The sequence below is a fragment of the Paenibacillus flagellatus genome (genome assembly GCF_003217775.1).
Classification (GTDB): Bacteria; Bacillota; Bacilli; order Paenibacillales; family NBRC-103111; genus Paenibacillus_AB; species Paenibacillus_AB flagellatus.
On record NZ_QJVJ01000001.1, the window covers coordinates 632,453 to 690,123 of the forward strand.

The 57,671-nt window shown below is 58.3% G+C and carries 46 protein-coding genes and 1 other annotated feature (1 of these 47 cut by a window edge); of the genes, 15 read left to right on the top strand and 31 right to left on the bottom strand.

Translation table 11 applies throughout. The features are described 5' to 3' along the window. A protein-coding gene (locus DLM86_RS02835; RefSeq protein WP_110838430.1) for a helix-turn-helix transcriptional regulator crosses the window boundary here: on the top strand, nt 1-561 show its 3' portion. It extends 345 nt beyond the left edge of the window; the window shows 561 of its 906 coding nt (coding positions 346-906); its start codon lies off the left edge, out of view; it ends in the stop codon at nt 559-561. A gap of 98 nt (nt 562-659) precedes the next feature. On the opposite strand, the gene serC is transcribed toward DLM86_RS02835, so the two are convergent. Beyond that, nucleotides 660-1,748, bottom strand: coding sequence for a 3-phosphoserine/phosphohydroxythreonine transaminase (serC, locus tag DLM86_RS02840; RefSeq protein ID WP_110838431.1), 1,089 nt, complete (start codon nt 1,746-1,748; stop codon nt 660-662). A gap of 207 nt (nt 1,749-1,955) precedes the next feature. Between serC and thpR the strand changes: the two genes are divergently transcribed. Continuing rightward, nucleotides 1,956-2,564 carry an RNA 2',3'-cyclic phosphodiesterase gene (thpR, locus tag DLM86_RS02845; RefSeq protein WP_245954311.1) on the top strand — a complete coding sequence of 203 codons (609 nt, stop codon included), beginning with the start codon at nt 1,956-1,958 and terminating at the stop codon, nt 2,562-2,564. Between the two features lie 49 nt (nt 2,565-2,613). Here thpR and DLM86_RS02850 read toward each other — a convergent pair whose 3' ends face one another. From DLM86_RS02850 to trpS, 5 genes are all read right to left on the bottom strand, one after another. Then, a complete protein-coding gene (locus DLM86_RS02850; protein ID WP_110838433.1) occupies nt 2,614-4,140 on the bottom strand; it encodes an extracellular solute-binding protein in 1,527 nt (508 codons plus the stop codon). Nucleotides 4,141-4,181: 41 nt separating this feature from the next. Next, nucleotides 4,182-5,054, bottom strand: a complete 873-nt coding sequence (locus DLM86_RS02855; RefSeq protein WP_110838434.1) for a carbohydrate ABC transporter permease — start codon at nt 5,052-5,054, stop codon at nt 4,182-4,184. Between the two features lie 24 nt (nt 5,055-5,078). Next, nucleotides 5,079-6,032, bottom strand: a complete 954-nt coding sequence (locus DLM86_RS02860; RefSeq protein WP_110838628.1) for an ABC transporter permease — start codon at nt 6,030-6,032, stop codon at nt 5,079-5,081. Nucleotides 6,033-6,302: 270 nt separating this feature from the next. Then, nucleotides 6,303-8,651 (bottom strand): helix-turn-helix domain-containing protein, encoded by a 2,349-nt coding sequence (locus DLM86_RS02865; RefSeq protein WP_110838435.1) that lies wholly within the window; start codon nt 8,649-8,651, stop codon nt 6,303-6,305. Nucleotides 8,652-8,794: 143 nt separating this feature from the next. Further along, entirely contained in the window at nt 8,795-9,790 is a 996-nt protein-coding gene (gene trpS, locus DLM86_RS02870; RefSeq protein WP_110838436.1) for a tryptophan--tRNA ligase, read from the bottom strand. Nucleotides 9,791-9,943: 153 nt separating this feature from the next. Beyond that, nucleotides 9,944-10,242 (bottom strand) — a binding site (T-box leader). Between the two features lie 195 nt (nt 10,243-10,437). Here trpS and DLM86_RS02875 point away from each other — a divergent pair. Both DLM86_RS02875 and DLM86_RS02880 read left to right on the top strand, forming a co-directional pair. After that, nucleotides 10,438-11,529 carry an SGNH/GDSL hydrolase family protein gene (locus DLM86_RS02875; protein ID WP_110838437.1) on the top strand — a complete coding sequence of 364 codons (1,092 nt, stop codon included), beginning with the start codon at nt 10,438-10,440 and terminating at the stop codon, nt 11,527-11,529. A gap of 75 nt (nt 11,530-11,604) precedes the next feature. Beyond that, on the top strand, nt 11,605-13,026 hold the full coding sequence (locus DLM86_RS02880) for an MBOAT family O-acyltransferase (RefSeq protein WP_110838438.1): 1,422 nt from the start codon (nt 11,605-11,607) through the stop codon (nt 13,024-13,026). 359 nt (nt 13,027-13,385) lie between these two features. Here the strand turns inward: DLM86_RS02880 and DLM86_RS02885 are convergent, their stop codons facing one another. Continuing rightward, complete coding sequence (locus tag DLM86_RS02885) at nt 13,386-14,732, bottom strand: extracellular solute-binding protein (RefSeq protein WP_110838439.1); 1,347 nt, start codon at nt 14,730-14,732, stop codon at nt 13,386-13,388. A 286-nt stretch (nt 14,733-15,018) separates the two neighbouring features. Here DLM86_RS02885 and DLM86_RS02890 point away from each other — a divergent pair, with 286 nt between their 5' ends. From DLM86_RS02890 to DLM86_RS02915, 6 genes are all read left to right on the top strand, one after another. Beyond that, nucleotides 15,019-17,568 carry a carbohydrate binding domain-containing protein gene (locus DLM86_RS02890; RefSeq protein ID WP_158289292.1) on the top strand — a complete coding sequence of 850 codons (2,550 nt, stop codon included), beginning with the start codon at nt 15,019-15,021 and terminating at the stop codon, nt 17,566-17,568. 98 nt (nt 17,569-17,666) lie between these two features. After that, complete coding sequence (locus tag DLM86_RS02895; protein ID WP_110838441.1) at nt 17,667-18,089, top strand: hypothetical protein; 423 nt, start codon at nt 17,667-17,669, stop codon at nt 18,087-18,089. Between the two features lie 41 nt (nt 18,090-18,130). Continuing rightward, on the top strand, nt 18,131-19,969 hold the full coding sequence (locus DLM86_RS02900; protein WP_110838442.1) for a helix-turn-helix domain-containing protein: 1,839 nt from the start codon (nt 18,131-18,133) through the stop codon (nt 19,967-19,969). A 171-nt stretch (nt 19,970-20,140) separates the two neighbouring features. Beyond that, nucleotides 20,141-21,106 (top strand): ABC transporter permease, encoded by a 966-nt coding sequence (locus DLM86_RS02905; RefSeq protein WP_110838443.1) that lies wholly within the window; start codon nt 20,141-20,143, stop codon nt 21,104-21,106. Between the two features lie 34 nt (nt 21,107-21,140). Beyond that, the gene (locus DLM86_RS02910; protein ID WP_110838444.1) at nt 21,141-22,016 is read left to right on the top strand and encodes a carbohydrate ABC transporter permease; all 876 of its coding nucleotides are present in this window, start codon (nt 21,141-21,143) and stop codon (nt 22,014-22,016) included. Nucleotides 22,017-22,111: 95 nt separating this feature from the next. Then, on the top strand, nt 22,112-23,701 hold the full coding sequence (locus DLM86_RS02915) for an extracellular solute-binding protein (RefSeq protein WP_110838445.1): 1,590 nt from the start codon (nt 22,112-22,114) through the stop codon (nt 23,699-23,701). Between the two features lie 157 nt (nt 23,702-23,858). Here DLM86_RS02915 and DLM86_RS02920 read toward each other — a convergent pair whose 3' ends face one another. From DLM86_RS02920 to DLM86_RS02945, 6 genes are all read right to left on the bottom strand, one after another. Continuing rightward, on the bottom strand, nt 23,859-26,060 hold the full coding sequence (locus tag DLM86_RS02920; RefSeq protein WP_110838446.1) for a helix-turn-helix domain-containing protein: 2,202 nt from the start codon (nt 26,058-26,060) through the stop codon (nt 23,859-23,861). A 180-nt stretch (nt 26,061-26,240) separates the two neighbouring features. Beyond that, nucleotides 26,241-27,242: a hydroxyacid dehydrogenase gene (locus DLM86_RS02925; RefSeq protein ID WP_110838447.1), complete on the bottom strand. Its 1,002-nt coding sequence runs from the start codon at nt 27,240-27,242 to the stop codon at nt 26,241-26,243. A gap of 63 nt (nt 27,243-27,305) precedes the next feature. Next, nucleotides 27,306-28,199: a DMT family transporter gene (locus tag DLM86_RS02930; protein WP_110838448.1), complete on the bottom strand. Its 894-nt coding sequence runs from the start codon at nt 28,197-28,199 to the stop codon at nt 27,306-27,308. 282 nt (nt 28,200-28,481) lie between these two features. Next, nucleotides 28,482-29,348: a carbohydrate ABC transporter permease gene (locus tag DLM86_RS02935; protein WP_110838449.1), complete on the bottom strand. Its 867-nt coding sequence runs from the start codon at nt 29,346-29,348 to the stop codon at nt 28,482-28,484. Nucleotides 29,349-29,361: 13 nt separating this feature from the next. After that, nucleotides 29,362-30,270 (bottom strand): ABC transporter permease, encoded by a 909-nt coding sequence (locus DLM86_RS02940; protein ID WP_245954312.1) that lies wholly within the window; start codon nt 30,268-30,270, stop codon nt 29,362-29,364. 88 nt (nt 30,271-30,358) lie between these two features. Further along, nucleotides 30,359-31,891 (bottom strand): extracellular solute-binding protein, encoded by a 1,533-nt coding sequence (locus tag DLM86_RS02945; protein ID WP_158289293.1) that lies wholly within the window; start codon nt 31,889-31,891, stop codon nt 30,359-30,361. Nucleotides 31,892-32,285: 394 nt separating this feature from the next. Between DLM86_RS02945 and DLM86_RS02950 the strand changes: the two genes are divergently transcribed. Further along, the gene (locus DLM86_RS02950) at nt 32,286-34,526 is read left to right on the top strand and encodes a helix-turn-helix domain-containing protein (protein ID WP_110838451.1); all 2,241 of its coding nucleotides are present in this window, start codon (nt 32,286-32,288) and stop codon (nt 34,524-34,526) included. A gap of 141 nt (nt 34,527-34,667) precedes the next feature. Here DLM86_RS02950 and DLM86_RS02955 read toward each other — a convergent pair whose 3' ends face one another. Beyond that, entirely contained in the window at nt 34,668-36,206 is a 1,539-nt protein-coding gene (locus DLM86_RS02955; RefSeq protein WP_158289294.1) for an extracellular solute-binding protein, read from the bottom strand. Between the two features lie 579 nt (nt 36,207-36,785). On the opposite strand from DLM86_RS02955, the gene DLM86_RS02960 reads away from it, so the two are divergent. The 3 genes from DLM86_RS02960 (at nt 36,786) to DLM86_RS02970 (ending at nt 39,855) form a co-directional block, all read left to right on the top strand. Beyond that, nucleotides 36,786-37,646, top strand: a complete 861-nt coding sequence (locus DLM86_RS02960; protein WP_110838453.1) for a hypothetical protein — start codon at nt 36,786-36,788, stop codon at nt 37,644-37,646. Between the two features lie 140 nt (nt 37,647-37,786). Next, nucleotides 37,787-38,467, top strand: a complete 681-nt coding sequence (locus DLM86_RS02965; RefSeq protein ID WP_110838454.1) for a response regulator transcription factor — start codon at nt 37,787-37,789, stop codon at nt 38,465-38,467. Further along, a complete protein-coding gene (locus DLM86_RS02970) occupies nt 38,464-39,855 on the top strand; it encodes a sensor histidine kinase (RefSeq protein WP_110838455.1) in 1,392 nt (463 codons plus the stop codon). Before DLM86_RS02965 ends, DLM86_RS02970 begins: the two co-directional genes overlap by 4 nt. Nucleotides 39,856-40,019: 164 nt before the next feature. On the opposite strand, the gene DLM86_RS31970 is transcribed toward DLM86_RS02970, so the two are convergent. Beyond that, the gene (locus tag DLM86_RS31970) at nt 40,020-40,163 is read right to left on the bottom strand and encodes a hypothetical protein (RefSeq protein WP_158289295.1); all 144 of its coding nucleotides are present in this window, start codon (nt 40,161-40,163) and stop codon (nt 40,020-40,022) included. Nucleotides 40,164-40,368: 205 nt separating this feature from the next. On the opposite strand from DLM86_RS31970, the gene DLM86_RS02975 reads away from it, so the two are divergent. Further along, nucleotides 40,369-40,677 (top strand): hypothetical protein, encoded by a 309-nt coding sequence (locus DLM86_RS02975; protein WP_110838456.1) that lies wholly within the window; start codon nt 40,369-40,371, stop codon nt 40,675-40,677. 157 nt (nt 40,678-40,834) lie between these two features. On the opposite strand, the gene DLM86_RS02980 is transcribed toward DLM86_RS02975, so the two are convergent. The 16 genes from DLM86_RS02980 to DLM86_RS03050 all read right to left on the bottom strand — a co-directional run bounded on the left by DLM86_RS02980 (nt 40,835) and on the right by DLM86_RS03050 (nt 57,561). Next, nucleotides 40,835-42,217 (bottom strand): hypothetical protein, encoded by a 1,383-nt coding sequence (locus DLM86_RS02980; RefSeq protein WP_110838457.1) that lies wholly within the window; start codon nt 42,215-42,217, stop codon nt 40,835-40,837. 220 nt (nt 42,218-42,437) lie between these two features. Beyond that, the gene (locus DLM86_RS02985; RefSeq protein ID WP_110838458.1) at nt 42,438-42,722 is read right to left on the bottom strand and encodes a hypothetical protein; all 285 of its coding nucleotides are present in this window, start codon (nt 42,720-42,722) and stop codon (nt 42,438-42,440) included. Between the two features lie 134 nt (nt 42,723-42,856). Continuing rightward, nucleotides 42,857-44,281 (bottom strand): type I glutamate--ammonia ligase, encoded by a 1,425-nt coding sequence (gene glnA, locus DLM86_RS02990; RefSeq protein WP_110838459.1) that lies wholly within the window; start codon nt 44,279-44,281, stop codon nt 42,857-42,859. A gap of 244 nt (nt 44,282-44,525) precedes the next feature. Continuing rightward, on the bottom strand, nt 44,526-45,569 hold the full coding sequence (gene aroF, locus DLM86_RS02995) for a 3-deoxy-7-phosphoheptulonate synthase (RefSeq protein ID WP_110838460.1): 1,044 nt from the start codon (nt 45,567-45,569) through the stop codon (nt 44,526-44,528). A gap of 199 nt (nt 45,570-45,768) precedes the next feature. Then, the gene (locus DLM86_RS03000) at nt 45,769-46,329 is read right to left on the bottom strand and encodes a DUF2062 domain-containing protein (protein ID WP_110838461.1); all 561 of its coding nucleotides are present in this window, start codon (nt 46,327-46,329) and stop codon (nt 45,769-45,771) included. Between the two features lie 11 nt (nt 46,330-46,340). After that, complete coding sequence (locus DLM86_RS03005; RefSeq protein ID WP_110838462.1) at nt 46,341-47,291, bottom strand: 4-hydroxy-3-methylbut-2-enyl diphosphate reductase; 951 nt, start codon at nt 47,289-47,291, stop codon at nt 46,341-46,343. 53 nt (nt 47,292-47,344) lie between these two features. Then, entirely contained in the window at nt 47,345-48,838 is a 1,494-nt protein-coding gene (locus DLM86_RS03010; protein ID WP_110838463.1) for a sensor histidine kinase, read from the bottom strand. A gap of 3 nt (nt 48,839-48,841) precedes the next feature. Next, on the bottom strand, nt 48,842-49,531 hold the full coding sequence (locus tag DLM86_RS03015) for a response regulator transcription factor (RefSeq protein ID WP_110838464.1): 690 nt from the start codon (nt 49,529-49,531) through the stop codon (nt 48,842-48,844). A 192-nt stretch (nt 49,532-49,723) separates the two neighbouring features. Then, a complete protein-coding gene (locus tag DLM86_RS03020) occupies nt 49,724-51,274 on the bottom strand; it encodes a S1C family serine protease (RefSeq protein ID WP_110838465.1) in 1,551 nt (516 codons plus the stop codon). Between the two features lie 179 nt (nt 51,275-51,453). Continuing rightward, nucleotides 51,454-51,867, bottom strand: a complete 414-nt coding sequence (locus tag DLM86_RS03025) for a YugN family protein (RefSeq protein ID WP_110838466.1) — start codon at nt 51,865-51,867, stop codon at nt 51,454-51,456. Between the two features lie 61 nt (nt 51,868-51,928). After that, complete coding sequence (locus tag DLM86_RS03030; protein WP_110838467.1) at nt 51,929-52,603, bottom strand: response regulator; 675 nt, start codon at nt 52,601-52,603, stop codon at nt 51,929-51,931. Next, nucleotides 52,603-53,679, bottom strand: a complete 1,077-nt coding sequence (locus DLM86_RS03035; RefSeq protein ID WP_110838468.1) for a HAMP domain-containing sensor histidine kinase — start codon at nt 53,677-53,679, stop codon at nt 52,603-52,605. The genes DLM86_RS03030 and DLM86_RS03035 overlap by 1 nt, the downstream gene beginning before the upstream one ends. Then, nucleotides 53,676-54,707 (bottom strand): cell wall-active antibiotics response protein LiaF, encoded by a 1,032-nt coding sequence (gene liaF, locus DLM86_RS03040; protein WP_110838469.1) that lies wholly within the window; start codon nt 54,705-54,707, stop codon nt 53,676-53,678. The genes DLM86_RS03035 and liaF overlap by 4 nt, the downstream gene beginning before the upstream one ends. A 224-nt stretch (nt 54,708-54,931) precedes the next feature. Continuing rightward, on the bottom strand, nt 54,932-56,641 hold the full coding sequence (locus tag DLM86_RS03045) for a DUF4855 domain-containing protein (RefSeq protein WP_110838470.1): 1,710 nt from the start codon (nt 56,639-56,641) through the stop codon (nt 54,932-54,934). Nucleotides 56,642-56,842: 201 nt separating this feature from the next. After that, nucleotides 56,843-56,965, bottom strand: a complete 123-nt coding sequence (locus tag DLM86_RS32960; protein ID WP_281272072.1) for a hypothetical protein — start codon at nt 56,963-56,965, stop codon at nt 56,843-56,845. 71 nt (nt 56,966-57,036) lie between these two features. Further along, nucleotides 57,037-57,561 (bottom strand): RNA polymerase sigma factor, encoded by a 525-nt coding sequence (locus DLM86_RS03050; protein ID WP_158289297.1) that lies wholly within the window; start codon nt 57,559-57,561, stop codon nt 57,037-57,039. Nucleotides 57,562-57,671 lie beyond the last annotated feature (110 nt).

Sequence of the window (57,671 nt, forward strand, 5' to 3'; positions counted from 1 at the left end):
ATTCATCAAGTCGGCACGGAGCTGCCTTCCTGGCACCATTTCGAAGGCGAGCGCTTGAAAGCGGTTACCACTTTGCTCGACCAAATCACCCTGGAATACAAGGAAAGCCGGCTCGGACGCGACGCCATCCTGCGGGGCAAGCTGATCGAAGCGATCACCCTGTTTCTTCGCGCTCTTCTCGACCGGGGCGACCCGACTCCCTCCCGGAAAAGCCCGACGAGTCCGCGCGTCTGGAACATTTTGCGCTACATTCATCTCCACTTCAACGAGCCGATAAGCCTGAACTCCGTTTCGTCCCACTTCGGCCTGCACGCTTCCTACATCAGCCGGATGTTCAAGGAACAGACGGGCAAAACCGTCAACGACTACATGCACGCGCTGCGCATCGCCCGTTCCACCACGCTGCTTCTGACCAGCTCCATGTCCATTTCCGACATTTGCCTCGAGGTCGGCTACGACAATTACCGGACGTTCGCCCGCGTCTTCCGCGAGCATCACGGCATGTCGCCGTCCGAGTACCGGATGTCGCGAAGCGCCGCGCCGGACGTGCGTCCGCGATAGGCGGAGTCCCTGCCGTCCGATCGCCCGCGAACAAAAAGACCGCCCCGCAGCCCTGAAGCCGCGAGGCGGTCGTTCTTAACGAAAAGCGTCGGTTCCTTTCAGCCGTTGCGCTGCCGGAAGTCGTTCATGAAATCGGCCAGCGCCTTGCAGCTTTCGTACGGGACCGCATTGTAGGTCGACGCGCGCAGATGGCCGACGTCGCGGTGTCCTTTCAGCCCGACGAAGCCCTGCTTCTCCGACTCCTGGATGAACCGCTTCTCCAGCTCCTCGCTGCCGAGCGCGAACGTAATGTTCATGATGGAGCGGCTGCCCGGCTCGACCAAGCCGCGGTAGAACCCGCCGCTGCCGTCGATGGCGTCGTAGATCAGCTTCGTCTTGTCGCGGTTCATCCGCTCCATCGCCTCGAGTCCGCCGTGCGACTTGATCCATTTCAGCACGAGGTTCACGATGTAGACCGAATAGACCGGCGGCGTGTTGTACAGCGATTTGCTCTTCGCGTGCGTATCGTAGCGAAGCATCGTCGGCACGTGCTTCGGCGAAGCCTGCAGCAGCTCGTCGCGCGCGATGACGACGGTGACGCCGGACGGGCCGAGATTTTTTTGCGCTCCCGCGTAGATGAAATCGAACTTCGACACGTCGATCGGCCGGCACATGATGTCGCTCGACAAGTCGCCGATCAGCGGTACGGACCCCGTATCCGGGTAAGCCGCATACTGGGAGCCCGCGATCGTCTCGTTCGACGTGATGTGGACGTAGGCCGCGTCCGGACGCACCTCGATGTCGCCAGGCGCCGGAATGGCGCGGAATCCGCTCGCTTCGCCGCTGGCCGCGACATAGATCTCGCCGAACCCTTTCGCTTCCTTCGCCGCCTTGTCCGCCCAGCTGCCGGTCAGCACGTAGCCGGCCGCCGTACCCGGCTTCAGGAAGTTCATCGGGATCATCGCGAACTGCGTGCTTGCGCCCCCTTGCAGGAACAGCACCTGGTAGCCGTCCGGAACGCCGAGCAGCTCCTTGACAAGCGACTGCGATTCGTCGTTCACCTGCTCGTACTCTTTGCTGCGATGGGAAATTTCCATGATCGACATGCCGATTCCGCGGAAGTCGACGAACTCCTCCTGCGCTTGCTGAAGCACCTCGAGCGGCAGCGCGGCCGGCCCGGCGTTGAAATTGTAAGCCCGCTTCGTCATCGTCCAATTCCTCTTTTCCGATTGTGTAATATGGCTATGATAGCAGTATTCGCCTAGCCGTTCAATATGATCGGGGGAATTTGTCCGAAATCCGTCCAAAAATGCGCCGCTCCGCCGCGGCCGTCCGGACGCGCCTTCTCCACCTCCGTCCGCCCGTTCCCGCCATTTGGAGTTTTCCGGAAAAAACGGTAATATGGGGACAGCGAGGTGAAGCGCACGATGGTGCACAATACGCAGGACGAACATCCGAGGCTGTTCGTCGCCGTCCCGATTCCGTCCGGGCTGAAGGCGCAAGTCGCGGCCGCGGCGAACGGGTTGAAAAAAACGTTGCCTTTCAAAAAATGGGTCCACCCCGACGATTTGCACATTACGCTCAAATTTCTCGGCGAAGTCGTCCCGTCGTCGGTCGCCGCCGTCGAGGCGGAGCTCGAGCGCATCGCCGCCCGGAGCACGCCGTTCCCGCTGCGGCTGCAAGGCGCCGGCACGTTCGGCGCGCCGATGGCGCCCCGCATCCTATGGGTCGGCCTCGCCGGCAAGCTGCAGGCGCTGCGCGACCTGCAGGCCGACGTCGAGCGCCAGCTGGCGCCGCTCGGCTATCCGACCGAGGATCGGCCGTACTCGCCGCACGTGACGCTCGCGCGCCAATATGCGGGCGGCGCGCCGGCGCGCAAGGACGCGGTCCGCGGCTTGTTCCCCGCGGACGCGGAGCCGCCGCTCGAGTGGGCGGCCGACCGGATTGTGCTGTACCGCAGCCATCTCGGCCGCACGCCGATGTACGAGCCGGTGCGCACGATCGCGTTTCACGCGGGAGGCTGACGGCCCGACAGCCAAAAACGACCGCCAACCGGCGGTCGTTTTTCGTGCGCTATTTCTTCCGCAGCTTCAAGTAAGACGCCTTGTACTCCGCCATGATGCTGTCCCCGCCGGCCTTTCTCCATTTGGCGATTTCATCCTGGTAGCCGGCCTCGTCGATTTTGCCCATGATGAATTTCGTCTGGGCGTCGTTCATTTGCTGCTCCAGCTCTTGGCCGCGCTCGGAGAACGTCGCCGACGTCAGCGTCAGCGCCGGGTTCGAGACGATATACTTGATGCCGTCCGACTCCATCTTCGTCCCCTTCTCCCCGATCGGCACATCCTTGAGCGGAGCGACGTTGTACCCTTCGAGCACGGGCAAATTGTCGCGGTACGGCTTCACCTCGCGCTGGAACGCATTGAAGCCGTCGCCGATAAATTCGGTCCGGTTGTCGGCCGTCTTGGCGAAATGCGTCCCCTCGATGCCGCGCAGAAGCAGCGTCGACATATCGGGATCCATCAGCTTGTCGAGAAACGCGAGCACCCGCTTCAGCTCCGCCTCCGACTTGACGGACGATTTCGGAATGACGAGGAAGCCGTTGTTGCCGTTCTCCGACGAAATCCGGACGCCCTGCGGACCTTCGAAGCTCGCCACGTCGACGACCGCCGACGGCGCCGTCTTGCTCAGCCGGTCCTGCTGGCTTTTGCCGTTCGTCGCCACGGCGAACCGGACCCCCACACGGCTCGTGTCGAACAGCTTCTCCGCCTCGGTCGCGTCGAGCACGGCGAAGTCCTGGTTGATCAGCTTCTCCTCGTACAGCTTGCGGAACAGCTTCAGGACGTCGACGAACTCCTTCGTCATGAATTCAGGCGTGAAGTTGGCGTCCTTGTCGACGCCCCACTTGTTCACTCCGCCCATCGCCACGGCGAGCCGGGTCAGCATCGAAGCGGCGCCCTGATTGTACGTCTTGTTCAAAACGATGCCGTACGTGTCGTTTTTGCCGTTCTGGTCCGGATCGCTCTGCGTAAGCTTCTTCAGCGTATCGTACCAGCCGTCGATGCTCTTCGGCACCGTCAAGCCGAGCCGGTCGAACCAGTCCTTGCGGTACACGATCGCCCCGCGCCCCATGTTGCGGTACAGCGGCACCCCGTACACTTTGCCTTCCACCGAAATGTTTTGGAAAAATTGCTCGTTTTGGGCGCTTAAGTTTTTATACGATGAAAGCAGCGGCCCGATTTCCCAAAACAGCTGCGACTCGATCGCGTTGACGACGTTCGGCGTCTGGTTTACCTTCAGCAGCTTGGGCATTTCGTTCGACGCCAGCATGACGTTCACTTTGTCGTTGAAGGCCGCGCTCGGAATCCATTGAATGTCCAGCTTCGTATTCGTGTACTTCTCGATCGCTTGCTCGACGGCGTTGCCCTTCGCCGGAATGTCGCCCACCTGGGCGATCGCGATGCTGAGCGGAAGCGGGGCTTCCGGCGCGGACGACGCGGCCGTCCCCCCTCCGTCCGTCCCCGACGTGCTCCCGCAAGCCGCGGTCAGCAGCGAAACCGCGACGACAGCCGACGAAATGGTGGCGAGCTTCTTCTTGTTCATGGAACCGCCCTCCCGAAATGCGCGCCAGACGGCGCGGAATGTTAGCCTTTCACGGAGCCGAGCATGACCCCTTTGGCGAAATGCTTTTGCAAAAACGGGTAAATCGCGATGATCGGCAAGGTGGCGAAGACGATGACCGCCATCTTGATCGTGAGCGGCTGAATGTACATCTCCTCGATGCTCGTGTCGCCGATCCGGCTGCTGGCGTTGATGACGATTTCCCGGAGAAGCACCTGCACCGGCCATTTGCCGCTGTCGTTAATGTACATGACCGCCTGGAAGTACCGGTTCCAATGGTCGACCGCATAGAACAGCCCGAACGTCGCGATCGCCGGCAGCGAGAGCGGCAGCACGATCCGGATCAGGATGCCGACGTCGTTGCAGCCGTCGATTTTCGCCGAATCCTCCAGCCCTTCGGGCATTTGCTGGAAAAAGTTTTTGAGCACGATCAAATTGAAGGCGCTGATCGCGGTCGGAATCATGAGCGACCAAAGCGTATCGATCATATGCAGCGACTTGACGACGTAATACGTCGGAATGAGCCCGCCGCCGAACAGCATCGTGAAGACGATGCCGAGCATCATCCATTTCCGCCCCCGCAGGTGGCGCCGGGACAACGGATACGCGAGCAGCGACGTCAGCGTCAAATTGATGAGCGTGCCGAGCGCGGTTACGTAGACGGAGACGCCCATGCTGCGGACGAGCGTGTTCGTGGAGAAAATATATTCGTACGCCGCCAGCGAGAATTCCTTGGGGTACAAAATGAATCCGCCCTGCGCGACGATGTGCGGGGCCGTGAACGAGACGGCCAGCACGTACAGAAACGGGACGATGCAGACGAGCGCCGCCAGGACGAGCAGCGTGCCGTTGATCCAATCGAACAGCCGGTTGCCCCACGTTTTGTCGTACGTCATGACTTCCACTCCTTTCGCCGCCGGTTAGTAGATGCCTTCTTCCCCGAACCGTTTCGCCAGCCAATTGCCGGAGACGACGAGCAGGAGGCCGACGGCCGACTTGAACAGCCCCACCGCCGCGCTGTAGCTGTACTGGCCTTGGGTAAGCCCTTTCACATACACGTACGTATCGAACACTTCCCCGACCTCGCGATTCGTCGCCGTCAGCATGAGGAAAATATGCTCGAAGCCGGAATCCAGAAAGCTGCCGAGCCGCAAAATGAACAAAATGACGATCGTGCTGCGAATCGCCGGAAGCGTAATGTGCCACAGCTGCCTCCATCTTCCCGCGCCGTCCATGCGCGCCGCCTCGTACAGCTGCAAATCGACGCCGGCCAGCGCGGCGAGGAAGATGATCGTTCCCCAGCCGACCTCCTTCCAGATCGTCTGGCTGACGATCATCGGCCGGAACCATTCCGGCTCGAGCAGGAACGGGATTTTCTCGCCCGTCGCGGCATACAGCAGCTCGTTGACCGCTCCGCCCTCGGTCGTGAACAGCATGTAGAAAATGCCGACGACGACGACCCACGATACGAAGTGGGGCACATAGACGAGCGTCTGGACGAACCGCTTGAATTTTTCCCGCCGCACCTCGTTCAGCATAAGCGCCAGCACGATCGGCAGCGGGAAGAAGAAGACGAGATTGTACACCGCGAGCACGAACGTGTTGCGGAACAGCGTCCAAAACTGCTCCTCGCCGAAAAAGCGCTGAAAATGCTTCAAGCCGACGAACGGACTGTTCAGGAAGCCGAGATGCGGCTTGAAATCCTGGAACGCCATGACGATGCCGTACATCGGAACGTATTTGAAGACGAGGAAGTAGACGATGCCCGGCAGCGCCATCGCATACAGCCAGCGATCCTTGACCAAATCGTTCAACCATGCCGATCGGCCGGACGCTTCCCGCAAACGCCTCGCATTCGCGTCGGTTGGCGCCATCATGAGAGCCCTCCTTTCGGTTTCGATAAGGCGTTGCCTTCGCGTCCATTATCGCCCCTTCGCTCGGAACAGGATAGGCACCGAATGCAACCCGTTTCGGCCGCCGCCCGGAACGCCGCCTGCCATGCGGGCCGCCGCCGAGGGCGTATACCGTTCTTAACCCGGCGTACTCCGGATATAACCTAGCGCTCGCGGAACGCAAAAAGGCCTTCGCGGGAAAGGCCGGGCTTGGGAGCGCCCGCCGCGAAGGCCGTGCGTGCATGCATGCGGTTATGGCTGGCGGCATCGTTCCCGGTACTGCCCGGGCGTCATCCCGACGACTTTGCGGAAGATGCGGATGAACGCCGTCGTATTCGAATAGTTCAGCTTCTCCGCGATTTCCGACAGCCGCAGCGTCGTCGTCTCCAGCCATTCCTTGGCCACGTTCATCCGGTATTCGGCCAAGTAGTCGCTGAACGTGACGCCCCTTTCCTTTTTGAACACGCGGCTCAAATAGACGGGGTGAAAGTGAAGCTCCTCGGCGATCCCCTCCAGCGTAATATCCCGGTCGTACCGTTCCTCGACGAGCCGGACGATCCGAGCGACGATGCCGACGCCCTGCGACTCGGCTTGCCGGTTCAGAAAGTCGACGATCGGTCCGAGCAGGTCGCGCTTGAACCATTCCGCGATATCGTCGGGCGTGCTCCGTTTCATCAGCTGCCGGTACGATCCGCGCTCGCCCAGCACCTCGTGCACGTGCCCGCCGCTCTCCTGGACGACCTGATACAGCCGCGCCACGAGCTGCATGAGCAGGATCGGATACTCGTTCGCGCCTATGTGCCGCTCCGCGATTTCCGTCATATAGTCGTCGAACAGCGGCACCGCCTTGCCCGGATCGTCCGACTTGAGCGCTTTCGCCAGCCGCTCCTCGGCCGCCTTCAGCTGGGCGAACGCCGCGGCGGCGGCTCCGCCCCGCTCGGTCCGCACGTCGCCGTAATGGACGATGATGCCGCCGCCCCACAAGAGACGGCTGTTCAGCGCCTCGAGCCCTTCCCGATAAGCGCGGACCGCCTCCGTCGGCTTCGCGAACGGCCGACTGACGCCGATGCTGACCTGCACCTGCAAATATTCGTACACCTTCGCCCGAATGTGCTCGGCGTACCGGTGAACGTACGACCGCAGCTCGGCTTCGTCCTCCAGCTCGCTCGTGATCAGCGTCACCTGCGACTGGTCCAGCAGGACGGGGCTGAACCGATGTCCGGACGGCACAAGCTCCGACACCATATTGTGAATCGCGAACAGCAGCAGCTCCTTGTCCTCCTCGCGGTAGCGGGTATCGTGCAGCGTGTCGATCTGCAGCGTCAGCACCGCGAGCCGCTTCCAGCCGGACGGGAAACCGTACAGCTCGCTTCGGTAGGCGAAATCCCGCTCCGACAGCTGGCCGGCGAACAGCTTCAGCATCAAAAATTCGTTCAGCTGCGTAAACTGCCCCTGCATCTGCTGCTTCATCTGCTGTCCGGTGCTGAACAGCGTCCGAAACCGCTCCTCCATCGAGCTGAATTCGTCCCGGCCCCCCGTCTCGCCGATTTGGACCGCTTTCGTAAACTCGGCCAAGCGGCGGATCGGCGAATACATCCGTCTGCTGGCCAGCAGCGCCAAAATGCCGACGACGGCGAGAATGGCGCTGCAGACGACGACCGTCGCGACGGCGATTTTGCGGGTTTGCCGCGTCAGCTGCTCGAGCGACACTTCCGATACGTAGATGAGGCCGTTATAGGCGGAGCCGCGATACGAAAAGATCGTCTTCCTCCCCCCGACTTCCTCGGTCAGGAAGCCGGTCGAAGCTCCGGGCCGGGAGACGGCTTCGGCGATCCGCCTGTTGATCCGCTCGTATTCGCCGTCCGGGTCGTCCAGCATATTCAAAAAGTCGGCTCCTTCGCGGCTGAGCGCATACACCTCGCCCGTTCGCTCCGGGTCCGCCGCCAGCAGCGAACGGAAGCCGGATTTCAGCATTTCGATGATCAAAAACCCTTTCGGCTGCTGCGTGAACGGCAAAATCGGCAGCTTATACACCATCCGAATCGTATCCGCGCCCCCGTCCGCTCCGACGCCCGCCGCCATTTCGCCGCTCCCGCCCGAGCCCGCGATCGGTTCGATATCCCAGAACAGGTTGTTCGGCCGCTTCGCGTATTGCTCCAATTGCCGGGCAAGGGGAGACTGCGCCAGCGGCGTCACGGACGTAAAGCTCATGACCCAGTCGTGCTCGGTCCCGACCAAATAGCCGCCGCTCATGCCGGAAAGCGTTTGCAAATTGTACAAGCCCGTATACAGGTTGCGCACCCTCGTGAAGTCGGTCACGTCGAGCGGACCGTTCAGCGCGGCCGTCACCTGCGGCGAATTGGCGTACTGCATCGCGGTCAGCTCCAGCGTCTTCATCATCTGCTCCACGCGCATTTGCGTCTGCAGCAGCACTTGGCCGGTGCTGATCTTCATCTTCTGCTCGACGTCTCCCGACGCGGTATAGTACGAGTACAGGCCGAGCGCCAGAACGGGCACCGCGCCGATCAAAACGCCGAACGCGAGCAGCAGCTTCATGTAGCGAGGGACGGTTCGGACTCGGTCTCTCCAGCGAGCGAACATACGGGGACGATCACCCTTTTCCTCGAAATGGCGCCGCTTCCGCGGAAGCCGGGCCGTTTTCTTTCAACTTAACACTGCCTTCCTCCTTTTGCAATATGTTCCCGCAAAGCGGGGGCACCCGCATCGGCGGGCGCCCTTCCGTCTCACAGCATCTGCAGCCCGATCGCCCGGCGCACGTCGGCGATCGTCCGCCCGGCCGCCTCCTTCGCCTTGTCCCGCCCGAGCCGCAGTGCGTCCAGCGCGTCCGCTTCGCCGATCGACCCCTTCCGCCTGCGGAACGGCTCGACGATGCCGCTCAAGCGTTCGGCCAGCCGCTTCTTGCAGTCGATGCAGCCGATCCGGGCTTCGCAGCACGATGCCGCGATCTCCTCCCGCTCGGCTTCGCCGGTAAAAAACGTATGCAGCCGGAACACGTTGCAGCCGTCCTCCGTCGGATGCCCCGGCTGATGCCGGTACGCTCTCAGCGGGTCGGACAGCGCGCGGCGCGTCTTCTCCTCCACCGTCCGCTCGTCGTCGCCCAGCCCGATGCACGCGGCCGGGTCGTCCGACTTGCTCATCTTGCCCTGCCCCGACAGCGACGGAATACGCGCGGCGTTCCCGACGAGCGGCTGCGGCTCCGGCAGCAAGTCGCCGTACAGCTGGTTGAATCGGCGGGCGATCGCGCGCGCGACCTCCAAATGGACGAGCTGGTCTTCGCCGACCATGACGAGCTCGGTCCGGACGAGGAAAATGTCCGCGGCCATCAGGACGGGATAGCCGACAAGCCCGTAGTTGACGTTATCCGGGTGGCGCTTCGCCTTATCCTTGAACGTCGGCACCCGCAGCAGCTCCCCGAGCGGCATGACCATGCTCAAGTATGCGTGCAGCTCGCACACCTCCGCCGCGACCGACGATTGCGCGTACAGCGTGCACCGCTCCGGGTCCAGTCCCGCGGCCAAATAGTTCCGCGCCGTCTCGACGACGAGGCCGCGCAAGCCGTCCGGCTTCGGATGCGTCGTCAGCGAATGGACGTCCGCGATGAAATATCGCGCGTCGTACCGCTCCTGCAGCTCGACGAGCCCTTTCAGCGCGCCGTAATAATTGCCGATATGCAGCTCTCCCGTCGGGCGGATGCCCGACACCAATCCCGTTCTAATCATCGAAATCCCTCCATTTGAATATTCGAACGTTTCTTCCGATCGTCCATGTCTTTCCGCCTTCGCGCCACCAACCGTCGCTCATCGCGACCACGCTCCTTTCCCGCTCGTATTCGCCCCGCGAATAAAAAAAGGGCTCCCCGTCCTTTTCCGTTCGAAAAGGACGGGAAGACCCGCGGTGCCACCTTCATTAGTCCGCGCGCGAACGCGAACTCTCTTGGATCCGGTACGGAGTCGGGCGATCCCGCCGCTTCCTCGATACCGTGCCCCTTGATAACGGACGGGCGTCCCGCCGGAGCCTACGGCTTCCCGATACAAGCGTCGTGACGACGCCGTCGGAACGTTCGGTCCGGTCGCTCGGAAGTCCATTCGGCATGCCGTCCGCACCGGTTCGCACCATCCACCGGCTCTCTGACGCTTTCGCCATGCGTACTCCTCTTCTTCATCGCGTGCCATCTATGCAGTCGAGATGGGATTCATTATAGCGCCGTCCCGCCGTTTCAGCAAGCCCGGCTTCGTTTTCGCGCCGTTTTTCCGCCCGCGGCCCGAAAGGCGTCGAACCGCAAAACTTTTCCCCGATTCTTGACGTCTAATGGATGTTCGGACACAATAGTACTATTGACTTCGGAAACGGGTGAATTCCAACTGCCATGAAAGCCGTCAAATACGTCATCGTTTACTTGATCGCACTCCAGTTCCTTTTTCCTTACGCTTTTAAGCTCTCCGACGTATACCATAACCGGATGGACTATACGCTCATGCTGAACAACAACAACATGCACGACATCGACGCCGTCCTCGAGCAGGTGAAGCGGGATATCGACCGGCACGACCCGACCGACTATATCGTCATGCTCGGCGATTCGGTGTTTTACGGCAGCCCGGGCAGCTCGGACCAGGCGGTCAACGTCTTCCTCCAGCAAAAGCCGGGAGCGCCGGCGATCTACAACCTCTCGTTCCCGGCGATGCAGATCGGCGACTTTTACACGATGCTGCTCAAGCTGGACAAGTTCGGCATTTCGACGGACCGGCTGCTGTTCAATATCCGGTACGCTTCGTTCGTCCCGCGGAATCCCGGTCCCCGCTCCGTCTTCTGGCTCGGCAACGATTTGCGCAAGCTCGACCATGAGGCGTACGAGCATGTGCTGCCGCAGCTGAAGGCTTCCGACTTCAAGACGCCGGAAGATCCGTATCAATATTTCCAGCGGGCGCTTCACGAAGATTGGCTGCCGCATTTGTCGCTCATGCGGTACAAAGATTACGTGCGCCAAGATTTGCAGCACCTGTGGCTGAAAGTGCGCGGCAAGCCGATTCCGAGCGACGCGCTCGACGATTCGCGCACCTGGCACGTCAAGAAGGCATGGCAGGAATCGCAGGGCATCGATTACGGCCGGTTTCTCCAAGACCCGCAGCTGATCGCGAGCTTCTCGGACAAGCCTCTCGATTTGTCGGAGAACAATTGGGACGTCTACTTCCTGAACAAAATGCTCGAGCACCAAAAGGGCAAAAAGACATGGGTCGTCCTGAGCGGAACGAACCACGACCTGATGAAGGAAGCCGTCGAGAAGCCGGGCTACAAAGCGAATCTGCAAGCGATCGACCGGATGATGGCGGGCAAGGACGTCGTCTACGTCAACCTGGAAGGCGTAATGGCGGGCGATTACTTCTCCGACCATACCCACTTCACGCCGGAAGGCAACGCCAAGCTGGCCGACGTGCTGTGGCCGTACTTGCAGAAGTAACGAATAGAAGTTGAACAGAAGAAACATCGAGGAAAAGCCAACTTCTATAGATTTCGAACGGATAGGAGAACGACGATGCTCTTTCATACTCCCGAGTTTATAACGCTCATGATCGTCTCGCTCGTGCTGTTCTACGCGCTGCCGCGCTGGCGCATCCCGATGCTGACCGTGGCGAACATGATCTTCTACGTCGTCGCGGGCGTAGGCAACCTGATCCTTTTCCTCGCGATGACGGCCTTTACGTACTACTGCTCGAAAGGAATGCGCGGCCCTTACGCCCGCTTCCTGCTCTGGTTTTCGATTATCGTCAACGTCGCGAACTTGGTCTTCTTCAAATATACGACGTTTTTGATCCGCTCGGCGGAAAATTGGACGGGCGTCAAGCTGCTGACGGAAAACTCGTTTCTGCTGAAAATCGTCCTGCCGATCGGCATTTCGTTTTACACGTTCCAGATGATCGCCTACCTCGTCGACGTGTACAAGAAGAAATGGGAGCCCGCCCAGTCGGTGTTCCACTTCTGGGTGTTCATCTCGTTTTTCGCCCATCTCGTCGCCGGACCGATCATGCGCGGACGGGAGTTTATGCCGCAGATCGACAATTTGGCGAAAATCCGCTACAGCGCCGCCAACTTCCGGCTCGGAGCGTTTTTCCTGTCGCTCGGCATATTCAAGAAGGTCGTGCTGGCCGACTACTTGACGCCCCACGTCGATCAATTTTTCGCGCATACGTCGACGATGACGGGGGCCGAAGGATGGGTGGCGGCTTACTTGTTCGCCTTCCAAATTTTCTTCGACTTCTCGGCGTACAGCGAGATGGCGCTCGGCATCGCCTACTTTTTCGGCATGGAGCTGGCGGTCAACTTCCGGACGCCTTACTTGAGCACGAATCCGACGGAGTTTTGGCGCCGCTGGCACATTACGCTGTCCAACTGGATCAAGGATTACATCTACATCCCGCTCGGCGGCTCGCGCAAAGGCGAGGTTCGCCAATACACGAACCTGTTCATCGCGATGACAGTGTCCGGCATTTGGCACGGCGCCTCGTGGACGTTCGTGGCGTGGGGAATGTTTTACGGCGCGCTCGCGACGGTGCACAAAATTTATCTCGTCGTAAAAGAAAAGCTCGGCCTCGGGTTTCTCGACAAAAGCCGCATTTATCACGTTATCGCGATCATCGTCTTCTTCCATATTACCTGCATCGCCTGGGTGCTGTTCCGGGTGAACGGGCTGCACAACGCGCTGTCGCTGATCAAGCGGATGCTGTCGCCGCAGGCGTTCCACTTCGCCGGGCTGTATATGTACTTGGCGGTCGCGGTCGGCTTGTTCGCGCTTCATATCGTCGAGCATTTCCTGCAAAAGCATCGCACCGGCCTGTCGGCTTGGTGGCACCGCTACTTCCCTGCCCCGGTCCGGGCGCTGCTGTACACGGCCGTCGCCGCCATCCTCATCCTCGCGCTGCGGGGGGAGCAGAACACGTTTATTTACTTCCAGTTCTAAGAACGGGCGTCCGAGCCCTTGGCAGCGATTAAATCGCAAAATAAAAAGAGTCCCTTGCGGACTCTTCGGATTGTCGAGAAAGATGGCAAAGAGACGAAGCTTAGGAAGGCATGAGGCAGCGGAATGCGCTCCACTTCCGTTAAACTCGAGTTCTTCTTTTGAATCTAGCGGTTTGAACTCGATTTTAAAGCGATTGCTTCCGAAGCAAGCAATGCTAGCGCATTGCTCTCAAGTCAGCCGCCTCGCTTTCCGCACATCTCCGCTGCCCCATTTAGGGATTCATCTTTCTTTTTGGACTTTCTCGACAGCCTCAAGAGTCCCTTGCGGACTCTTTTTGTTTTGGAGAACCATTCCGACCCTTACGGCTCCGTCAACTGCGTGCGAAGACGCTCCCACAGTTCATCCTCGTCGATCATATCCGCCCAATACGCCTTGAGCTCCCGGAATAAGCTCGCAATCATCGTCACCGGAATGTTCAGGTCCCGATGGGTGCGATAGGAGAACAGCATTTCCCGATACAGCGAATGGCGGCTCGGCAATTGGGGATTGCCGCTCTCGGCGCCGGAATGCGCATCCCGGAAAGCGGGAACGCCGAACGTATGCCGCCGGATCATCCGTTGAGCATGGCGGGACGACAAATAGTCGACCAGCAAATGCGCTTCCTGCTTATGCTTCGAATCGGCGTTGACTCCGGCCGCGATCGCGATGGCCATCGTGCGCGGCTCGGCGATGAACGGAACCGGCGAAACATCGTAATCGAGGCTCGTTTGCTTCCATTCGTTCAATCCCAAGTAGCTCGTCAGAACCATCGACAGCTTGCCGTCCAAAAACATCTGATTGATATCGTTATTGCCTTCCGACCAATACAGCGGGAACACGTTCCGGTTATGGATGATCTCCTTGCACAAGCGGATGCCCTCCATAAGCCGGGTGCCGCGGAAATCCCGGATCCGGCCGTTCTCCCATTGGAAGCCTTCCCCGCTCTGAAGCAAAAAAAGCGGCCACCGGTTCAGCGCCGGGAGATGAAAACAAAAGCCGTAATGGCCGCTTTCCGTCAGCTTCCGCGCGTGGAGCATCAGGTCGCTCCATCTCCAGCCGCCGTTCGGCTCCTGCAGCCCGCATTCGACAAAATGGTTTTTGTTGTAACAAAGGACGACCGGTCCGAACACGAGCGGCTGCGCAGCCAGACGCTCCCCATGCGTGAACCAGTCGCGTAAAAACGGATAAATCTCCTCTTTGGCCGGCACCGATTCCAGCATGCCGGCCCGTTCCCGTTCAACCATGGCCCGGAACTGATATTCATTGAGGAGCAGGACGTCGTTCGGCGCTTCCGCGAAACCCGGATTATCGTCAACCGTACGGATCGTTACGGTGATCGACGGATAGCTCGTCCGGAAGTCCGCCAATAACGCTTCCAAGTAAACATCGCGCACCGAATTCGGATTGCAGAGCACCGTCAAGGCGACCGGGGCGGTTCTGAATCTCACGCGGTTGCCGACCCTCGGAATTTTGTCGATCCAGCCTTCCTCGACGAGCGTATCGAGACCTTTGCGCACGGAATTGTTGCTCAAGCCGAATCGCTCCGCCAGCATTTTTTCCGACGGCAAATATTGCAGCGCCTCATAACGCCCGGTAGAAATTTCATGCTTCAGCGCCTGAATCATCTCATCCATCAGCTTCTTGAACTCGTCAGCCTTCTTCTTCATGCTCGAACTCTCTCCCGGTTCCTCGTATAACCCTCATTATATCATGTTCCGGCCGCTCGTATATTCTCTCCGTCCGTCGTGGTTCATAAATATCGATTTATCAGGGTTGTTTTCCCATATAAATCAGTTATATCATACAAAAAGAAAGAAATACAATCAATCTGATTGATTAAATGTACACTTGTAATTCAAATAATGAAAAACATGCTATTTACAAATGAACCACCATGCGGTACGATTTGAATGAAAATGATGGTTACTCTTTAAACAGAATGGAGGAATCGTTTTGAACTTCGGTTTTGTTCGCCGCAAACTCCCGCTACGGGCAACGCTACTTTTGCCGATCGCCTTTCTGATCGCCTTTCCGCCCTTCCACAAGCCCGCTTCCGCCGCCGATCTCCGGTTCGACAATTACAGCTTCGAACAGGATTTGACCGGATGGACGCCGGTGATCGACAAGGACAACGGGAACGACCGGGACGAAAAAGGCAGCGGAGCCCGGATTACGAACGAACAGTCCCGCGACGGACAGTATAGCGTCCGGATCGACGATACCAAAAAGTCGCGGGCCGTCGGCCTGGAAAGCGGGAAGCTGGCCGTCGAAGCCGGCGCCGGTTATGTGGCGTTCGCGGATGTGAAAGCCGAGAAAGGAACGGCCGAGCTCCATCTCCGTTTCTATGACGCCGGCGGGCAATTGTTGAACGGGACCCATACCGCGGCCGAACCGGCACCCGACTGGAAGACGATTCAAGCGAGCATGACCGCGCCTGCCGGGGCCGCCTTCGCCGCAGTCCTTCTCTACTCCGGTAAAGAAAATGAAGGAACGGCTTATTGGGACCATATCCGGTTTACCAAGGACTTCACGAATCTCGGCGCACAGGTCGGGACGTCTGCGCCTCTCGGCTCCACCTTCGGAATAGGCGAAAACCAGAACAGCATTTATTCCGTCATTACGGGGAACGCTACCGATTTGCCTATCATGCAAGTTATCGATGCCGATACTGAAAGCGTATCCAAGGCGATCCCGCTCCCCGCGTCGAACGCCAACCCGACCGGCGCATGGGGCGCGGCGACCGCGTCGGACGGCACCGTCTACTTCGGAGCCTACCAGAACGGCAAAATGTATAAGTATGTACCGGGAGACACGGCGATAACCGATCTCGGCCTGCCGCTGCCGAACCAGCAGTTCGTTTGGGACCTCGCGGCGGGCAAGGACGGGAAAGTATACGGCGGCACTTACGACGACGCCGGGTTTTTCCAATACGATCCGTCCGCCGGCTTCACTCGAATCGGCAGCATGCCCATTTACGATGCTCCGGGGCAAAACATTCAATATTTGCGCTCACTGGCGCACGACGCCGAACGCAACGTCTCCTATTTGGCCGTCGGCGCCAATGCGTCCGTCATTCGGTACGATCATGCGACCGGCAGCAAAACGGATATTTTGCCGGCAAAGTATAAAACGACACCGCTGGCCGGGGCGGTCGAATTCGAGGGCGATCGCGTGTTCGTTTCGCTTGGCGGCTATATCGTCGTCCTGAACGTCCAGACGAATCCGGACGGATCCGTCACAGCCACGGAGGAGGCGGGCATTTCGGGGACCACCCCCCGCGTGTCGCCGGAGCGCGACGGCGGCGTCTATTTCATTAAGAACGGCAAGCTGGCTCGCTATGACATCGCGTCGCGAACCTTTACCACGCTGGAGCATACGGTTCCGGGCCGGGTTCAACGCTTCGGCTGGATCACCTTGAAGGATCAGGCGGCTTATCCGGGCGAAACGCTTGTTGCGGTCGCTTCCACGAATAATGAAACGTACCTGATGAAATACAACCCGCAAAACGGATCGTTCCGCATGGCCAGGGTGGAGGGCGCTCCGCGCATACCGGGCGCTATTAACAGCATCGGCACGGGGCCGGACGGAAACATTTATACGAGCGCTTTCCAATACGGCGGTTTGGGCGTCTATCGTCCGTTCGCCGGAGACGCCAACGACAACCAGCCGGAATACGTATACGCCCCGATCAACCAGATCGACAAAATGGCGTCTTACAACGGCAAGCTGTATCTCGGCGTCTATCCCGGCGGAAACTTGTTCGAATACGATCCGAACGAGCCTTGGAACCCCGGCGTCAATCCGAAAAGCCGCATCAGCACCTCCGGATACGGCCAGGATCGGCCGAAATCGATCGCCTACGGAGACAATCGGGTATTCATGGGGAGTACGGGGATCACCAATGAGCGAAAAGGGGCCTTGTCCGTTTACGATTACGAGACGGGCGTCACGACCGTTCATAAAGACATCGTAACGGACCAGAGCGTTACCGCGCTCGTCTACCATAACGGGCTTGTGTACGGGGGCTCTTCGATACGGGGCGGGTATTCGAGCATTCCGACGCAAACCGAAGCGAAGCTGTTCATCTACGATCCGGAAACGAAGACGAAAACGGCGGAGCTCCGTCTGCCGACCAAATCGAACGGCGATAAGCCGACCGCGATCACGGAGCTGGAAGTCGTTGACGGCAACCTGTGGGGCTTCGCCGAAGGCTACTTGTTCGTATTCAACCCGGAGAGTCGAACGTTCGACTATTTCGAGGAAAAATTCCCCGACGTGCGGTACCCGGGAGGGGCGTATCGGGATGCCGACCTGGTGACGGTCGATAAGGATCCGAACTCCGTCTACGGAACGATCGGCAACAAATATTTGTTCAAAATCGATCGAGCGGACAAAGCGGTGACCATCCTTCAATCGGACGGGGCGGACATGCTGACCGCCGACCGCCTCGGGAACCTGTATTACAAGCATAACGATCGCGAGCTTTGGCGTTATTCCTTTTAATTTGGGTCCATTTACGAGTCCCCTTTTCTCAAAGGGGATTTTTTTTCCATCATGGACCGTTCATAGAACAGGCCGACCAGAAAGGAACGTGAAGTCTCATGCCGCTGATCCGAATGCTCGGTCGCGTTTCCTTGTTCCGGCGTACCGGATTTAAACAAAAGATGTTTCTGTACATGCTGCTCACAAGCACCGTTCCGGTGCTACTGCTCGGCTTCGCCGCCTCGTCGATCGCCTCGCGCACCGTGCAGGCCGAGGTGGACCGCAACCATCAAATCATTTTGCGGCAAATGCAATACCAGATCGACGATATGGTGAAGAGGCTCGATCAAGCCGCGGTGCAGCTCGCGAACAACATTCTGATCGAGAACGCGGTCAAGCGGGGGCCAAGCCTTCAGCATAACGGAGAAGCCCTGAATATGGCCGAGACGATATTGCGGCAGCGCAATTTTTCGGATCTCGGCATTCATATTTATTTGTTTTTTTCAACCACGACAAAGTCTTCTCCACGAAAGACCGGCTGATCGACGCGGCCGAATTTCCGTTCTCGAAATGGGCGGGACAAGTGCAATTCCGCTATAACGCGATGACGCTCATTCCTCCGAACACGTACCCGCAGCAGGAGGAGCTCCTTGTCGCAAGGCCGGTGCCGATGTTTTACGAGGGCAAGCCGGACGGCATGATCATTACGCAGCTGGATCGGGAGAAAGTCGCCGAGATGTTCGATCAGGCGAAGCTCGGGGAAAACCGAAAGCTGCTAGTTCTGGACCAGCGCGGCACGATCGTGATGAGCGAGCGGGATCAGGAGATCGGCGGAACCATTACGACGACGTCGGAGCTGTACTCGTTCTGGCAATCGCCGGAGTCGTTCGACTCGCCTCTCGTGCTGGGAGGCGTCCCGTATCATTTGTCGCTGCAGCGGTCGGCGCTGACGGGATGGACCTATATTGCGATGACGCCCATGGAGCAGCTGAACGGGAAATCGGACCATATCCGCTCCATGACGTGGGGAATCGTCGCAATCGTTATCGCCGTATGGATGGTCGTGGCCTTGATCGGGTCGAACCGGCTGTACACGCCCATTCGCCGCATTACGAGCAAGCTGTCGGCCGACTCGCTTCCTTCGCCGGACGACGGCCTCGCGGCCATCGACTCGTATATCGACAATATGGCCCGTACGAATAATACGCTGAAGCTGCAAATCGACCAGCTGTCGCCCCGATTCAAGGAATCGGTGTGCCTGGCCTTGCTTCGCGGGGAGACGGGGGACCTGGACCTCCCGCTTGCGGCGAAGCAGGCGGGGCTTCCCGGCGCCGGCCAAACGTTTTACGTTTGCATAGCGGATATCGACGAATACGCTTCGTTCCAAAGCTTGTACGGGGACCGCGACCGGTCTCTGCTCCGGTACGCGCTGCGCAAGCTGATCGAGGAGCTGTTCGCCGGGCTCGGGGCGATGACGGTCGTACCGTCGCCGGGACAGGTCGCGACCATTATCGGCTTTGACCGAAGTAACGGCGACGGCCTCGAGGCGTTGCAAGAAATCGGCGCGCAAGTCATCGAGAAGGTACGCGCTTATTTCGCTTTTACGGTGACCGTCGCCGTCAGCGGACCGCATGCCGGGTACGCCGGCATTCATGACGCTTATCGGGAAGCGAACGGCCTGCTCGGGTACCGGCTGCTGCTGGGGCATTCGCAATGGATCGACCCGGGCTCGATCGCGCCGGATTTGACGGTTTCCCGGTCGGCGACGCTGCGGCACATCAAATCGATCGTCGAAAGCTTATCCGCCGGCGACCTCGAGGAGGCGCGTGCCCGCCTTTCCGAATTGAAGCATATCGTCCCGCAGCAGGTGCCGAACTCGGAAACGGTGCTCGGGCAGTTCGCTTTTTTGCTCGGGGAGCTTGAATTTTTGATGCAAAGCTTGGGCAAGGACACCTCGTCCTTATTCGAGAAGGACCCTTACCGTCAGCTGTACGGGATGACGTCGCTCGACGAAATTGCCGACTGGTTCTCGGCGGTCATCTTCCCGATCGTGGTAGGAAATCTTCAGTCCCCGGACCGGCAGACGGCTATCGTCCATCAAGCTCTCGTCTACATTCGCGATCATGTCGAGAGCGACTTGTCGCTGCAGCGGGTAGCCGAACCGTTCGGCCTCTCCGCGTCCCATTTCAGCAAAGTGTTCAAAGAAGTAACCGGCCATAATTTCGTCGATTATGTCATCGAATACCGGATGAAGGTTGCGATGGAATGGCTCGCGCACACCGACATTCCGATCAAAGAAATGGCGGAAAGGCTGCGCTACACGAATGTGCAAAACTTCTCGCGGACGTTCAAGCAGGTGACCGGCATGCCGCCGGGGCAGTACCGGAGCAAATTCGGGTTTCACGACGAAAGCCCCGTATAGGGGCTTTGTCATTTATCGCTGCGGTTTTATCATTTTCCGGGAAAGCGTGCGAAAAAACTGATTATTGCGCAATAAAATCGCGGAATGCGAAAGTAAAGCGGAAGCGGCGGGAAACGTTTCCACGGTTTCGGTTTCGTACCCCGAGTCATCCAACGAGAGGAGAAATACGATATGGAAGCTAGGACGGCGGACAACCTCACAGCGTCCGCAAGGGCGCCGGTCCGCAAAACGTGGTGGGCCCGCACCCGAAAAAAATGGTGGCAGGACCGCTATCTGTTTTTGATCGCCTTGCCGGGCGTCTTGTTTTTTATCGTGTACAAGTATGTGCCGATGTTCGGGCTGTCGCTCGCCTTCATCGATTACAATCCGTTTCTCGGCATCTGGGAAAGCGAATGGGTCGGAATGGCTCACTTCAGCCGGATTTTCGACAGTCCGGAAATCAACCGGGTGTTGTGGAACACGCTGGTCATCTCCTTCCTGCAAATCGCGTTCGCCTTTCCGATTCCGATTGTGCTGGCGATTATGCTGAATGAAGTGCGCAATCAACTATACAAGCGCTTCTTGCAATCGATCATTTATTTGCCGCACTTTTTGTCTTGGGTCGTCGTCGTCGGCATCTGCTTTATCTTTTTGCGGGGCGAAGGGATCATTAACGGGGTTTTGAAGGGCTTCGGCATGGGACCGTTCCCGTTTTTGTCCGATCCCGCCCTGTTCAAGCCGTTGATCGTCGCCCAGGTCATTTGGAAGGAAGCGGGCTGGGGCACGATTATTTTCCTCGCGGCGCTTGCCGGCGTCAATCCCGAACAGTATGAAGCGGCCATGATCGACGGAGCGAACCGGTTTCGCCAAATCTGGCACGTTACGCTTCCCGCCATTCGCAGCACGATCGTCATCCTGCTTATTTTGCGGCTCGGCAACGTCCTGGACTCGGGCTTCGAGCAAATCTTCCTCATGCTGAATCCGTTCAACCGCGAGACGGGCGAGGTGCTCGACACTTACGTGTATTTAAAAGGGATCGAGCAATCGGACTACAGCTTCGCGACCGCCGTCGGTTTGTTTAAAGGGCTTGTCGGCCTCGTGCTCGTCATAGCGGCGAATCAGCTGGCCAAGAAATTCGGCGAGGAAGGCGTGTATTGATTCCCCGCCCATCCATCCAAGGAGGTTCCGCAGCATGAAGCATCGGACGTTCGCCGACCGGGTGTTCGACTGGACCAATAGCTTGGCGCTCCTGTTGATCGCCGCGGTTATGCTCGTTCCTTTCCTGTACGTGTTCTCGATTTCGTTTACGACGTATAAGGAATTTTTGCAAAACGATTTCATTTTGCTCCCGAAAACGTGGACGATCGAGGCGTATCAGTTCATTTTCGAGTCGTCCTCCTTCGTCCGCTCGTTGTGGCTGACGGCTGTCATTACGATCGTAGGCACGCTCGTCAATATCGCGATGACGGCCTCGCTCGCCTATTCACTCTCCCGGAATATGTGGGGCCGCGGCACGTTGATGTTTATGGTGTTGTTTACGATGCTGTTCTCCGCCGGGATGATCCCTACCTACATCGTCGTGAAGGAGACGGGATTGCTCGATTCGATCTGGTCGCTCATCCTTCCGGTCGCGATCAGCCCGTTTTATCTGATCGTCATGCGCCAATTTTTCATGGGCATCCCGAACGAGCTGACGGAGGCGGCCGTCATTGACGGCGCGAACGACCTGCAAATCATTTGGAAGGTCATTACCCCGTTGTCGAAGCCGGCCTTGGCCGCTTTCGGGCTGTTCTACGCCGTATCGCATTGGAACAACTACTTTACGGGAGTGCTCTACTTGAACGACCCGGCCAAATGGCCGATACAGGTCATCCTGCGGCAAATCGTAACGAAAAACGAAGCGACGGCTACGCTCGCCAACGCTCAGGCGCTGCTGGAAAACCCGCCGCCGGCGGAGACGATCCAGATGGCCGCCATCCTTGTCGCCACGGTACCGATTCTGATCGTGTATCCGTTTCTGCAAAAGCATTTTGCCAAGGGGGTGATGCTCGGATCGGTGAAAGGATAGGGCGCACCGTTATTCGCCCGCCGGGCACGCGTCCCGCTTGACACGAATCGTTTGACGGCAACAACTTCCATCATTCGAAAGGGGTAACTGCACACATGACCAAAACACGTTGGGTATCGCTTGGAATGGCCGCCGTCCTGGCAGCCGGAACCGTCGCATGCTCCAAAGCCGAGGAGCCGAACAAAGAAACGCCGGGAAGCGGTACGGCCGCTCCTTCGGGTTCCGCCGATGCGAACAAGAAGTTCACGGTAACCGCCTTCAAGTATTTTTACGGCAACCCGCCTCCGGCCGACGGCAAAGGGCTGCAAATGATCAACGAAAAATTCAATATCGACTATAAGCCGAACATGGTCGTGCAGTCGGACTACCTGCAAAAGCTTAGCGCGATCATCGCTTCGGGAGACATTCCGGACATCATCGCCATGGAAGGGCCGGACTCCAATTTCTACAAGTGGGCCAAGCAAGGCGCCTTCCTGCCGCTCAACGATTTTATCCAGCAATACCCGTCGTTTAAGCTCGTCCCCGACAACGTGCTGAAGACCTTCTCCGTCGGCGGCAAAATCTATGCGTTTCCCGGCTATTATCCGCTCACTTATACGCTCACGCCGATGATTCGCCAAGATTGGCTGGATAACCTCAACCTGAAGATGCCGACGAACTACGAGGAGCTGAAGCAGGTCGCGATCGCTTTCACGAAAAACGACCCCGATAAAAACGGCAAGCACGACACGTACGGTCTCGCCATGAGCTTGAACATCAATCCGCAGTACGCGATGGGCGCATACTGGGACTTGGGCGCCTGGTATCACAAGGACGCGCAGGGCCAGCTCATCCCGGGCTTCATCTCGGAGGCGCGCAAAAACCATATTCAATGGATGGCCGACTTGTTCAAGGAAGGCGCCATTTCGAAGGACTTCGCGCTGATGAACTGGGCGCAGGCGAACAAGGAGTTTTATTCCGGCAAAGCGGGTATTTTTATCGGCACCCCGCGCGGCATGAACCAGGATTATATGAAAGGGCTCGTGGACACGAACCCGAACGCGAAGCTGGAAATGATCCCCGCCTTTCAAGCGCCGGACGGCTCCCAAGGATTCGGCTCCAGCAACGGCTATTACGGGATGATCATGCTGAGCGCGAAGCTGAAGGATCAGCCCGACAAAGTCAAGCGCATTCTCGAAATGATCGATTTCGGCCGCAAGTTTTACGCCGCGGATCAGCGCACGAAGGACAACCCGGATTTCGACTGGATTAACGGTATACACGGGCAAGGCTACGTCCTCGAGGACGGTGTGGTCAAAAAGGAAAGCGCGGAAAAGGGGCTGGCTCCTTCCGTCTACTTGCCGGAGACGAACCCGTGGGCGCCGAGCGACGCGGCCAACGAATATTCGAAGACGTACAAGGTGCCGCTGCTGCAGGAAATCGCGGCCAAAGCGGAAAAGATGCATGCGGAGCAAAAGCATTACATGAATCCGGGCGCCTCGGTCTTTTCGGAAACGAGAGCTTCCAAAGGCTCCGAGCTGGACAAAAAGCTGTACGAGGAGCAAACGAGAATGATTGTCGGAGACAAGCCGGTCAGCGATTGGGACAAAATGGTGAAGGAGTATATGGATAACGGCGGCGCTCAAATCATCAAGGAAGTCAACGACGCGATGAAAGCCGAGAACGTGAAAGGCGAGTGGAAATAATCCGCTTCCGGCGCGAGCCGGGAAGAGAGGGTTGAATCGCCGAGAGGGGCGAGGGAACGCGCACGGAGTTTACGCGCTTCCCTCGCCCCTCGTCTTCCACCGCTTCCTCTCTTCCCCCGGCTCGCTTCTTTACACCGTCGCCGTCCGCGCGAATCCCCTACTCCAATCGCTTCCGGTACTCGCTCGGCGTAAGCCCCGTGTACTTCTTGAACATCCGGTTGAACGACGTGATGTTCTGGTAGCCGACCGCCTTGGCGGCGTCGTGGATTTTGATCCGTTCGTCGGCGAGCAGGCTCGTCGCTTTGGCGATCCGGGTTTCGTTGATGTAGTCCACGATGTTTTTGCCCGTCTTCCCTTTGAAGTAAGAGGACAAGTACCCGCTGCTCATCTTCAGCTTGTCGGCCAAGACGTCCAAATAAATGTCCTCGGACAAATGCTCGTGAATGTAATCGATGACGAACGACGTCACCGGATGCTTCTCCTCCTTCTTCTCCTTGACCGCTTCCGCCGTCCGCTTCACCCAGTCGAGCAGCAGAACCTCCAGCTCGGCCATCGTGGCGCATTGATGGACGCTGTCCTCCGCCTTGTCCAGGATCGCCTCCAAGGCGTCCGGGTCCAGCGGATACGGGGTCGTCGCGTTCCGGATTTTGCCCGGCACCGATTCGGCAAACCGCAGCATGACGGCGGCCGTCGGCTCCTTGGCGCGCCACTTCGCGAACAGGCGATCCATCAGGGCGACAAGCTGCGGCACGTTCCCCTCCTTCAAATTCACCTCGAATTCCTTCTCCTGGTCCGGCGAAAAGCCGATCGCCGGCTGCTTCTCGGCACGTTTTCGAATCATTTGCGTCTCGTCGACGAGCAGCCGCTCTCCGATCAGCTCCTGCGCTTCCTCGTACGCGGCGGTAAGCTGGGCCGATTCCGAATAGACCGAGGTGACCGCGATCGTCACGATGCCGTATTGGCGATCATGATCGAACGCTTCCTTCATTTGCTCGAGCAAGCCGATCAAGTCCGTCGGGGAGCCCGTAAAGACGAGGCTCAAAATTTGGTCGCGCTCGATTTGAAACGTCAGCGAATCCGGATAAACCGGCTTGAGCTTCCGGTCGATATACGTTTTCGCATAATAAACCCACTGCTCCATCGAGGGAGGCAAGCCGACGCCGCCTCGGGCGGGATGAATGTGGAACAACAAAAACACGAACGGCTTATCGGCGAAATCGAGAGTCGTGGCATCGCTTTCATGATTGTGTATCGCCTTCAAACGATTCATGAACGACAGCTGCTTCCGGATCAGCTGCGTGCCGCGAATTTCGTCGCTAATGATCGCGAACTCCTTGATCTTCGACCGGTACGGGAAGGGGTCGTTCATCCGGCGAATCGACTCGATCACTTTTTTTAACGGATTGTTGATGCGCGCGGCGAACAAAATCGCGATGACGATGCTGAGCGCTATAGCCGCCGCCGTCGTGGCGATGAGGGTGATGTTCAGCCGGGTTTGGCTCGCGATCCGTTCGACGGGAATGCGGGAGACGTACTTGTAGCCCGTTCCTTCGCCGGTCGTGTAAAAATAATATTTTCCGTTCTCGATGAACTCGCCGCCCCCTGCCGGGAAATCGCCCCGGTCTTTGGCCGGCTCCTGTCCGGAGCTCTTGAACAGCGTACGCCCGGCTTCGTCGTAGACGACGAAGTCTTGATGGACGCCTTGCCGGAACGCCTCGTACATCTTGAGGGCGTCGAGGAAAACGATCATGTAAAAATCTTGAATGTCCGGATTTTTGATCACGATCGGAATCATCTCGCCCAACGGCTGAGGCTTGCCGCGGAAAATCGCGCTGGTGATGACGGCGGCGGGAAAGACGCGGTACGAGTACGGTTCGTCGAACTGCTCGTTCCAGAAGTCAAGCGTGTATACCCCGCTTTTGTAAAAGACGTTGAACATCGCCTCGGCGTCCGTGCTCGTTCCCTTCTCGATCACCAGTCCGTTCCGCTTCGAATACAGCACGATGTTGTCGATGAACAAATACGGGTTGGACACCCATGTCGCGATTTCCCGCACGACGTCGGGAAAATTGGCGTAGTGCGGGGACGTCCGCAGCCGCTGCACTTCTTCGCTGAAATAATACAAATACATTTGCTTTTTGATCAGGTCGAGATGCTTCTCGTAGCTGGCTCTCGTATTGTCGAGCATCAGCGTGTTGTATTTCACGATCTCTTGCCGGACGCTGCGCTTGGAAACCGACATGGAGTACATCGTCAAAGAAGCCAGCAGAAGAATGATGATGAGAAATCCCGCAACGAGCCGTGCAAACAGCGAATTCGACTGGTTTCGGATGAAAAGGATCGGTTGAATATATTTCATACAACCCCCACTTTACTGAATCGCGAATCAGCATCGCCTCGACACGCGGCCGACCGTATTCCCATCTTAACAAACGGGTAAGGCGGCGTAAATCGGCGCCGGGCCGGCGCCATTAGAAAAGGACAGGCCGCCCGTTCCGATCGCCCTGTCCCTTCCTCGCGCTCCGCCGATTCCTTCCGTCTACCTGGGCGTCAGCCTGCGGTAATGGTCCGGCGTCACGCGGCCCAGCAATTCTTCTCCCTTCGCGAAGCGATGCAGCTCGTCGACGATGAAGTCGCACAGCCGGCGCTTCAGCAGGCCGTGAAACCCGCCGATATGCGGTACGCAGAGCGCGTTCGGCAGCGACAGCAGCTCGTGGTCCGGCGGCAGCGGCTCGCGGTCGAATACGTCGAGCGTCGCGTAGATCCGGCCTTTGCGCAGCTCCTCCGTCAACGCCCGCTCCTGCACGATCGCGCCGCGCGCCGTATTGACGAGGAGCGCGCCGTCGCGCAGCCGCGACAGCTGCTCCGCGCCGATCATCCCCTCCGTACGCGGCGTCCACGAGCTGTGGATCGAGACGATATCGCTCCGCTCGAACAGCTCGTTCAGCCCGCACAGCTCGACGCCCTGCTCCGCCGCTTCATCGGGCGGACAGTAGCCCGAATATAGCAGGATGCGGACGCCGAACGGCTTCAGCATCTTGATGACGTGCTTCGAAATTTCGCCGTAGCCGACCAAGCCGACGACCCGGCCCGTCAAGCCAAGCACCGTGTCGCGGAAAGGAACGCTCCATTCCCCGCGCTTGAGCCGGGCGGCGTTCCCCGCCAAGTCCCATGCACCCGCCAGCATGAGCGATACGGTGCACTCGGCGGTCGAGAGCGCCAGCACGCCGTTCGCCGACGTGACGGCGATCGGTGTGGCGAATACGTCCTCCCGGACGATCGACGCGACGCTGCCGGCTCCGTGGCCGATGACCTTCAACCGTTCCGCCCGCGCAAGCGCCTCGGGGGTAAAAAGCGGCGATCCCCACGAGGTGATGCAGGCGTCGTATTCGCCGATTCGCTCGGCCAAATCGTCGCTCGTGAACGGCTCTCCCGCGGTGACGAAGTCGACCTCGGAGAACGTCGCCAGCTTGATCGTCACGGATTCCGGCCACAGCAGCTCGCGCAATCCGGGATCGGCGATCGCAACCAATGTTTTCATGATGCGGGCCTCCTCTCTTTTCCGAAATGATATTTCCGCTCCGGCAGTCCCGCGCAAGAGCCTTTATGCGCTCGCGGTCGGTTCCGCGCGCGTCTTTTTGACCGACGCCGTTACGGTTGCCAGAACGAGCAGACAGCCGCTTACGATCATGCCGACCGTCGGAACGTTGCCGAGCACGATGTAATCGAAGACGGCCGTTATAAAAGGCTCCAGACAAAACACGATCGAGACGACGACCGGCGACAGCTTCCGCTGGCCGAACGACTGCAGCAGATTGGAGACGATGGAGACGATGACGATCATATACGCGATCCCCGCCATCGTAGAGACGTCCGCCGGCACCGCATGAACGGCCAGCCAGCCGGAATGGAATATGCCGTAATACGCAACGACCAAGGCGAAGTAAAACGCCGTTCCCGCCACGGTCAAAAAAGAAACTTGGACGACCGATACCCGCTCCCGCTGCAGCAGCTGGTTCATGATCACGATCGTGTACGCATAGCCGATCATGCCGATCAGCGCCAAGCCGTCTCCCAGCTGAAGCGTCAGCTTGTAAGGCTCGATCAAAAACGTGATCGCGCCCAGCGAGATGCCGATCGCCACCTTCTCTCGCAGATGAATGGGCGTTCGGTAGTGGATATACTGCAGCAGCGGCACGACGCCGATGATCAGGCTGTTGATGACGACGATTCGGGTCGGCGTCGTATACTGAACGGCATAGATCGAGAAGAAGCTTAATATGAAGTTGGCCAGCCCGAGCCGAAACAGGCCGACGGACCACAGCCGCCATTTCATGCCCCGGACGGATTTGTAAAAAACGACGGCGTAGATCGCGGTCACGAGCGCATAGCGCCAAAATTGAAACAGATCTTTCGGATACGCGGCGGTCGAATCCTTCATCACGATATAAGAAAAGCCCCAGATGACCACCGTTACAAGCAAACATAGATGCGCCATGGCACGCCTCGATTCACACCGTATTGCCCCCCGTTGTTCCGTAAATCCGAACCGGACCCGTCAAGCCGCAGGAACGCAGCATGAAGTCCGGCATATACGACAAGCCCGACGGTGAAACGAACACCGGTCCAGCCAGTCGGGCTCGGCCTCGCCTCGCGAAGCGGACCGAGCAGGTTGCGGGGGCTGCCGACTACTTCGATCCCGATCCGGTCGAATCCTTCCTCGAGGCTGCCGATAAATCGTCCGGACCGGGGCTCGCCGCGGGATGGCGTGCTCGTGCTTTCACCCTTTCACCGATCCGATCATGACGCCTTTGACGAAATGCTTCTGGATGAACGGATAAACGAGCAAAATCGGCAGCGTCCCGACGAGAATGACGGCATACTTCAACGACTCCAGCACGATCGGCTTGTCGCCCATCACGGTCGTCACGGTCGTGTCCGTAAGCTGGCCGATCAGGACGATGTTGCGGATCGTCACCTGAAGCGGATACAGGCTCGCATCCCGCAAATAGATCAGCGCGGAGAAGAAGTTGCCCCAGATGGCCACGGCATAAAACAACCCGATCGTCAGCATGACGGGCTTCGACAGCGGAAGCACGACCCGGAGCAAAATGCCGAGGTCCGACAACCCGTCGATTTTGCCGGCCTCCTCGAGCTCCCGCGGAATGCCTTGGAAAAACGTCCGCATGACGATCAAATAATACGAGGAGACGAGGCCCGGCAGCACCATCGCCCAGATCGTATCCAGCAGGCCGTAGCTGCGGACGACGAGGTACGTCGGGATCATGCCTCCGGAGAACAGCATCGTGAACACGATCAGCAGCATGAACGTTTTGCCGAACACGAGGTTCCGTCTGGACAGCGGATACGCTCCCATCGTCGTGAACAGCAGCGAAAGCGACGTCCCCAGGACGACGTAGAGGATCGTGTTTTTATACCCGATCAAGATGCGCTCGTCCTTCAAAACGGACGCATAGGCGTCGAAGTGGATGCCCTTCGGCCAGATGGAGATCCGGTTGCCGGTTACGTATTCCGGGGAGCTCACGGATACGGCCGCCATATGGAGGAACGGGAACAGCATGACGCACACGACGACGGCCATCAGCACGACGTTGACGATATCGAACAGATTCCATTTCGCTCTCATAGACTGCCCTCCTCTACCACAAGCTCGTCTCCCCTAGCCGGCGGCTGATCTGATTGCTCGCGTAGACGAGCAGGAAGCCGATGACCCCCATGAACAAGTCGATCGCCGTCGCATAGCTGAATCCCCCCTGCAAAATGCCGACCCGGTATACATATGTGGAGATGACGTCCGACGTATCGTACGTGGCCGGATTGGACAGCAGGAACACCTTCTCGAAGCCGATTTCGAGAATATTGCCGATTTCCAATATGAACATGATTACGATCGTCGTCGCGATGCCGGGCAGCGTGACGTGCCGCGTCTGCTTCCACCGGCCGGCGCCGTCCATCTTCGCCGCCTCGTATAGCTGCGGATCGACGGTCGTCATGGCGGCCAAATAAATGATGGAGCCCCAACCCACATGCTGCCATACTTCCGAGCCGACGTAGACGGTGCGGAACCATTCCGCCTCCTGCAAAAAATTGACGGCCGGAAACCCGAGCGCTTGGATCGCATGGTTGATCCATCCTCTGCTCGGCGACAGCAGCATGACGATCATGCTCGAGACGACGACGGTGGACAAGAAGTGCGGAAGATAGCTGATCGTCTGTACGAACCGCTTGTATAGCGAGCTCCGCAGCTCGTTCAGCAGAAGCGCCAGCACGATCGGCGCGGGAAAGCCGAACAGCAGCTTGTATCCCCCGAGCAGCACCGTATTTTTGATAATGACGAGCGCATCGCGGTTTTGGAAAAACAGGGTGTAATATTTCAGTCCGACCCACGCGCTTTCGCCGATTCCTTTGAACAGATTGTAGTCCTTGAACGAGATGACGATCCCGAACATCGGCACGTACCGGAACAGGACGTAATAGACGAGCACGGGCGCCAGCAGCAGGACGAACGTCCGGTCTCGCTTCAATTGGCTTAAGATGGATGTCTTCAATACCGGTTCTCCTTCCGGAAGCGACAGGGCCGAGCGGACCGTCCGCGTACGGTCCGTCCGGCCTCTCGCCGTCGTAGCGCTGGCGCTCCTACTTCTTGATGTTCCGCTTCAGCCGATCCAGCCCGATCTGGTACGCGTCGATCAGCTTCTGCGAGCCGAGCCTGTTCAGTTCGGCGAGGAAGGCGTCCCACTGCGACATGGGGGTCTCGCCCATTATGAACTTGGCGACGGAGCTCTCGTAATATTTATTCACTTGCTCCTCCGTCATCGCGATCGCGCTCTTTTCTTCATTCGTCAGAGGCGGCAGCGCGTTGATGACGGGGAAGTGATACTTCGCCGCTTCCGTGAACGAATACCGTTCGTTGTCGTTGCTGAGCGACATCGACGCTTCGAAGTCGGCCCATCCGTAGGCGCCGGCCGTCAAGATGCCCATTTCCTTGCGCAGGTCGTTCGGCTCTTTGAACTGCGGCAAAAATTTCCGTATGCCGTTCTCGATCGTGTACGTTTCGCCTTCTTTCCCCCAGCTCAGAAGGTCTCTCCCTTCCTTCGAGTAGATGAAGTCGAGATAGCGAAGCGCGGCGTCCAAATTTTTCGTCTTCGAGGAGACGGCGAAGCCGAATTCCTCGTAATCCGCCTTCGCGATATACGCCTTGTCGCCGTAGCCGAGCGGAGGCGGCATAAATTTCAGGTGCGCGCCGTTCTGAAGCTGCGAGTTCATAATTTCGATCTGCCCGATGAACTGGATCGTCATGAACGACTTGCCCGTCGCGATGAACTGCGTCCACGCTTTGTAGTCCATCGAGAGCCAATCCGGCGGAATCAAGCCTTCCTTATACAATTTGTTCAGGTACTCGATCAATTTTTTGAACCCCGGATCGGTGACGCCGTGCTTGATCTTGCCGGTCGCCTTGTCCTCGAAGAAGCCGGGATAAACGCCGAACGCCGGGCCGAAGCTTCTGAGCGTGCCTACGCCGTGGCGGAAGACGAACGGATAGCTGTCGGGATACAGCTGCTTCAGCTTCTTCGCCGTTTCGTACACCTCGTCCCACGTCTTCGGCTCTTGGAGCGAATGCTTCTTGAAAATATCGTCGCGGTAAAACCAGACGACCTGATTGCCCGACCCCGCCCCGTCGTTCAGCACATGGTACATTTCTCCTCCGGGCGACGTCATCCGTTGGGCGACTTCGGGCTTCGCGGCCAGAAACGCTTTCAGGTTGGGCATTTTGTCCAAATGCTTGGACAGATCGAGGAAAGCGCCTTGCGGCCCGTACTTCTGGGCGTCCGCCGGGAACACGGAGAACAGGTCGGGCATATCGCCCGACGAGATCGCCAGCGCCATCGATTCCGGACCCGTTTGCGTCTCCTGCTGGATCGTAATGTTCGTTTGTTCTTTGATCCATTTCCAGACGGCCCAATCTTTCTTGACCGGCCATGCCGGCGAATTCTCGGTCAAGATGCGCAAGGTCGCCGCCGGCGCCTTCGATTCGCCCGTCGACGAGCCCGGATTCGGCGTATTCGTCGAACCGGCCGTATCGCCCCCTTTGCCCGCACATCCCGCGACAAGCGCGGCGATCAGCGTGAAGATCAATACCCCGTGACCCGCTTTGCTTTTTCGTCTCAAGCTGCATGCACCATCCCTTATTTTTGACTGTCGATCGGGAACCTGCTCTTACGCCGTAATCGCTTTCAGCTGCGGGCTCCCTTCCGTACCGTCATCATAAGGCATTGCCGTCGACAGGGTAAATGAACGGTCCTTCCGGACTTGCAACTTCCTTTCGTTTTTCTGAGAAAAGTATCAGCTTCCGCAAAAACGCCCATCCGATTTCGCCGCCCCCGTATAGGATAAGGAAAACGCCCTTTTCGGGAAAGAATCGGATTTTTCGATGATCTCCTGATTTATCGCGATTCGGACGAATCGTGAAGCAGTGAAAAATACGATGATACCCGAATGCGTCCGCATTATGGTTTAATAGGGATAATGGAGTTTGCCGGAACTAATCCCGAGGTGAGCAACGATGCCGGAAGAGAAATCCCCCTCGTCGGGCGCGTCGGCCGGATTCCGATTCAAGGAATACACGTCGTCGCTGTTCGTTCGATTATTGTTCAGTTTTTTGATCGTGATCGCCTTGCTGGTTTCGTTCATTTTATATTCCGTCGTGTTTTACAGAGGGAGCGTCAAGGACGAGATCATAAAGTACAACACGCTCAACCTGCAAAAGACGACGGAAAATTACGAAAACCTGATCGCCACGATCCGCAGCTCGGTACTGACCTTTTCCTTGGAGCTGCAGGAAGATCCCGGACAAAGGGTCAATTATTTGAATGCGATCTCAACGATGCAGAAGCTGCAGCTCGTGTTGTCCAACCGGTCGTTATACTTGGATAACATCGTTCTCCTGTATGAAAAGACCGGCTTCGCTTTGGAAAAAAGCCGCGGAGCCGACATCGACGTCATGTTCGAACGGTATTACAACAGTCCCGATTACGATCCGGCTTTCTGGAACCGCCAATTCGGCGAGCCGTTCAAGTTCCGGGTGCTGCCCGCCTCTCTTTTCGCGGAGTCGGATGCGAAGAACCGTTCGGACGAGCGGACGCTGCTGCCGATTATCGTCAAGAACGAGCAGCTTTCGAACTTTTATATGATTGCCATGGCGGACGCGGATTCGATTTACGCCGAGCTGCATCGGTCGAACAGCGGGAACTTTTATATATTGGACGAAAGCAATCGGCCCTTATATGCTTCCCCCCGCTCCGGTCCGAGCTCCTTTCCTCCGTTCGCCGAACCGTCCGGGTATGTCGTCAAGGATAACGTCTACTACTTCTATATGAAAGGCGCGAACGGCCTGACGTATCTGAACGTCGTTCCGGATACGACCATTTCGAGCCAGGTCCGCTGGAATTTCTCGTTCGTGCTGCTGCTCGTCTTGACCGTCGCCATTAGCGTGGCCGCTTCTTTCCTGCTGAGCGCGCGCCTCAATTCGCCCGTGAAGCGGATTATCGAGGCGATCCAGAGGTGGAACGCCCCCATGCCGTGGGACAGCGGCGGAATCAAGGAATTCGATGTGATCCACGACAAAATCAGCGACATTTTGAAGTCGAGCCGGGATATCCGCCAGGACATATCCGACAAAGAGTCGCTGCTGCGGTATTACGCGTATTCCAACGCGTTGAAGAACATCCGGCACGATCAAGGGGGCGGCACGTCCTGGCTCCCGGCGGATCGTCCCTTCGTGCTGCTGCTGTTTCGGGTCGAGTACAAGCCGATGCTGCGTCAGGTCGAGGTGGAGGAGGATCGCGCCACCTCGTTCATCCGGGAATATATCGGCCGGATTATCGCGCAATCGTATGCCGACTCCTTGACCTTCCAGATGGAGAAGGATCAAATCTTGTCGATCGTCTTCACGGAGCCCGACGATCCGGGCGTCGGCCGCACGCTGGAGCAAATTCGCCGCATGCTCGATGCGGAGCGGGAGTATTGCTTCCTGACGATAGCGGCATCGGGCGGCACGGACGATTGGAACGAAGCTTACGAGATCGGGCTCGAGAAGCTCAAGCGAAGAACGTTCAACGACGAGACGCAGCTTATAGCGGAGACTGTGGAGCAAGACGAGGAACTGCTCCTCTCCCCGTCCCAGGAAGCGGAATTGGACGCCAACCTGTACGGCGGGAACGACGCTTTCGTGCTCCAGCTGGTCCGACGGGTGCTCGGCAAAATGAAGAAGCGCGATCAAAGCGCGCAAGGCGTCCTGCAATTCGCCGAATCGATCATACTTCGCACGCAGAAAAGCTTGCAGCAGCGCCATCTCGATCCGGCGCCCGCGCGACATGCGCTCGCCGAATTGCCGAAATGCCACACCTACGAGCAGCTGGACGCGCTGCTGGCGTCGATGATCCGGCACGCGTCGCTTCTCGTCCGGGAGGTCAAAGAGAAGCGCGACCATATCATTCAATTCGTCTACGACTATCTCGAGAACAACTACGACAAAGATATTACGCTGGACCTGGTCGCGGACAAGCTGAACATCTCGCGCAGCTACTTGTCCTCGTATTTCAAGGAAAAAACCGGCACGTACTTCGTCGACTACGTCAATTCCGTCCGGATCGAACAGGCGAAGAAGCTGCTGCTGAAGCCGGATATCCGCATTCAGGACGCCGCGTTGTCCGTCGGCTACCAGAACATCAACTCCTTCAATCGGATGTTCAAGAAATTTACGGGCGTCACGCCCAGCGAATTTCGCAAAGACAAGCTGGTGTAACCGTGTCGCGGCTATATATGCAAAGCCGAAAAACCTCCGTCGTTCACTCGAAAGAATGATCGACGAAGGTTTTGTTTTTTACCTGCGCGCTACGGTATCGATTCATCAGCCCGGGTAACAATCGACTTCGACTCTTGCCGGCTATTTCTTCGCTTTTATTCGATCCAATCCGGTCTGGTAGACGCCGAGAAGCTTCTGCAGACCCATTTTATCCAGCTCGCTCACGTATGCGTCCCATTGCGACAGCGGCGTTTCTCCCAAAATGAATTTGGTCACGGACGTTTTGTAATATTTTTCGATCTGGTCCTGCAAGGCGGAGATGGACATGCTCTCTTCCGGCTTCAACGGCGGCAGCACCTCCACGATCGGGAACCGGTATTTCTCCGCTTCCTGATAAGAGTAGCGTTCGTTGTCGTTGCTGAGCGACATCATCGCCTCGTAATCGAACAGTCCGTACGTTCCGGCCGTCATGATGCCCGCTTCCTTGCGCAAGTCGACGGGCGTTTTGAATTGGGGCAGCAGTTTGCGTTTGCCGTTTTCGTACGTGTACGTTTCGCCTTCTTTCCCCCAGCTGAGAATGTCCTTCCCCTCTTTGGAATAAGCGAAATCGAGGAAACGCAGCACGGCGTCCAATTTTTTGGTCTTGGACGATACGCCGAAGCCGAACACCTCGATGTCGCCCTTCGGCAAGTAAGGCTTGCTGCCTTTTCCGAGAGGAGGCGGCATGAATTTCAGATGGGCTCCGTTTTTCAGCTCCGCGTTCATCGTTTCGATCTGGCCGATATATTGAACCGTAATGAACGACTTGTTCGTCGTGATGAATTGCGTCCACGACTTATAATCCATGGAAAGCCAATCCGGCGGAATGAGACCTTCCTTGTTGAATTTGTACAAATATTCGATCAACGTTTTGAAGCCCGGATCGGTCGCGCCGTACTTCATTTTGCCGGTATTCATATCCTCGTGGAACGACGGGTAAATGCCGAACGACGGGGCGAACGTAGACATCGTACCCAAGCCGTGGCGGAAGACGAACGGGTAGCTGTCCGGGTACAGCTGCTTCAGCTTCTTCGCCGTCTCGTACAATTCGTCCCACGTTTTCGGCTCCTGCAGGTTGTGCTGCTTGAATATATCGTCGCGGTAAAACCAGACCATCTGGTTGCTGACGCCGGAGCCGTCGTTCAGCAGCTGGAACATTTCCCCGTCCGGCGACGTCATCCGTTGAGCGACATCCGGTCTGGAGGCGAGAAACGCTTTTACGTTGGGCATTTTGTCCAAATGTTTGGATAAGTCGAGAAAAGCGCCTTGCGGCCCGTACTTCTGGGCATCGCCGGGGAAGATGGAGAACAGGTCCGGCATATCGCCCGACGCGATCGCAAGCGCCATCGATTCCGGCCCCGTCTGCGTCTCCTGCACCATCGTGATGTTCGTTTTTTCCTTCACCCATCTCCACACGGCCCAATCCTTTTGCACCGGCCATGCCGACGCCAGCTCCGTCAAGATGCGAAGAGTCGCCGGCTCCGGCTTCTTGGCCGTTGCCGATGTGCCCGGCGGCGAGTCGGCTTGGGATGCGTCCTGCTGCGGCTCCGTTTTGGCTCCCGCACCGGAGCATCCCGCAAGCAGCGCCGTTACGAGAACGAGCGCAAGCGCCCCAACCTTTTGTCGCTTCCTTCGGTTCAATGAAATCCCCATCCCTTCGTTTGGATTTGGTTCGAGTCTCCGAGCAGCTAACGTCCGAAGGCCATGTATCCGCTTACAGTTAGTTCTCGCCTCCTCATACCGTCATCATAAGGCGTGCAGCGGAATCCGGTAAATAAACGGAACCGTTGAACATGCAATTCCTTTCCGTTTTTCTGATAAAACGATCAGGTTCTGAAAAAACGATCAGGTGCGGCTCCCCTCTTCCACCTGCCCGCCTCATCCGCGCGGGCGGCGGCATTCGGCGCGAGCCGGGAAGAGAGACTGTATCGCCGAGAGGGGCGAGAGAAAGCAGCGCAGCGTTTACGTGCCTCATTTGAAATCGCGTCCCTGCCTTCCTCCCATTCCGAGGGACGTGATTTCAACGGGAGGCCGGCGCGCTTTTCTCGCTCCTCGCCTTTCCGCGCTTCCTCTCTTCCCTTCGCTCCCGAGCGTCGCCGTACGCGCGCTCCCCCTTTCACAATTTCCCACAATCTTCTCATCTTTTCCCCTCAATCGTCCGGTACATTGATCGTGTAGGCTCCCTGGCCTGTCCCCACGATCCGATAGGAGGATGAACGGATGAAACGGTTGAACGGTTGGAAAAAAACGATGCTGCCCGCCGCACTGGCACTCGCCTTGATCATACCGGCGGCCGCGTACGCCGCCGAACAGAGCGGCCAAAGCGACGGCTCCGGCTCGGCCCCGAGCGCGGACAGCTCCGCACCCGCACAGCCCGGCGGCAAAGCCCGCTTCGGCAAAGGGCACGGCGGCTTCGACCATCGCGGACCGGGTGGCTTCGGCGGCGGGACGTTGTCGAAGACGATCGGCGACAAGCAGGTGAACCAGCGCAAATATATGGAGCTGCTTGCCGAGAAATACGCCCCGGACACGTTGGCCGATTGGCAAGCCGCCCTCGATCGGCAGGAAGCGCTCGGCGAAGAGCTGAAGGCGCTGCTGCAGGACCAAGGCGTGCACGACGCGCTCAAGGCGCAAAAGGAAGAGCTGCAGCAGCAATGGAAGACAAAACGGGACGAGCTGAAGCAGAAGCTCGAGAACGGGGAAATCACGAAGGAGCAGCTGCGCGAGCAAGCGAAGGACGGCTCGTTGCCGTTCGGCCGTGGCATCAAGGGCGGCGTTTGGGAAGGCGACGCCGCGGAGCTCCAGGATGCGCGGACGCACCGCCAAGAGCTGACGGACGCGATCAAAGCGGATAACGCTGACGGAATCCGCGCCGCACTCGCGAACGTACTCGGCGACGTGAAGCAGGCGAACGACGCGATCGCCGCCAAAATCGCCGAGCTGAAGCCGAAGGCGACCGGCCAGACGGTGCAGCCGAAAGCTCCGAAGCAGTCGCAACCCGACGCGCAAGCGCAAAGCCCAGCGAAAACGCAAAGCTGGAAAGCGCAAAAAGCGAACGCTTCCTCCGCAAGCACCGTTTGACGGAAGCGCAGCCTAACAAACCGCCGCCGATGTGCCGGCCGGCTATCCGAGAGACGCCCGCGGGCGTCTCTTTTTCGTATGTCGGGTGGTATAATAGCGATTGTAGGCAACGTCATGAGAAGGAAGAAGGAGGAGCAGCCGTGTCGTATCGCATCCATCTCGTGGAGGACGAAAGCAACTTGAATCAAGTGTTGACCACCTACTTGCGCAAGGAAGGCTGGGACGTCCGCAGCTTCCCGAACGGCGAGTCGGCGCGTGCCGCCATCGGCGACCGGCCTCACTTGTGGATACTCGATATCATGCTGCCGGACGTGGACGGCTTCCAGCTGATCCGCGAAATCAAGCTCGATTCGCCCGCCATCCCGGTCATTTTCATCTCCGCGCGCGACGCCGACCTGGACCGGGTCATCGGCCTCGAGATGGGCAGCGACGACTACTTGGCCAAGCCGTTCCTGCCCCGCGAGCTCGTCATCCGCACGCGCAAGCTGCTGGAGCGCATTTACGCCCTGCCTCCGGTCGGAACGCCGCCGGCAGCGGGCATCTCCGTTCCTCCTTATCGGATCGACGAGACGAGACGGCTCGTGTACCGGAACGACGACGAAATCGAGCTGACGTCGAAGGAGTTCGATTTCGTCCTGTTTCTGGCGCAAAACCGCGGGCAAGCGTTCTCCCGAGAGCAAATGCTCAACCGGATCTGGGGCGAAGATTATTTCGGCACCGACCGCGTCGTCGACGATCTCGTCCGCCGCATCCGCAAAAAACTGCCCGAGCTTCGGCTCGAAACGATATACGGGTACGGGTACCGGATGGTGCAGGCGTGAAAAACAAGCCTTTGTTCGTCCAAATCTGGCTCGTCGTCACGGCCGTTACGACCGGCATCGGCTTGCTGCTGCTGGCGGTCATTCCGCTGTTTCTGGGCAATTATTTTACGAGGGAAATTTACAGCACGATCGAGGACGCGCAAAACTCGCTCTTCGCCGGAAGGCAGAAGGACCGGTTCGCCGACCGGTGGCTCGAAGGCCCGCCCGCGTTCGAGCGCGACCAGGAGCAGCAAAACATCCGCACCGTCCGTCACGTGCTCATGACCGAGGAAGGCAAAATGACGCCGAATCTCGCCACGTTCCCGGCCGAATTCCGCCAACGGCTCGTCGCGCAAGCGCGTTCGCAAACGGTGCAGGTGCAGCGCTACGACGCCGGATGGAGCGACGAAAAAATTTATTACATGATCCGCATGGAGACGTATCGCGGGAGCAAGCTGTACATCGTCTCCTACATGTGGGACGCCCACCGGAACAAGCTGGTGAAGGAGCTGTCGTCCCGCCTCTTTCTGATTTTGGGCCTCGTGCTGCTGTTCAGCTGGATGCCGGCGCTCTGGCTCGCCAAATATTTGTCGAACCCGCTCGTCAAGCTGGAACGCTACGTCCGGCATATCGCCGACCGTAGGTGGGACGAACCGCTCGACCTGAGCCGCAAAGACGAAATCGGCCGATTGGCGGCGGCGATGGAGCGGACGCGTGCGCAGCTGCTGCGCCAGGACGAGACGCAGCAGTCGCTGCTCCAGCACATTTCCCACGAGCTGAAGACGCCCGTCATGGTCATCCGCAGCTATGCGCAGTCGATTCAGGACGGCATCTACCCGAAGGGCGATTTGGAGACGTCCGTCGAAGTGATCGATCAAGAGGCGGAGCGTCTCGGCAACCGGATTCGGGCGCTGCTCTATTTGACGAAGCTGGACTATTTGTCCGCGCACGAACCGCCCTCCCGCGATACGGTCCGCTTCGACCGGCTCGTCGAGGAGGTCGTCGACCGGCTGCGGTGGCAGCGTCCGGAGCTCGATTGGAAGCTGCGCCTCGAGCCGCTGTCGATTACGGGAGACCGGGAGCAGTGGACGATCGCGCTGGAAAATGTACTGGACAACCAAATCCGCTACGCCGCTTCCGTCATAACGGTAACCGTCGAGGACGGGGGACCGGATGGCGGGGCGGGGGCGATTGCGATCGGCAACGACGGCCCGCCGATCGAGCCGGACATGCTGGGCGAGCTGTTCGGCCGGTTCCGCAAAGGCCGCAAAGGCGAGTTCGGCCTCGGGCTCGCCATCGTCAAGCGGATCGCCGGACTCCATCAAGCCTCCGTCCGCGCGGCCAACGTACCGGGAGGCGTCGAATTCCGCATCGAATTCGGGCACCCGCACCGGTCCGAGGCTCGCTAAACCATTTCGCCCGACTAGCCGTACGGCGAACAAGCAAATCTCCGGCCCGACGCCCGGCTTGCTTGTTCGCGTTTCGCGGATTGCCCAAAGGCTTGAACACCATTCGCACAATCAGCGAAAAAAAAGCCCGAGGACGAATCCGGGGCTCCCGATACATGCAGAGGTCAAATTTGATTTTCGATCGACGAGCAGTATTGTTTGATTTTCGACAGCTCGTTGCGGATCGCTTCATCGGTCGTCATGTTTTGCAGCTTGTTGCAGCTTTCGACGATTTTCTGCGCATGCTCCTTCACTTGATGGCTGGCCATTCGCGTTTCACCTCCTGCAATTTCCACCTTCTAGGATGCTCCGTTCGCTCGCCCTCTATGCGGCTTTCGCCGACATAAACAGCAGCGGGACCGCATATATTTCATTTCATAAATCGGACATAAAGTTGTCCCCGATCCGCCATAACCGGCGCCTCTCCGCTACGGGCAAGCGAGGTATAATGGAATTAAGCAAGGAGGGATCAGGATGGAAGCCATGAACAGTGTCCAAGAGCAGACGACGACGGGAACGACCGCTTTCGATCCGTTTTACGTGGAGTTCAAGCACGCCGCCCATTTGCCCCAGTGGCTGAAGCTGCAGCACGAGGTCCGCGCCGGGCTGGAGAAACTGATGGCCGAATCGGTCCGCGTCGTACCTCCGGTCGAGCTCGCCGCGCGACTGGACGCGCTCAACGACCGCATCGCCGCTTACAACGACCATGTCCCCAACGTTTATTTGCGAAAGCCGGCGCTGACCCCCGCCAATTGGACGGATCAGTACGAGAGCTGGCAATAATTCGGCAGTCTGTATAGAAAAAAGCGTCGAGGCCGCCTCGACGTTTTTTGTTTTGGAGCGTGCAATAAGGCAGAGTGCGGATCGCAAGGGGTGGAATAACGTCGCATATAGGAAAAGCCCTCCGGGTCGTTCCCGGAGGGCGTAACGAACGATTCGCTTACTTTTTGTACCCGCTCGTCGACAGAATGGTCGAGATTCGGCTCGCCGCGTCGGACTTGATCCGGCTAAGCTCTTCCTTTGTCGTCTTCTTGTCGTTGCGGGCGGCGAAGTCGATGCTCTGGTTCATCGAAGCGACCAGCTTGTCGAGCAGCTCCTGACGGTTCATCCCGGACGCCTGCACGAGGGTTTGGCCCGAAGCCAAGGCGTCCAAGATGTCGCTGTCCTTCCGGTCGGCCAAGGACGCCACATGGCTGACGATGAACGACAAATCGCGTTCCACGACTTTTTCATAGTCGACTTCCGGTGTGTTATGGGCGATGTCGTCATAACCGCTCGTCGAGATGATCGTCGAAATCTTGCTCGCCGCTTCCGATTTGATCTTGCTCAGCTCTTCCGGGGTCGTCGACTTGTCGTTGCGCGCCGAGAAGTCGATGCCCTGGTTCATCGTCTCGACGAGACGGTTCATCAGCTCTTCGCGCTTCAGCCCGGAAATTTCGGCCAAACTTCTGCCTTGCCGGAGCGATTCCCGGACCGAGTCGTCCGTCCGATCCGCGATCGAGGCTACTTGTCCGACCAAGGTAGCGAGCCCGCGCTCCACGACTTTGGCGTAATCCGGCTTCGGAAACCGAAGGGACGTATCGTCATAGCCGCTTGTCGAGATTATCGTCGAAATTTTGTCGGCCGCCTCCGATTTGATTTTGGCCAATTCCTCCGACGTAGTCAGCTTGTCGTTGCGAGCGGCGAAATCGATGCTTTGATTCAGCGATCCTATCAATTTATTGTACAGTTCTTCGCGATTTAGTCCCGAAGCTTCCACAAGCGTTTTGCCTTGGCGAAGCGAATCCCGGATCGCCGATTCCGAACGATCGGCGTACGCCGACACGCTGACGACCAGCGTCGACAAGTTGTTGGAGACGATTTTGGCGTAGTCCGGTTTCGTCGCGTTGCGCTTCAAATCGTCATAGCCGCTCGTCGTGATGATGGTCGAGATTTGGCTTGCCGCTTCCGATTTGATCCGATTCAACTCTTCCGCCGTAACGGACTTGTCGCCGCGCGCCGCGAAATCGATGCTTTGATTCATCGATTCGACGAGCTTTTCCAGCAGCTCCCGGCTGGTCATTCCGGACACCTTCACCAAATCGTCCCCGCGGGCGAGCGATTCCCGGACCGAGCTGTCGTCCCGGCCGGCGAGCGAAGCTACATGCCCGACGATATACGTCAAGTTGCGCTCCACGACCGCCTTATAATCGACCTGACTTACAACCGACGTCTCCGATGCGTAAACCGTTCCTCCGATGCCGGACAAGCTGCCTCCAAGCAATACCGCCGCGGCCAAGCCTCCGATAACGATTCCTTTCCTTGCCAATTTCAATGGTTTCATGTTTGTTCTCCATCCTATCTTTTTTTATCTATATTGTTCTCTCTCCGTTATTCATTGTAGGAAATATTTGCTTCTCCCAAATCGGACCCGCGAACGTTTTTCGAGCCGGACTTTAGTCGAGGTCGTTCTCGGACCTCCGTCATAGCCCATGCCGAAGAGCCCCTGCCCGAATGGGCAAGGGCTCTTCCTTATCAGGCAAGAGGCACGTCAGAAACGCCTCTTACTCGTTCTCCGAAGCCGGGGTATCCGCCTGCCGTTCGGCGACGGCCTCCTTCGCTTCGTTCACGTCCATCTGGTCCGGATACAAGGCGTTCACGTATTGGACCGTATCCGCATACTGCAGCAGCGTCCGGCCGAACGTCTCGGCGTTGTCGTACGCTTCGCTCTCCGGCAAGTCGGCGTCGTCGCCGGACGAATCGCGGAACGCCTCCGGTTCGGCGGCCATGCCGGCGTCCGCTTCGGTCGCCGCCTCCCGCTCGTCGGCGTAATGGTCGAGATCGGACATGGGGAAATCGCTCCTTTTGCTCCGTAATGTACGTACTGGTTATCGTGCGCCAACCGGAGACGGACTATGCGGCGGGAGCCGCCGAAAGACGACAAAACCCCCGGCAGGAAGCCGGGGGCGGTCAGAGCGGGATATTAGCAATCGAAGTACAGCGAATATTCTTGCGGGTGAATGCGGATGCTGACCGACTTCGCTTCGCCGCGCTTGTATTCGATGTAGTTGTTGATGAAGTCTTTCGTGAACACGCCGCCTTGCGTCAAGAACTCGTTGTCCGCTTCCAGCGCGTCGAGCGCTTCGTCGAGCGTGCCCGGTACGCTGCGGATTTCGTTCTTCTCGGCGTCCGACAGCTCGTAAATGTTCGTGTCGAACGGTCCGAAGCCCAGCTTGCGCGGGTCGATCTTGTTCTTGATGCCGTCCAAGCCGGCGAGCAGCATAGCCGCGAACGCGAGGTACGGGTTGGCCGTCGAGTCCGGCGTACGGAACTCGATGCGGCAGCCTTTCGGCGTAACGGCCGCGATCGGAATCCGAACCGCCGCGGAACGGTTGCCTTTCGAGAACACGAGGTTGACCGGAGCTTCGTAGCCCGGAACGAGACGCTTGAACGAGTTCGTGCTCGGGTTCGTGATGGCGATCAGCGCCGGAGCGTGGTGCAGAATGCCGCCGATATAGTAGAGCGCCATTTCGCTCAGGTTCGCGTAGCCGCCTTTTTCATAGAACAGCGGAATGTCGCCGTTGAAAATCGATTGGTGAACGTGCATGCCCGAGCCGTTGTCGCCGAACAGAGGCTTCGGCATGAACGTCGCGACTTTGCCGTATTGGCGAGCCGTGTTGTGCACGATATATTTGTATTTCAGCAGGTTGTCGGCCGTTTTGGTCAGCGTGTCGAAACGGAAGTTGATTTCCGCCTGGCCCGCCGTCGCCACCTCGTGATGGTGACGCTCGATGCGCAAGCCCGCTTCCGCCATCAAGCGGCACATTTCGCTGCGGATGTCTTGCTGCGAGTCCATCGGAGCGACCGGCACGTAGCCGCCTTTGACCGGCACTTTGAAGCCGAGGTTGCCGCCCTCTTCCTTGCGGCCGGAATTCCAAGCCGCTTCTTCCGAGTCGACTTCGAAGTACGATTTGTTCATGCCGTTTTCGAAGCGAACGTCGTCGAAGATGAAAAATTCGGATTCCGGAGCGAAGAAGGCAGTCGTGCCGACACCGGATTGCTGCAAATATTCTTCAGCCTTTTGGGCGATCGAACGCGGGTCGCGCTCGTAGCGTTCGCCGTCCGGCGTATGGATGTTGCACATAATGATCAACGTCGGATGAGCGGTGAACGGATCGACATAAGCCGTCTCCGTGTCCGGCATCATAACCATGTCGGACTCTTCGATTCCGCGGAAGCCCGGGATGGAGGAACCGTCAAACGCCACTCCGTTTTCGAAAGTAGCCTCGTCCACCTCGCTGGCCGGCAAGCTGATATGCTGCGCTTTACCCGACAATCCGACAAACCGGAAATCGACCCACTCGATGTTTTTTTCTTTGATCAGATCGAGCACACTTTGGACAGACATGTTTAAATCCTCCCATTTCCGAACATTCACCGCATTTTGGACGATCATTGTTCAAGTTTTTGAATGATATGGCCCTATTATATAGCCGCTCGAAACGCTGGTCAATACTTATGTAAGGTATTTTTTGCGGCCATGTCAGGTATTCTTACACACTTCACAATTTCGACATAAATCGAGTAAAAGCCAAAAGAAGCCCCGCCTAGTGCGGCGGAGCTTCCGTGCGATACCGCCCGATTTTGTCGAATCAGGCGTGAATCGGCGTCTTTTTCGTTTCGAACGTTTTGCCGCACAGCGGCGCCAGCTTCTCGAGGTCTTGCAGCAAATTGGCGAACTGGTCCGGGAACAGCGACTGTACGCCGTCTCCGGTCATCGAATTGTCCGGATCCGTATGCATTTCGACGATCAACCCGTCCGCACCGGCGGCGACGGACGCTTTGCACATCGTCTCCACGAGCTCGCGGCGGCCCGTACCGTGGCTCGGGTCGGAAATAACCGGCAAGTGGCTCAGCTGGTGCAGCACCGGAATGGCCGCCAAGTCCAGCGTGTTGCGCGTGTACGTCTCGAATGTTCGGATTCCGCGCTCGCAGAGCATGACGTTCGGGTTGCCGCCCGCCAAAATGTATTCCGCCGCGTTCAAAAATTCGTCGTAGGTGGCGCTGAACCCGCGCTTGAGCAATACCGGCGTCTGGATCGTGCCGAGCTTGCGGAGCAGGTCGAAGTTTTGCATGTTGCGCGTTCCGACCTGAAGAATGTCGGCATGCTCGGCGCAGACGTCGACGTACTCCGGCGTCATAACCTCGGTGATCGTCAGAAGCCCGTGCTTTTTGCCCGCTTCGGCCATCATCTCGAGTCCTTCCACGCCGACGCCCTGGAAGCTGTAAGGACCGGTTCTCGGCTTGAACGCGCCCCCGCGCAGCACCTGCCCGCCGGCCGCCTTCACGAGCCGGGCGATCTCGTCGATCTGTTCGGGGGATTCGACCGCGCACGGTCCGCCCATCACGACGAGCTCGCGTCCGCCGATCTCGACGCCCTTGATGTTGATAACCGTATTGTCCGGATGGAAATCGCGGCTCGCCAGCTTGTAGGACTTCGAAATTTTGATCACGTTCTCGATGCCCGACATTTGGCGAAGCTGCTCGGCCAGCTTCGGATCGGCCTTGCCGATAATGCCGATGACGGTACGGTCCGTTCCTTTGGACACATGCGCTTGCACGCCATGCTTCTCGATATGATGGACGATTTCGGCGATACGCTCGTCGGAAATGTTGTTGGACGTTACGGCGATCATGAAGGACCACTCTCCCTTTCGTATTCGACGGCCGGCCATGCGGCCGCTTGTCTTCTTAGCTTAGACGCTTCAACGCGTATACGCTTTTAAGCTTTTATGCTTTTAACCGATAAAGTAACTATAAAGGATACGCCCTCCTGCGTCAATCCCTATTTTTCACAAAAAAAACGAACGACGCCCTCGGGACCGGCCCGGGGCGTCATTCGTACGATCGGTTCGTTTGGTTCAGGACGAGCTGCTCCCGCCGGATACGCCGCTTCTCGCTGCGCCGCCGCGTATACAGCTGAAGCAGCGACCGGATCGGCACATAGACGAGCAGCCCCATCAGCGCGCCGTCGACCATCCCTCCGGCAATCAGCTTCGCGTTGACGTAAAACATTTTCTCCAGCCAATGCGGCAAAAACGAAATCCATTCGTTAAACCGTTCGGGCACGATCAGCGCGCCGACCCTGGCGTTGACGAAGGCGAGCGGGATGTAGATGATTTTGCCGAAGACGAAGCCGATGAGGGCGCCGGCCAGACTCGCCCGGAACAAATAGCAGAGAGGGAAAATGAGGAAAAACGCCAAGCCGAACGTGGGCAGCGTAAACATCTCCACCGCGAGACCGATGGAAAAGCCCGCGGCTACTTTCGCGGCGCCGCCCTTGGCCCGGGAAAGCAGAACGTACTTGTACTTGAACCACCGGGCCGCTCCTCGGGCCGCCTGATAAAGGCGTGGTTGTTTGTCGGTTCTGGCTGGTCGTTTGGCTTGTACCGGCACGGTTCCTCATCCTATTCTTTTGAAAGTGCTTTGACCGGCGGAAGCAGCTTGCTCTTGTTGACGGTACGCCGAATTTCCCACGTCTCCGGACGATCCGGATCGAATTGCTCCAGATAGGCGATGACTTCCTTCGTAATCGGCGTCGGCGTCGAGGCGCCCGATGTGACGCCCACCTTCCCGACACCCGTCAGCCATTCCCGGCGTATCTCGGTCACGTCCGCGACACGGTACGCCTTCGTGCCCGCGATCTCCTCCGACACTTGAGCGAGCCGGTTCGAATTGTTGCTCCTCGGGTCGCCGACGACGATGACGAGGTCGACTTCCTTCGCCTGCTCCGCCACCGCCTCCTGCCGCACTTGCGTCGCCAAGCAAATTTCGTTGTGGATTTCCGCGGAAGGGAACTTGGCGATAAGCCGGCTCATGATATGCCGGATATCCCACTGGCTCATCGTCGTCTGGTTTGTAATGACGATCCGGTCCGTCTCGAGCTCCAGCTTGTCGATCTCCTCTTCCTTCTCGATCAGATGAACGTGGTCCGGAGCGATGCCGATCGCGCCTTCCGGCTCGGGATGGCCCTTCTTGCCGATATAGACGATCTCGTAGCCCGCCTCCGTCTTCTCCCGGATCAGGTCGTGCGTCTTCGTAACGTCCGGGCAAGTGGCGTCGACGACGGTCAACCCTTTCTCCCGGGCGCGGCGGCGCACCTCCGGCGATACGCCGTGGGCGGTGAAAATAACCGTTCCCTTATCGATGCGGTCCAGAATGTCGAGACGGTTGTCGCCGTCAAGCGTAATGATGCCCTCGTCCTCGAACGCGTCGGTCACATGACTATTATGCACAATCATTCCCAAAATATAGATAGGCCGCGGCAGATCGAGGTTGCGCGCCGTCTGCCGGGCCAGCACCATCGCGTCCACGACGCCGTAGCAATATCCTCTGGGCGATATTTTCAATACGTCCATCGCTTATCGCCTCTTTCCCTAATCGGATCGTTCTTTGTCGAAAAATCCGTATTCTACTCATTATACCGCATTCCGACCGACGGGGAAAGGGAATCGCCGCTGACGGGCAGCCAGACGACGAACGTCGTCCCTTCCTCCTTGCGCGTCTTCACTTCGATCGAGCCGCCGTGCTGGTCGATAATCCATTTGGCGATCGACAGGCCGAGGCCGGTTCCCGCCTTTTTGCCGCGCGACGGGTCCGCTCGGTAAAACCGCTCGAAAATGTGCGGAATTTCGTCCTTGTCCATCCCGATCCCCGTGTCGCTTACGCGAATCCCGACTTGGCGGCCGGAACGGAGCGCGTCGACGCGCACTTCGCCCTCGTCCGTATACTTGAACGCGTTCTCGATCAGGATGAACAGCAGCTGCTGCAAATAATCTTTGTTGCCGTACACCTCGACGCCATCCAGAGCCCCCAAATCTCCCGCGATCCAATCCGCCGTACGGGGCAAAAATTGCGCCCGCCGCACCACTTCCTCCACGAGCGGCTTCAGCTCGACCGCTTCCTTCGTCATCGTGAAGCCGGCGTCCGCCCTGGCGAGCGACAGCATATCGTTGACAAGCCGGCTCATCCGCTCCGCTTCCGAGGCGATGTCGTGCATCGCTTCGAGCGACAGCTCGACGGTGCCATCCTTCATCGCCGGTTCGGCGCGTTCTCCCTCCGAGGCGCCCTTCTCCAGCGCCGCGGCCGGCTTCCATATTTTCTCGAGCAAATCGACGTTGCCGCGGATCGTCGTCAGCGGCGTGCGCAGCTCGTGCGAGGCGTCCGAAACGAACCGCCGCTGGGCGCGGTACGCGTCGTCAAGCCCGGTGTACATCGCCTGGATGCGCGACAGCATGCCGTTGATCGTATCGGTCAGCCGGCCGATCTCGTCGTTCGGTCCTTCGTAATCGATCCGCTTGTCGAGGTCGGCGCTTTTCTCGATCGTATTGGCCGCTTCGATGACGTTCTCGATCGGCTGCAGCGCCTTGCGCGACAAAAACCAGCCGGCCGAAGCGGCGAGGAAAATCGAAAACAGCGCGACCAAAAACAGGATGAGCCGCAAATTATGAAGAAACTGCTCGACGTCCTCGAGCGGCGTCGCCACCTGCAGCACGCCGACGAGCCCCCCTTCCAGCACGAGCGGGTAATAGTACATAAGCAGATTGAAATCGTTGACCGGAATCGTCTCGAACGAATCTTCGCCCTGCAGGGCGAGGTTGATATGCTCGTCGGTCCAAGGCAGGTTGCTCTTCAGGTTGCTCGACCGCTTCACCTGTCCTTGAATCGAAATGCTTTGCATGTAAATCCCCGTCGACTTGAACTCCCGCAAATCCGGCAGCGAGAAAAAGATGCCGCCGAACCCTTTGATTTCGCGGTTCACCTCCTGCGCCTGAACGGCCAGCTCGTTCCGCAGGTCGTTATGCATCTTATACGAAAAAAACGTATAGAGACCGACGCCGAAGACGAGAAACGTCACGGCCAATATCCCGGTATACCAGAGCGTCAAGCGAAGCCGTATCGACATCCGTCATTCCCCTCTCAGCACGTAGCCCGCCCCGCGGACCGTCTGAATGATCCGCTTGCCGCCTTTCTCCTCCAGCTTTTGGCGCAGCAGCGCGATGTACACTTCGAGCACGTTCGATTCGCCGCTGTAGTCGTAGCCCCAAATTTTCTCCATAATCGTATCGCGCGACAGCACGCGCTTCGGATTGAGCATGAACAGGTGGAGCAGCTCGAATTCCTTCGTCGTCAGCTCGATCGAATGGCCGGCGCGAAATACTTCGCGCGTGTCGAGGTCGAGCGTCAATTCCTCGTATTGGATCCGGTTCGTTTTCATCTCTGCGGCGGCGTCGCCCCGCCGGCGAAGCAGCGACCGGACGCGGGCGAGCAGCTCCTCGAGCGCGAACGGCTTGACGAGATAGTCGTCGGCGCCCAAATCGAGCCCCCTCACCCGGTCGGCGACCTCGTCCTTCGCCGTCAGCATCAGGATCGGCACCGAGCTGCCGCCCTCGCGTACGCGCCGGCACACTTCCCAGCCGTCCATTTGCGGCATCATGACGTCCAAAATGAGCAAATTCGGCTCCATCGCCATCATCTGCTTCAGCCCTTCCGCGCCGTTGCCCGCGGTCGTAACGGAATAGCCTTCGAATGCCAGCGACCGCCGCAGCATCGATGTGATTTTATCGTCGTCGTCGATGACGAGAATATGTTCTCTCAACCCGTTCAAGCCTCCCCTAGAGCGAAAATGAGCTTCTTGGATAATCGTAATATAGGTCCGGAACGGACGCAACCGAAGCCCGCACGCCGGACCAGCAGGTCCGGAACGGACGCAACCGAAGACAAAAAAGGAAAGCAGCGAAACGCCCGAGCGTTCCGGTCTGCTTTCCTCCCCGCATCATGACGATGACCGTCATTTCTTGTTCATATCGCCGATGATGACCGCCGTCGTCACTTTGGAGCCGTTGCGGACGACCGTCAGCGTGACTTTGTCGCCGACCTTCATGCTTTTGATTTTGTCGCGGAACGCTTCCGTATCCTTGATCTTCTCGCCGTTCACCTCGGTGATGACGTCATACGGCTGGAGATCGGCCTTGGACGCCGGGCTGCCCTGTACGACGGAAGCGACTACCGTACCTTCCGCGTTGTCCAGCTTCAAGTCTTTGACGAGCTCCTCGGGTACGTCCTGGATGTTGACGCCGATATAAGGAAGCGGAATTTTGACGTTGTTCTTCAAGTTTTCCAGAACGGACGTTACCGTGCTGGTCGGAATCGCGAAGCCGATCCCTTGCGCCTGCGCGCTGACCGCGGTATTGATCCCGATCACTTGGCCGTTCAGGTTGAGCAGCGGTCCGCCGGAGTTGCCCGGGTTGATCGAGGCGTCCGTTTGCAGCAGATGCTGGTATTCGCGAGTGCCTTGATTGTCGGGAATGTCGATCGGACGCTCCTTCGCGCTCAGCACGCCCACCGTCACCGTATGGTCGAAGCCGTACGGGTTGCCGATCGCGACGACCCAATCGCCTACGTTGATGTCGTCCGAGCTGCCCATCTCGAGCATGGAGAAGTCTTTGTCCTTCTTCTCGATTTTGAGCACCGCCAAGTCCAGGCTGTACTCCGAGCCGAGCAGCTTCGCCTTGAACGGCTCCGCATACCCCTGCACTTCGACTTCGATTTCGTCGGCGCCGTTGATGACGTGCTCGTTCGTCAAAATGTAGCCTTCCTTATCGAAAATGAAGCCGGAGCCCATCCCCGCCGACTGGCGCTGGCTTCCGTTATTGTTCGGCGTCTGCTGACGCTGGCCGTCGCCGAAGAAGAAGTTGAAAATATCGGAGTTCATGCCGCTTCTCGACCGGTTGGACGATTTCACGTACGTATTGATCTTGACGACGGCCGGGCTCGCGTTATTGACGATTTGCGAAATGTTGCCCGGACGGACGACCGAGTCGAGCGCCGCCGTCGTGACACCGCCGTTGCCGCCGCTGCCGTTCGCCTTCGAAACCGACCCGGAGACGGCGCCGTTGTTCGTCGCCATCGCGCCGGCGTCGCCGAACAGGTTCATTTTGTCCGATGCGAACATCAGGCTGCCGACGACGACGGCTCCGGCCAAAAACGTGGCCATGTACGATTTGAGCGGATTCGATTTTTTCTTCGCATTGTTATAGTCCCACTGAGCGGCCGTCTGCTGCTGCAGCTGCCGGTCCGCCTCGGACGAATAGCCGTAATACGGACGCACCGGGCGCGGCGACGTAATTTCGACCTGCGACGTCCCCTGGTCCGACGAAGCCGTCGTCGTCTCGCTCGACTGCTCGTCTTGAATCGAAGACTTGAACGGCCCGTACGAGTAATAGTAGGACGGCTTCTCCGTCTTGTCCGTCTGCTCTTCGCGAGCGTCCCGCCGTTCGTTTCCGTTGTCGTCCTGCTGCGGTTTAAAGAAATCGCTGTAATCGCGTTTGTTGTTATCCATACGAAATCTCCTCCTCCGGTTTGTTTCTCCCAGACGCTTCGTGTGCGCGCCGTCGTTCTATGTCTCTATCTTGCACGCCGAACCTTAAACGAACATTAAAACAATCTGAATCGTTCCTAAAATGTCGGAGGAGGCGGATGGATTCTTCAATTCGCGCGGAAAAAAAACGGGCCCGCCCGTCAGGCGAGCCCCCGCTCCACTTGCCGCAGCAGCTCCGTCCCGCGGTTTACCCAATGCTCTTCCACGTCGGCGTCCTTGTCGACCGGGTCCTGAAACTGGTCGACCAAAGCTCCGTACGTGCGCGGAACGGCTTCCGCGTCCAGCCCTTCGTTATACAGATGCTTCAGCACATACGGCTGGCCGAATTGGATCTGCGTCCCCGTATTCGTCGATTCCCCGCCCTCGAGCCGGCCTCGGATCACTTCGAACGGCAGCCGCAGCCACACTTTATTCGCCTCGTCCAATGCGCGGTCGAAGCTGCCGTGATCGTAGTCCCAATTGCCCCCGAGCGTAAAGCCGAACCGCTGCGCATAGTCCTTGAACCGGTCGAATTCGTCGGTACGGTTCTCCAAAACGGATTGTATCGGTTTCATGGCGTACTCCTTCGCTTTTTCCAATAGCTTGGGCCAATCGCGCCGATTTTATCCCCGTTCCTCAAGCGCCGGTCTTGCCGCTCCAGCCTTTGCGGTGGGCGTAAATGGCCAGCTGCGTCCGGTCCTCCGCCTCGCACTTCATGAGCAGGTTGCTCACATGGGTTTTGACCGTCTTGATGCTGATATGCAGCTCGTCGGCGATATCTTTGTTCGACTTGCCGTCGGCGATCAGAAGCAGCACCTCCATCTCCCGGCTCGTCAGCCCTTCGCCGTCGTCCTGCCCCGATTGGGTCGACCGCTGCCGCAATCCCCTCGTCAACGCTTGCGACACCTCGGCGTTCATCACCTGCAAGCCGCGGTGCGAGCTGCGGATGACGTGGGCCAATTCGTCGGAGGAGACCGTCTTCAGGACGTAGGTGACCGCTCCGGCTTCGACCGCCTGAAGCACCTTCTCGTCCTCCAGGAAGCTGGTCAGCAGAATGACCTTCACGTGCGGATAAAGCCGAGCGACTTCGCGGGTCGTCTCGACGCCGTCCATCAGCGGCATCATCAAGTCCATCAAAATAATGTCGGGCAGCTTCTCGGAGCCGCCCCGCTCCAGCATGTCCAGCGCGTCCTTGCCGTTCGCCGCTTCGCCGACGACGACGAAATCGCCCTCCATCGACAAATACGTTTTCAATCCGAGCCTGACCATATCGTGATCGTCCACGATCATGATTTTCATCGCCGTTTCCATTACGAACGCTCCTGTTCCTCGGGCGGATTCGGATTCGGTTTCGCTTCCTTCGCCGCCGCAAATTTCGGTATGCTCACCTTGAGCCGGGTGCCGGCCCCGGACTTGCTCCGCACGTCCATGTCGCCCCCCAGCTTCTGCGCGCGCTCCCGCATCGTCGACAATCCGTACGAATTGGCGCGCGCCTGATCGGTATGGAAGCCGAGGCCGTCGTCGTTGATTTGCAGCACATACTGGTTGCCGTTGTCGTGAAGCGACAAGGCGACGTGTTTGGCCGACGCATGCTTGACGACGTTGGCCATTCCTTCCTGCACGATCAGGAACAGCTGATGCTCGATACCGTCGGACAGCGGGCCGTTCAAGCGAATATCCATCGACCCTTGCAGCCCGTTTTGCCGGCAATAGTCGGGGAACCATTTGTCGAGCGCCTCGGACAGCCTTCTCCCCTCCAGCTCAATCGGTCTCAGCTGGGCGATCATGCTGCGCAGCTGCTTCTGTGTCAGGTTGGACATCGTGACGAGCTGCTCGAGGATCGGTCCCGCCGCCTCCGTCTGCCCCCGCTCCATCATCTTCGCCAGCGACGACGCGGACATATGGATCGCGAACATTTGCTGGCTGACCGTATCGTGCAAGTCCCGTGCCAGCCGCTTCCGCTCCTCGATGACGGCCGCTTCGTTGGACTGCGCCTGGAGCATGACGTTCTCCTCGCCGACTTGCTGGAGCAGCATGATTCTCCTCTCGAGCGAGGACGCCATCTCGTTGAAATCTTCGTATATACGGTCGAATGGATCCATCCCCAAGGGACGGACCCGTTCTCCCAAATTGCCGCTCGCCAGCTGCAGGATGGCCAAGTGCAGGGCGTCGATTTTTCGTTGAAGCTGCGTAACGATCATATAAACGATGACGAGGCCGGCCACGACGAGCGCGACCACGTATTCGACCCACATGCCGTTCTCGCTCAGCGCCTCCCGCCAGTAAATCCAGCCGAGCGCGAAGCCGCCGATGACGACGGCGAGCGCGCCCAGGAAGTAGGTGAGCAGCTGCCACTTGATATTGATCGATCTGCTGAGCTTGTTCATCCGACCCGCTTCACCCGCACATCGCCGATAAACATGCTCACTTGGATCCGGATGCGCTTCTCCGCTTCATGGTACTGCGGGGACTCCGCCCGCATGTTGCGGAACAGCCCCCCCTCCCACCGGTCGAATACGCTCATGTCGCCGAGAAAAGCCGAAGCCTGAACGCTGACGTCGAGCTGGACGTCGTTCGGCACATATACTTTCACGTCGCCAATGAACGCCGATACGGTGATCGTGGTTTCTCCGTACGGGATGTTCGCCCGGGTCAAATCGATCTCCGTGTCCCCGATGAAGTGGGAGACGTTGAGCGGCCGCAGCTCCCAATAATCCCGGCCGATTCGCAGGTCGCCGATGAAATTGTGCCGGTTGTCCACATCGCACGACGAATGGCCGCTATAGCCGTGCTTATATTGCTTCCATTCGTGCTTGAACTCGTGCTTCCATTCGCGCTTTCGCCGCTTCCATTCCTGCTTCGCCTCGTGCCACTGCTCGCGGTGGCCGTTCCAATGCGGCCGCTCGGGCGGCGGTGGCGGCGGCGGAGGCGTCAGCGGCGGTTCGCCGCCGAACGGTGCGTCCGGACCTTTCCCGTTCACGCCTTCGTCCGGGCCCATACCGATCGTACCGTCAACCCCGCTCGAGTACGGCTGCCAATCTTTCGGCGTATAAGGCTTCTGAGGAGGCTTCGGGCGGAACAGCATCCGGAAGCCGAACAAGATCAGGACGACGGGAATCGCGAATTTGAACAAATCGTCGATGCCGAAATCCGGAATCCAGCCGAAATTGTTGTTCAAGAACGCGAGGCCGAGGCCGATCATCAGCAGCCCCCATATGAATCCGCCGCCGTGCCGGTGATGGCGCTGCGCGAACAAGCCTTGCAGACCGATCGCGATCAGGACGACCGGCCAGAAGTGCGAGACGATGTACCCGAGATCGACGTCGATGACGTCGGTCTGGTTCAGCAAAAAGACGATGCCGATCCCGATCAGCACGAAGCCGCCGATCGACTTGCCCCAAAAATCGTTTCTCATCGTAAATTCCTCCAGCGATGGGCCTTAAAGCCCGTTTCCGTACTTTCATTGTAGAGGATGCGGCGCAAGAAACAAAGAGTCGGCGGATTGATTCGTCCCTCGGTCTCGAGACGGAGGAGGAAGCGCGACCCGGAATCCGCGACATAACGGCAAAAAGCCGCACCATCCGTCCGGATGTGCAGCTTTTTGCCGCGGAAACGTTTGACAGGCCGGCTTCGCCCCGCTTACGGCTTCGCGTACGTTCCTTTCACGAACCGATACGTCCACTCGTACGTTTCGCGAGCGACCGGATCGGTGCTCGTCGCCGCGCGCAGGAACGTGTCGCCGCCTTGATAATACGCCATGAAGGCGTCCGTCATGTAGCCGTAGTCGATGCCGCCGTTCAAATAGGCGAGATAGCGGCCGCGCCAGACGTCGCCGTCCGAAGTCGGGGCGCCCGGCTTGACGATGCCTTCGTGGGTTTCGATCTCGATGCCCATGCCGTAACGCTTCGCATAGCTGGCCGCCTCCGTAATGCGCGAGTCCGGCGTCGTCGTCGTGAAGAAGTAGTTCGGCTGCAGCACGGCGGCGTCGAAGCCGAGTTCCTTCCACTGATAAAACCGGTTGGCGTCGAAGAACGGGATCCAGAAAAACTTCTTGTTTTCGCCGTGGACGAGATCGCTCGTATACCGGATCAAGTCTTCCTCGTGGGAGGAGCTCAAGCTTACCTTCTCGCTAAGCCAATACATCGCCGCCAGCTCGAGGTTGGAGTAAGCCCCTTGGTCCCACAGCTCCATCGCTTTGTCGATATACCATTTGACGGCCTTCTGCTTATTCGCATACGCCTGCTCGTGGCCGACGACCGCGTAGTCGAAGTTTTCCGACACGCCGTCCCCGTCCACGTCGCCGAACTGCGATTGCTTGACGGCCGGGTACGGGATCATGAGCGACACCTTCACTTTATGCGACGGGTCGCCGAGCTTTTGAGCCGTCTCCTTCGCAGCCTCGTTCAACTGCTGCATGTCGCCTTCGGCGGCGAACGTCTTGTTCAAATACCATTCCCAGTCCTCCTTGTTGGAAGGAGTCCCGCTTTCCATAAAGCTGCGCTTGGACGGCGCGTTCAGGCCGAGATACAGGACGCCGTCGAAAAACCAGTCCTTCGGCTGCCGATTCGCGTCGACGTAGCTGATATACGGCACGATGGCGTCCTTCATCCAGTCGCCGAAACCGTTTGCATACCAGCCGTTATAAAGCAGCACGAGGTCGTGGATGCCGGCCGTCGCTTCCCCGGCTTTCAAGTAACCCGGCTCGGCAACCGGCTTGTCGCTATCCTTCGGCAAATGCTTGGCAGAATGCGCCTTGCCGTTGACGCCCCAAATTTCGATTTCGTCGACGAACACCCAGACGTCGGTCGTGAACTCGACTTTCACGTACCGGGCCGTCACCATCGTCGCGTTCGGATTGCCTCGCGGCAAGCCGTCGACCGCTCCGTCCCAGACGTAATCCTGCTTGAGCGGCTGCGGGCCGGTTTCGTACAGCGGAATCGAGCTGTTGATGTCGGCGAGCGTCCCCCATTCTTCCCCGTCTTCGGATACGAGTACGCGAACCTTTTGCGGAAAATGAATGCCCGCCGCCGTATCCTGCATGAAATGCGCCTTCACCTTGGATACGGACTGCACCTGACCCAAATCGAACGAAACGGTGCGCTGCATGCCGCGGAGATGCGCCTGCCATTTCGGATCCGAATAGGCGTTGCCCGCATATTGGCCGTCCGTCAGCTCGTTCCCCGAATCCGGATAGCTCGCCGAAGGCGGCGCGGACAGCTGGTAGGAGAGACCCGCAGCCAAATTGACAGGAGCGGGGTCCGCCGGAGGAGCCGCGTACGCGGCGGGGATAGCCGTCAACGTCAGAGCGGCGGCGGCGGCCAGAGAAATAAAGCGCTTTCTAAAAGGCATCAACTTCACTCCTTAACGTGATATGACTGACATTGTGGATATTCGCACTCTTCTGAACTTTTCCTCCTTTCCGACATCGACGTAACGGATATAATCTCCATAACGTGACTTTCGTCCCATCCCCCGTGCACGACGGGACATGAAGACGGCAAAAAAGGGAGCCCGATCAGGCTCCCTTCCGTTTCCGTTCGACTCTTATCGTTATTCGCGGTTGGCGTTTTGGTTCGCATTGTTTTGCGCCGCGTTGTTTTTGTTGGCGCGAGCGGCTACTTCTTCGGCAAATTCAGCGTTGTTCTGCTGATTTTTGTTTTTGTTCTTCGCCATGTCGATCACCTCCACATGACGTATTATTTGACGGGGTCGTCGCTTTTATGTAAGGCTCCCGGGACCGGACGCTACTCGGGCTTCAAATACGGGTCGGTCAGCATGGCCCTCAGCTGCTCCTTGCCGCGGTGGATGCGCGCTTTGACCGTACCGAGCGGCAGCTCCATCTTGTCGGCGATTTCCTTGTCCTTCATGTCGTATACGAATTTGTACGTGAGAATATGTCTCGTTTTGTCGTCGAGCTTGCCGATTTCCTCGAAAATGATGTTACGGATTACCCGTTCCTCGACGCCCTCGCTCGACACGAGCGACAGACCGTTTTCTTCCGAAAGCGACACGGCGACCTTGCGCTTGAGCATGTTGTAGGCGGTGTTCGTCGCGATCACCTTGGCCCACTGGATCAGCTTGTCCCGTTCGCGAAGCGTATCGAGCTTGCGCAATATTTTGACCCACGATTCCTGAACCGCATCCATCGCTTCGCTCTTGTTGCGCATAATCGAATAGGTGACGATGAACATTTGCTTGTACACGTCGAGCAGCAACGCCTCTTGCTCGTCCCGGGTTTCGGAGTCGGTATGAATCAAACTCGTCCACATCAAGCTCATCTCCTAGAAAATAGGAATTTTCCCACTCGCATGAATGCGCTTTCCATATGGAACATTTTAGCATATCGGCGTCGAAAAAAAAAGAAACCAATGGTCCCGGG

Excerpts from the sequence above, each read along its gene's own strand:
- serC (WP_110838431.1), bottom strand. The coding sequence starts at position 1,748 with ATGACGAAGCGGGCTTACAATTTCAACGCCGGGCCGGCCGCGCTGCCG.
- DLM86_RS02850 (WP_110838433.1), bottom strand. The coding sequence starts at position 4,140 with ATGAACAAGAAGAAGCTCGCCACCATTTCGTCGGCTGTCGTCGCGGTT.
- DLM86_RS02855 (WP_110838434.1), bottom strand. The coding sequence starts at position 5,054 with ATGACGTACGACAAAACGTGGGGCAACCGGCTGTTCGATTGGATCAAC.
- DLM86_RS02860 (WP_110838628.1), bottom strand. The coding sequence starts at position 6,032 with ATGGCGCCAACCGACGCGAATGCGAGGCGTTTGCGGGAAGCGTCCGGC.
- DLM86_RS02865 (WP_110838435.1), bottom strand. The coding sequence starts at position 8,651 with ATGTTCGCTCGCTGGAGAGACCGAGTCCGAACCGTCCCTCGCTACATG.
- trpS (WP_110838436.1), bottom strand. The coding sequence starts at position 9,790 with ATGATTAGAACGGGATTGGTGTCGGGCATCCGCCCGACGGGAGAGCTG.
- DLM86_RS02875 (WP_110838437.1), top strand. The coding sequence starts at position 10,438 with ATGAAAGCCGTCAAATACGTCATCGTTTACTTGATCGCACTCCAGTTC.
- DLM86_RS02880 (WP_110838438.1), top strand. The coding sequence starts at position 11,605 with ATGCTCTTTCATACTCCCGAGTTTATAACGCTCATGATCGTCTCGCTC.
- DLM86_RS02885 (WP_110838439.1), bottom strand. The coding sequence starts at position 14,732 with ATGAAGAAGAAGGCTGACGAGTTCAAGAAGCTGATGGATGAGATGATT.
- DLM86_RS02895 (WP_110838441.1), top strand. The coding sequence starts at position 17,667 with ATGCCGCTGATCCGAATGCTCGGTCGCGTTTCCTTGTTCCGGCGTACC.
- DLM86_RS02905 (WP_110838443.1), top strand. The coding sequence starts at position 20,141 with ATGGAAGCTAGGACGGCGGACAACCTCACAGCGTCCGCAAGGGCGCCG.
- DLM86_RS02910 (WP_110838444.1), top strand. The coding sequence starts at position 21,141 with ATGAAGCATCGGACGTTCGCCGACCGGGTGTTCGACTGGACCAATAGC.
- DLM86_RS02915 (WP_110838445.1), top strand. The coding sequence starts at position 22,112 with ATGACCAAAACACGTTGGGTATCGCTTGGAATGGCCGCCGTCCTGGCA.
- DLM86_RS02920 (WP_110838446.1), bottom strand. The coding sequence starts at position 26,060 with ATGAAATATATTCAACCGATCCTTTTCATCCGAAACCAGTCGAATTCG.
- DLM86_RS02925 (WP_110838447.1), bottom strand. The coding sequence starts at position 27,242 with ATGAAAACATTGGTTGCGATCGCCGATCCCGGATTGCGCGAGCTGCTG.
- DLM86_RS02930 (WP_110838448.1), bottom strand. The coding sequence starts at position 28,199 with ATGGCGCATCTATGTTTGCTTGTAACGGTGGTCATCTGGGGCTTTTCT.
- DLM86_RS02935 (WP_110838449.1), bottom strand. The coding sequence starts at position 29,348 with ATGAGAGCGAAATGGAATCTGTTCGATATCGTCAACGTCGTGCTGATG.
- DLM86_RS02950 (WP_110838451.1), top strand. The coding sequence starts at position 32,286 with ATGCCGGAAGAGAAATCCCCCTCGTCGGGCGCGTCGGCCGGATTCCGA.
- DLM86_RS02960 (WP_110838453.1), top strand. The coding sequence starts at position 36,786 with ATGAAACGGTTGAACGGTTGGAAAAAAACGATGCTGCCCGCCGCACTG.
- DLM86_RS31970 (WP_158289295.1), bottom strand. The coding sequence starts at position 40,163 with ATGGCCAGCCATCAAGTGAAGGAGCATGCGCAGAAAATCGTCGAAAGC.
- DLM86_RS02975 (WP_110838456.1), top strand. The coding sequence starts at position 40,369 with ATGGAAGCCATGAACAGTGTCCAAGAGCAGACGACGACGGGAACGACC.
- DLM86_RS02980 (WP_110838457.1), bottom strand. The coding sequence starts at position 42,217 with ATGAAACCATTGAAATTGGCAAGGAAAGGAATCGTTATCGGAGGCTTG.
- DLM86_RS02985 (WP_110838458.1), bottom strand. The coding sequence starts at position 42,722 with ATGTCCGATCTCGACCATTACGCCGACGAGCGGGAGGCGGCGACCGAA.
- glnA (WP_110838459.1), bottom strand. The coding sequence starts at position 44,281 with ATGTCTGTCCAAAGTGTGCTCGATCTGATCAAAGAAAAAAACATCGAG.
- aroF (WP_110838460.1), bottom strand. The coding sequence starts at position 45,569 with ATGATCGCCGTAACGTCCAACAACATTTCCGACGAGCGTATCGCCGAA.
- DLM86_RS03005 (WP_110838462.1), bottom strand. The coding sequence starts at position 47,291 with ATGGACGTATTGAAAATATCGCCCAGAGGATATTGCTACGGCGTCGTG.
- DLM86_RS03010 (WP_110838463.1), bottom strand. The coding sequence starts at position 48,838 with ATGTCGATACGGCTTCGCTTGACGCTCTGGTATACCGGGATATTGGCC.
- DLM86_RS03020 (WP_110838465.1), bottom strand. The coding sequence starts at position 51,274 with ATGGATAACAACAAACGCGATTACAGCGATTTCTTTAAACCGCAGCAG.
- DLM86_RS03025 (WP_110838466.1), bottom strand. The coding sequence starts at position 51,867 with ATGAAACCGATACAATCCGTTTTGGAGAACCGTACCGACGAATTCGAC.
- DLM86_RS03030 (WP_110838467.1), bottom strand. The coding sequence starts at position 52,603 with ATGGAAACGGCGATGAAAATCATGATCGTGGACGATCACGATATGGTC.
- DLM86_RS03035 (WP_110838468.1), bottom strand. The coding sequence starts at position 53,679 with ATGAACAAGCTCAGCAGATCGATCAATATCAAGTGGCAGCTGCTCACC.
- liaF (WP_110838469.1), bottom strand. The coding sequence starts at position 54,707 with ATGAGAAACGATTTTTGGGGCAAGTCGATCGGCGGCTTCGTGCTGATC.
- DLM86_RS03045 (WP_110838470.1), bottom strand. The coding sequence starts at position 56,641 with ATGCCTTTTAGAAAGCGCTTTATTTCTCTGGCCGCCGCCGCCGCTCTG.
- DLM86_RS32960 (WP_281272072.1), bottom strand. The coding sequence starts at position 56,965 with ATGGCGAAGAACAAAAACAAAAATCAGCAGAACAACGCTGAATTTGCC.
- DLM86_RS03050 (WP_158289297.1), bottom strand. The coding sequence starts at position 57,561 with ATGTGGACGAGTTTGATTCATACCGACTCCGAAACCCGGGACGAGCAA.